The organism is Vreelandella sp. EE27 (assembly GCF_968206495.1).
In genome coordinates, this window is the sequence record NZ_OZ309109.1 from 2,483,386 (window position 1) to 2,541,056 (window position 57,671).

Consider the following 57,671-nt stretch of genomic DNA (forward strand, 5'->3'; position numbering starts at 1 on the left):
TGACCGTGACCATTAAAGAGAAAGATCGGATATCGCCCATTCAGCCCTTCCAGCGCAAAGCAAAGCCGGTGATAGTAGCACACCTGATTTCAAGCTTATCCGCGAGTGTTTAAAGCCAGCATAAAAAAGCCCCCGCCATTGGGCGGAGGCTTGGTACAAAAGGTAACGCGTTTATCAGGCTAACTGAAACTCGGGTTCTATTGGTGCCGCGACACCTGCTGCGGCAATCTCGAGGATATCCTCCGGGCTCTGGCCCCCTTGCAGGGCAGCATCCGTTTCGTTACCGCTCTCCTCGGCGTAAAGTTCCTCAAAAGGCGTGCGCTCGCCCCGCTCGGGCAAAAGTAACGCAAGCGCAGGGTCGATACTGGCAAAGCCGTCCTCACCGAGCGCACTCATGACGCCTATCATGCTGAGAATGCCTTCCAGGGTCAGTGCGCTTGCCACCGCGTCGAAATCAAGCTCCAACCCCTCCAGGGATTTCAGCTCGAACTCTTCCAGACCGCGCTGCTCGATGAGTAACGCCGACGTCCCGTCGAGGGCGATGCCATTGCGACCTATCGAGGCATCATCGCCCCCCGGAAACAGCGACAAGTGGCCGTAATCGAATAGATCCACGCCTTGAGAAAGCGCGATAGCAGCCTGCTGGGCGGTCGCCGTCAGCGCGGGGTCGACATTTTCGTTTGTCGGCCAAAGCGCCGACATCGTCTCCAGCTCCCCCGCCTCATTGAGATAGTTATTTTGGTTGTGGTAGTCGAGCAATAGCTCTGGTTGGAAAGCGTCCAGCACCGCGCGCACCGCCAGGGTTTCCGGCATCAAGGCGGGGTCAAGATCCTCCGTCGAATCCCAGGTACGGTTAAGGTCGATATCGGCAGCGTTACGGCGTGGGTCCAACGTCGTTTCCGGGTCGCTTTCACCGGCTACCAGTTGCTCCCAGCGCTCGAAGCCGTCCGGATTGACACGTGGCATGACGGTCAGCGTTACCTGCTCGCGCAGTGACTGGGCGGCCTCGCTATCGCCGCTTATCCATTCGAGCAGATGCATAGCGGCCTCGGTGCCAACCGGCTCATCACCGTGCTGCTGGGTGACGATCATTAGTTTACGCGGGCCGTCACCCACTGTAGCGCTGTAGAGTGGTCGGCCTTCCAAAGATTCGCCGGCCTGAACCAAACTCAAGGTATCGTAGATCTCGTCCAGATCTTCAAGATCCTGGTAAAGCTGCTCGTTGGAGCGAAACCCCTCCTGCACGAGTACTTTTGCAGCGTCGTAATTTTCATCCGAAACATTCGCGGAATAAAATTCTGCGATCGACGCGTAGGCTTTGAGCGCTTCCGCATCGGTACCTTCGGCTCCGTTCAGCATGGCTAAAAGAAGCGTCTCGGGCGAATTGCCCGCGCGAGCCTGCTCGGACCAATAGGTGATCCCCTCAGCCTCCGCCTCGCGGGCAAAAAGACGCTGGTAAGCCTCGTTGACCCAGCCGCTGTTATCGAGCTGAGCAAGCGTTTCGCGCTGGGCCGCAAACTCACTGGATAACACCATATACTGTAATACCTCTTCAAGCCTTAGGGTTTGAGCTTCGAGCTCGCTGGACCAGTAATCCAAACCCTCTGGGTCGGCGGCACGACCAAACATCGCTAGATAGTACGACTGTAATTGTTGCGTTGGCGTTAGCATAGGTAACTCCTGCCCTGATAACGCTCCCTGTGGCCTGCCCGTTCCGCCCCTTCCCTTTCGTGTTTATTGTGAAGAACACGTTATTATTTGACACCACACTCGGGTTGGCGGGCCGACACTTAGCTAGCTATATCTCAGCTATCGTTAAAAAGTCAAGGAAACGGTGCAAGCTCCTTACCGGCTGATGTTTCGGCTTCGTCCATGTCTGATGGCACGTATAAAAAAAGCGCGAGCCCATGGGGGGGCCCGCGCTTTTGGTAAAACGGTCGAGAAACGCTTAGTGCGTTTTTTTCTCGGGAAGCTCTGCTTTCAAAGCGTTGGCGTAGGCTGTACGCGCTGTCTGTGCAATCGCCAACTGCTGATTCAAACGCTGGACCTCCTGGTCCGTTACGCGCAGATTAACCAACTGATTGCGCGCGTTTTCAGACAGATCGGCCACATTATACTCTTGACCATCGATGGTTACTTTCTGATCTTTTTCTTCAGCCACAAAATACTCCTTATCAAGCATTAAACCAAGCGCGGATTATTACAGCTACAACAGGGAATGTCGAAGATCATTATTCAATGCGCGACATTCACGGCTGACGGGTATGTTTCCAACGCCGCCACGAGCTCTTTGCTCTTCGCGCCTTCGGGCAGAGCCTGTGAGGCGCGATTGGGATGGCGTACTGCGAACTCTTTAAGCCGCTTGGCGGGCAACGCATGTTTTAGTTCTTTAACCCTAAAACGCCACGCCAGTTGACGCTGGGTCGAGTGCGTATCGAGTTGCACCTCTCCCCATCCGACGACCCCGTGGCCTTTCACATAAACCAGTACGCGGTCGCTGGCACGGTAATGATCCGTCATGCTCAGCTCGCTCAGGTCGAACCTTTCACCCTCAAGCAGCCAGTGAGCACGCGCCCATTCGAGCGGTACATTATGCCAGTAGTAGTTGATTTTCGATGGCAGCGCACTTTTCAAACTAGCCAGGCAGTGCGATTTAGCAGAGGTATAAAATGCAAGCCGCTCCCGTAGGGTTGCGATGTGCTCATCGACCTGCTGAAGACGTTTAAAGTTTTCTCGCGCGCGCAGACTTAGTGCCCAGGTCGGGTATCGACGCCCTTCTATGACGATGCTTTTGGGTAATTCCGGCATCCAGTTCCGCTCTTGTCGCCTGCAATAGGCGCGCCATTCTACTGAATTAGTAACAAAGGATAAACGAATTTCGACTCAGCTCGGCTCTTAAGGCGCTGCCTATGGAGCCTCAAGAGCCTAGCAGATATTGGAGAGGATGAAATTGATATAAACGCAGCCGCTCCCCCTGCCCTTTTTAAAATTACAGCTATTGAATTGAGCTCTGGGCAAGAAAGCTCCTGAAGAGGGAGGTTATATTCCAAGGGGCTCAAGTTCTGGTGATCGCTTGTCGAGGAATCTAGATAATAAAGGGCTGACGTTACGAGTAGAAAACACCTCTTGAAGATTGTTAATACCTTGAGTCTTTTCAGTTGATAAGCCACTGCGCGTATTGACTCTTTCTAACAAATAAATAGCGTAATTTTGACCTATCAAACTGCCACATTCATAAACAACTTAATAGAGAGCTACTTTAGCTGTCAAAATCGAAACCAATATCTTCATCGCCGCTATTGAAAAGAGAGTCTATATCGTTTTCGCTAAAATGAGGCTCAGAATTATTAGAATGCAGTTTTTTAAGCTGAGTAAGAATGCTGATCCTGTGCTGCGAGAAAAGCTGAGCATAAGCAATAGGAAGAGCGTTAACTTGCCTTAGCGCATCGATCTTCTGACTTGTCAGCGCATTTAGCGCTGCCTCATTTATTTGAAAGAACCCTTCTAAACCAGGTACCACCTCACCACTATCAAGTTTAATATCAACTTTCCAAGGCGCTATTAAGTCCAGAGTAGAAAGCATATCGACTGCTGTTTGTGTGACCAGCTTCTGCTTTTGCCACTTGGTCAGAAACTCCTTCACCCTGCTTAACTGTTCACCGAGCTCACCGGAGCTGCTGAAAAACGGATTCCCTTGCTGACTGGCTCCATCTATTATCAGACCGCTGTTTTCATCAACACAAAGTACATAGCGGTTCTGCGCACTGTCGTGTCTTGTTAAAAAAGGATAAGTACGTAAAAGAGCAGGCTTGTAGCCAGCCAACCACCGCCCATCCAAGTGAACAAATAGATTTTGATGATTAGCCAAGGAGCAAATAGCGACAAGCTCGTAGTGACCATCTGATTTTTTTCGAAACCCAAGAGGCATAGTAGCTAAAGCATATGGAAGCTCTTGAGCAACAAGAGCGATCGCGCTTTGATCAGAAACAAAACTATAGTCAGGGGTATTTAACCAGTGTTTGTCTTTAAAACCCGTCAAGGATAGTGGTACAAAGTTCGACATGGAGCCTCGCAGATTAAGTTGTTTACGATTTTATATCGGACACATTCATTTCCGATATGTTCATGCATGCTGCCTATAAAAAAGCCCCCAGCCGAAGCTGGGGGCTTATCCTATCGACTAACAGCTAAGCATTAAGCAAAGTTGGCAGCGTCAAAGGATTGGGTCTCACCGAAGTCCATGATACCCAACAGCTGAGCGTTGAAATCGTCGCTTGCTGCGGTAGAAGACATGCTGAAGACCTTGTACTGGCCTTCGCCGCCCGGATCCTGAACCATAAGGATGCTATCGGAAGCAGCGTCTGTGCTTGCTTGGCCTTCAAAGCGAGCAGCTACGTCAGCAGCATTCAGATTGACCCAGTTAACACCTTCACGTGCGTAATCAGCACCGGCGAACAGGTCAACTTCGACACCACGATTGCTGGCTACGCCACCATCGAAGTTGGCGGATGCACCATTAAAGAAGCTGGTGAAGTCAATAATATCGTAGCCGCTGTTGTCTTCATCACTACCGGCTTCGAAGTTGACAACGCTGTTACGACCAAAGACACCATCAATAACAACGGTATCATTGCTATCAGCACCAGTACCCAGAACGATAACATCGTTACCAGTACCTGCATTGATAATGTTGTCACTTTCAACAGAACTATCGACTCCGCCACCAGCGTAAACATTGTCGTTGCCGCTAGTATCATCATCGCTGCTGGAGTATGCATAGATATCGTTGATGCTACCCAGATCGATGGTGTTTTGGTCAGCTTCGCCCTGCGTTAGCTGGGGACGACCACCCGGATTGTTCGCACCCGGCTGCAGCGGACCACGGAACTGGATATCCAGGTCGCTTGCGTTGGCGCCGTCAATCAGAGATACGATGTCGAGGATGTTGCCATTGCCATCGTTAGCTTCGATCAGGTGCTGTAGCACTGCATCGTTATTAACCGCATCCTTGATGGCCTGGTTAATTTCGAGCGCAGTGGTAGTCTTGTTACCGTCGTTAAACGGTACGTTGACCCATACAGACTCGAAGCCCTTGAAGCTAACCTGAGCCTGAAGCTTGAATGCACTGAACGTTTGACCAACGCCGTTAGCATCAGCAGAGAGCGAAGAATCGCTGTTAGAGATACCGGAAGCATCATCAGAGTCAGAACCGGCAGTGGAGTTAAACTCCCAGACAGTACCGTCGACAGAGGCACCGGTTTCCAAGTCGATCAAACCAGAGTTGTCTGCGTAGATGACATCGTTACCAGCGCCAGTGCGGATGGTGGCATCGCCTGCACCCCAGGTACGCACTACGTCGTCGCCGCTACCCGTTACGATGGTAACCTGCTCTTGACCAAAGTTCTGGTTGAGCTGCTGGTTAACAACGGATGTCGGTACGCCGTCAGCATCGACGATCATGGTTTCAACAACGTTATTACCGTTGCCAGCATTGATGTTCAGCAGAGCATCTTCGCGCTGCAGCACACCTTCCTGGATAACCATGGAGATCTGGTCATCACCGCCAGCGGTTTGATACGTGTAGTTCACGTTATCAGCTGCCGGGTTAGCCTGGTCGTCTTGAGAATTCATGTCACGACCGATGACTTCGTCGGTGATGTAAGCGTTTAGCTTAACTTCGCCGTCGAAATCCTGGCCGTTGAACTTCTCAACATCTACCAGACCAGTAATGGACTCAAGGTCACCTAAGCCAGTATTGAAGCCGTTTTCAAGAGCGATGTCATCGCCATTGATTGCCCAAGAGTTGAGCAGCTCTGCTACACCAAGAACGTTCTGATCCGCCTGCTGGCCTACACGGAAGTAGCCATTACCGGTCAGGTTGATCTCTTTTAACGCCTGGTTGCCAGACGGAGACTGAGACTCGAGGCGAGACAGCCATACACCGTTTTGGGCGTTGACGTTGAACTCTTCGATACCCTTATCGGTGTTGGACTCACCGGCCAGGTTGATAGAGCCGCCCTGGGAGCCGTAACCAACGTTGTCCAGATCCAGGTTAGTGGAGATCAGGTCACGAATGGATTCCGGCGCTTCGGTAGACAGGTCACCGTACAAAGTGAAACCACCAGTTTCCTGGTCGCTGTAGGTGAAAGAACCGTTGGAGATTTCACGACCCTGAGAGTCGGTCAGGATGATGGTGCTACCTACCGCGCCCGGGATCGGCTGACCACCGTCGGTGGCGGTGAAGCTGGAGCCGATTTCGGCAGTGAAACCAGCCAAGTCGCTGTCAGCCGCAATCGCTTCGCGAATGGCAGAAAGCAGTTCCGGGTAGGTTTTGGCTTCGAAAATGCCCTCGGAGCGCAGTACGGTCGCTTCGCCGTCAACCTGGAAACGGATGCCGTCGATCGGCAGGTTACCCAACGGCTCGTCGGTGCCAGCAGCACGGATGTCGAGGAGCTCGATGAACAACTGAGAGTCAGCGCTGCGCGACTCGGAAGTTAGCAGCGGGCTCAGGAACAGACCAGCGTACTCTTTCTCAGCGCCCAACTGGTTGGACATGTTGAAAGTGTAGTCGGCAGAGGTAGTTGCAACCTGGCCGTTCGCATCCCACTCGGCTTTGCCGATAGCGGTTACGGTCTGCTGGCTCTGACGCAACTGGCCTTCCGGAAGAGCGATCTGAACCAGCTCGCCATCGGTAGTGGTTTCGAAAGTACCAAAGATTTCTTCAGCGTTACCAACGGTGCTGGTATTGAAGGTAACATCGATAGTGTTCGACGGCGCCTCAGGTGCAGGCTCGGCCGGAGATCCACTCTGCGGAATATCAGCAACAACTTGAGGGAAGTCGATGTTGGCTAGTTCCGTATTGGCGTCAATACCCGCCAAGAATTCGGCTGCATAGTTGTCGGCAGCAGTACCTGACTGCAAGGAGCCCGCTTCGGTAGTGTAAGCGTTTGCAACAGCAACCTTATTTTCAAGCGTCTGAGCGTCCGGCGCATCTGAATTGGTAGCATTTTGCACGATTGTCAATGCAATGTTAGCCAGGTTCAATTCACCGCTTTCGAGCTTCTCTGCGTAGAAAGCCAAGCCTCCTGCATCGGCAGAGCGGCCAAACGCTTGCTGGTAAATGCCGTTAATCAAAGCTTCGTTATCGAGGCCGCCAAAACGAGCCGTATACTCTTCAGAAGTACCGAAATCAGCTACAACGGCTTGGGCACCGCGCTCTTCGATGGTGTCTGCCCAAAATTCCAAGCCCTCTGCATCAGCAGGACGGCCGTAATAGGCTACATACAACTGCTGAGCCAGGTTCAAGTTCTCTTGTGTTGCCATGGACTATAGTCTCCTTGCTTTGAAAGATACCGCTGGATAGTAAGCGGCTCTTATAACCTTGAGCGCTCAAGGTATTCTTCGGGTCCCTTAAGCAGAAAACAGATTGTCCGTTTAATGCCGATTGATACGAACAGGACACGCCTAATGTAAGGTCACCCACGAAGGTAAGTCAATCACCGACGCTCCATAGCGAGCACTCAGTCCGTGAAAAACTTTTAAGACCTGCAAGAGTACGTCCGCCAACATAAGACTTATGCCATAAAGGCATTGAGCCTTGCGCTTACGTTGGCTCTGTCGAATCGAACCCCAAAATCGAAATTTATTCCTTCACTATCTCAAATACGGATTATCGCTAGCAGTATAAATCTGCCCAATCAAATGTTGCAATACATGTTTTTGCATCTCCCCCCTAGACAACAGGCCTATCCATGGATTTTCCGACCGCCTATGGCTCGCAAAGTACCCAAAAAGTTGCCATTAGCACGGCTTCAGCCACTACCCAAAAACCCAGTGAAAATCCCCCCAAAAAACTCACTTTCTTCGATAACCAGATTATGGCCAACATCCTAAGCAAACCTCTAGCGACGTTCCCGTGACTGGGTTTTACCGTGCACACAGCATCAGTAGCCCCTGCTTTTATAAGTGGCGGACCAAATTCGGCGGCATGGGTACCTCCGGGGGCAAGCTAATGAAAGAACTTGAAGCTGAAAACCGGCGGCTGCAAAAAATGGTTGCCGCAGAACGCCTCAAACCCGAGTAGTGTGAGGAAAGCCCTGAGGGAAAAAAGTTGTAGCGCCGTGGGATGGCGCGCAAAGCGGTGGCGAATGTCCGCTGCAGTATCAGCATTGGCTGGCTTGGCTGGCCTGCGTCACGTTTAGTATCAGCGATTGCTGCTGTCGCTAACAGACCAGGCTCAGCAATGAAAGTGCAGCGATTGCCGACCTACGTGGGAGGTTATTCCATAACCAGCACAACTGAAGCCTTGGCTTTTACTTTCTGTACCTGCGTAACGTAAAAGTGCTATCCCTTTGAATCACAAACGAGTTTACCGGATTATTGAGAAATTGAGTTGACCCCGCGTATCAAACCTTGTTAGCGGCTGGTACGTAAGAACCCCGAATCGTTGGTCGTGCCCACAGCCGGTCGATAGCTTCCATGCATCACTAGCTGAACAACGGGCGTAGCGATTGATTGTTCAATGTGATCGATCATTATAACCAGAAGGGCCGGGCATCGAGGTGGACCGCTCTCTGCCCGCTGAGCGAGTAATACACGCTCTGGATCGGATCCGCCGAGTCGCGATGAAAACCTGCCTTCATAACGGCTCGGAGTACATCAGCGCCGCTCTGAGAGTTTGGCCAACTGGAACGGGATCACATGGTCCTTTGCCCAACCCGATCACTCCCAGCAGAACGCTTTTATCGAGCGCTACAACTGAAGCATTTTTTCTCAGGCGCTGGTTCACCAACCCTAAGCCGCTGACTAATACCGTAGCGCTGGTAGAGTCGGTGCAGGCTTGCCCGGATCAGTATAGGAATTTCTCGCTGAAGAGCATGTAAGCGGTCATCAAGGAGATGATGAGGCTTCTACCGGAAAAAGGTAGCAGCGACTTCCTTCAACGGTGTCAGCGATGGGGAACGGGCTCCCTTAGGCTCCATACGTATACTCGACAAAAGGCCGGCTATGCCAACTGCGTACGATTTTGGGATTACTACCGTCGTGTGGGTTCAATGCCGGGATCAAATCACTCGATCCCTGTATGTCTTTTCGTATAGCGTGCATGTTCGTGGCGCATTGATAAAGAGCCCGAGCCTGGGCCCTCCTACGGTAAGGGCTTACATAATAAGCTATTACATTTCGGAACAAAAAACCCAATCGATCCATAAAACACTCAAGACGATGCACCCCTGGTTGTTTTTCTCAGGCCTCAGATTTGGCTCCCCATATATAGCTTTAGCGAGCGGTTCCGCCATCCTACTCAAAGCCGATAAGAGTTTTTCCCATCACTCCCACATATCAAATTGAGGCCTTAAGCAACGCAAAAATTCCGAACGTACCGATATATCGAGCCCTCCGCTCTTTATCGACGAGTTGCACGCCCGGATATCATGGTTGCCCTTGACATATGACAAGCCAGACTTCAGCGTTCATCAATCAGTTTTCTTACAACATGGTGCCAGGATATTCCCGCTGCGTGATAAGCCTCACGTCCACGTTCGCCCATACGCTTTGCAATAGCGCGGTCGCCGTAGGCCTGATCCATCGAATCAGCCAATGCTTTCGGCTCAGGCAAGCACTTCCACCCAGAAACTCCTTGCTCGACGAAAGCCGTCGGCCCCCCACTATCCACACAGGTAATAACTGGCTTGGCCGCGAGCATGGCTTCCAGAGTGACATAGCCGTAGTCTTCATCGTATGAAGGAAAGGCGACGGCAAGCGCATGCGCATAGAGCGTGCGCTTTTCTTGCTCTGAAATATGACCCAGCAAGCGTACCCTGTCTTCCAGCCCCAAGCGCTCTATTTTCTCCTCCAGCTGTCTACGCTGTGAACCTTCTCCGCTTAAAAGAAGCTTGACCGGCGTGCAAGTACAGGCCATAGCCTCCAGCAGCAGCATCTGCCGTTTCAATGGCTCGAGTCGGCTCGGGTAGAAGATATAACCCCAATCCTCCTCGCACCGGAAAAGCGTTTCCTGGTGCGGCGGATGGTACAGAGGCTCCGCGACCAGGCCATTGTACTGATATAGACGCTCGGCAACTCGCGGTGAGTTGGCATACAAGTACTTGGCGTTTCCCAAATGTCGCTGGTCGAATGCCTCGACATCGGGCTTCAGGGCCGCCAGGGCCGCGCTAGCTTTACCTGGGTCGTAAAGCTCATAGCAGACCCGGTGCTGATGCATGAGCCAGATCACGTGGTCAGGATGCTGAACACCATATGTTGGAAACTGCAAGCTGATGACGCGATCCACGGCAACATCGTTGAGTGCGGTAAGGTCCAACTGCTCCGCATATGTCATTTGGCGACCGATTTCCGCTTCACCGTAGTGAAACGGCAGGCGTAGACATTCGACTTGGTGCCCCTCGCGTTTTAGAGCCGCCACTAGCCCTTCCACATGATAATTGGCACCGCCGGCTATAAAAGGCGTTTGATTAGCGGTTACAAGTAGTTTCATCAAGCCCCCCGCTTGCGTTGTGCAACACGGTCTGTGCTTTCTGCAACATCTCGAGCATGGTTGTTACCTGTGCCTCGTTCTGCCACTGCAGCGACCCTCGCGCCTCTTGCAATGCGGGTGCCAATGGAGAAGAGGGAGGCAAGTCACTTTCAAGTGTCAACAGCATCCGTTGTACCTCTGCCATCTCCTTAAGCGTTGTCGTTAATGCCATGTGCTGTCGGTGCCAACGATCTTGATGCACCAGCATGTCGTAGTATTGTCCTTGTTCTTTCCAGTGCCGATGACGACGTGCCCAAATTTTTTCGACGGCCGCTTGCCAAACCTTAACGGCCTTCTCAGACATGAACGGCAGGGCCTTCAGGCGCCAGTACCATCGATGGAGCCGACGCAACAAGCCAGGAAGCTCAAGCTCGCACTCTCTTCTGTAGAGACGCCCTTCCTCGGCCTGCAGCAAAGTGACCAAGGCCACCATGCGTCCTTCATCGGCCACCAGTTTCAGATAATAACGCTTGCCTTCGTCTTCCGGAGAGCGCCCCAGCAAGAACGTGTAGGCCCGCTCGACAAACTCCTCGTCATCGAGATGAAGGCTCAATAGTTCTGACAATTGCAGCCGCTGTGGAGTGAAGGCTCGAGGCACAAGCGCCTCGAAAACGGGCTCCAAGCGCTCATTCCACACGTTAACCCAGCTTTTTATGGACAGGGAGTCTCGCATGTCGTCGTGCCTCGACTGGGCACGAAGACGTTGAAGCAGCGACTCCATGCCCGCCGCATCCTCCTCGGGGCCTTGATCACCGTTGACCTGCTCCACTTGAGTCATTGCAGAGGCTCTACGTCGAACGCACACTCCAGACGGCATATACCCGAAAACTTGCTGTATCGATAGCCTGCCACTTCAAACGTATCGAGGTTATCGTGCCACCAGTAGCAGTCATCCAGATGATGATCGTTCGAGTGCAGCGCCGCCGATAGCGTATATTTTCCTGGAGCGATATCCGCCTTGATACGTACTACCAAGTCACGCTCGTCACCATCACGCATGGTCATCGATCGCTGGTGCTGGTGAGTATTCTGGCCGAATACATCTTGACCATAGCGATCACGAACCAGCACACCCAGCGTCACGTCATCCAGCGTCGCATTGGCTTTCAGGTGCAGGTGGATCTCCAAGGTCTCCCCGCTTGCGATCATGGCGCTTTGACTATCCTGGCCCAGAACACGGCACTGGGTAACGACCACTTCCTGTGTACCAAACGCCCCCGACTCACCACTACGAAGGTCGCTCCCCTCGGCCTGTTCGGCCATGATGCGATTATAGTGATTGACAGCTCCCTCGGGATCTCCGTCGTGAATCAACTGCCCGCCTTCCAGCACAATTGCCCGGTCACACAGGACCTTCACGGCGTTGAGGTCGTGCGAGACGAAGATGATGGCACCTCCCTCCTGCTTGAACTGGCGAATACGCTGGATGCATTTCTGCTGAAAATAACCATCTCCAACCGAGAGCGCTTCGTCGACCAAGAAGCAGGCGGGGTTGGCATGAATGGCGATAGCAAACCCGAGCCGCATAACCATGCCCGACGAGTAAGTTCTCAGCGGCTCGTGGATATACTCGCCCAACTCACAGAACTCGATGATGGCATCCCGTTGATGTTCGATATCATACTGACTCATGCCCAGCATGAGGCCATTGATAGCGATATTGTCCATTCCGCTCAGCTCGGGATTGAACCCAGTGCCCAGCTCGAGAAGACCAGTGACCCGCCCATCGATACTGATTTCTCCGGCATCCGGTATCAGCACGCCTGTCAAAAGCTTGAGCAGGGTCGATTTACCGGCACCGTTACGCCCCAGAACCCCTAGCACTTCGCTTGGCCTCACATCGAAGCTGACCCCATCCAGCGCAGCGTATTGCGTGTGGTGGCTCTTGCCCGTCAATGCCTCTTTCAAGCGTTCGCGGGGCGAGGCAAACAATTTGAAGGATTTGTGCAGATCTTTTACAACTATCACGGTTTTCTCCCCAAGCGTTGACCCTCAGAAGGCCAGTGCTTCGATGGCCTCAAAGCGAGTCGCGCAAATCGCGCTCGGTGCGTTTCAACAGCCAGAAGGCGACACCCAGCAAGACGGTGGTTACCACCATCATCGTTAGCAAACCAACTGCGCCAGGTAGGCGTTGATACAAGATCAATTCTCGGTAAGCATCGATGAACTGAAACATCGGATTCATCTTGATGAGACTCATCGCCTTCTCGGGGATGATGTCTTCAACATAGACGATCGGGGTCAGCCAGAACCAGACCGGGAGGAAGACGGCAACGGCTTCACGAATGTCTTTCAGATAGACGGCCAGAATGGCCAGTGAAAGCCCCAAAGCATAGGTAAAGGCTAGCTGAAGGCCGAGCACGAAGGGAATCAGCAGCCAGTGCCAACTTATGGGAAAACCGATCAGCAACAAGAATATTCCAAAAAAAACCATGCTGATCAGATAGACAACCACTTCGGCCAAGAGGACCGACAGCGGTAGCGCCGCCAGCGACGTATTGATCTTCGTGATCATTCCCGCGCGCTCGACGAATAGATTGGTGATCGTGCTCAGGCTCTTGGCAAACGCCGTCCATGCCAGAATGCCACTAATCAGGTAGATGCTGTAGGAGAATCTGTCCACCTCGGCCCCGAAGCCCTCTAGTCGAGCGCCCATGATCGCCGAGAATATAAGCACGAATACCAAGATGTTGATCAGTGGCGACAGCAATGTCCACACACGCCCTAGTGCAGAGCCTTTGTGACGATCGACAAGCTCTTGGCGGGTCAGCAAAATGATGAGCGGCAAGTGCCGCTGCTGCCAGGTTCGCGCTTGGCATGCAGACCGCTTTAAAGTCGACTTCAGCTTGTGAAGATATTCCAATGCCATTTAATGGCTCCTTGAAGGCGTCCCAGCCTGTGAAGAGAGACTCGGTTCGAGCGAGGGCGTATCTTGCGCACTGGCATCGCAGAGAATCGTGGCTATCCATTGTTCGCTACTTTCTCTCCAGTCCAGATGCGGCATCCCACTGGATGAAACCACTCGATCTTCCTGCCAAGCCACGACCCACTCTTTTATCGACTGAGCCAGTGTTTGCGGCGTATCGGCGCTGAAGTAGCTGGCGTAGGCGCCCGCCACTTCCCTGAAGACAGGAATATCACGGGCTAGAATGGCGATGCCATGACGTGCCGCTTCGATCAAGGGAAGACCGAATCCTTCTCCATACGAGCCCGCCACTAGTACATCGCTTTGCTGATACAGTCGTTCGAGCAGCAGGTCACTTGCCCCTTTTGCCCAGAAAAGCTGTTTTCCCTTACGGGGGTGCTGCTCGATACGACGAAGCAGATCCTCTACCTGCCAGCCCTGCTTACCCACGATCACCAGACTGATATCGAGCCCTTCTTCCCAGCAGTGCTCCAGTGCGTCCAGCACCTGTCGATGCCCTTTCCGAGGCTCGATGGTGCCGACCATCAGTAGTGTCGGCCCTTGTCGTCTTGCAAAGGACTGCAGCCACTGCTGTTCCGACTCACTCAACTCCGTGGCATTTTTCAAGCTCTGTACAGGCGTGAAATCGGCCCCCAGATGAAAATGAGTGACCCAAGGACGATGCCGATTTGTCAGCGGCTGTTGATCGAGAGCCGCCTCGACCTCGTCGGCCACATGCCGAGAAACGCAGGTAATACCATCAGCAAGTTCTACAATCGACGTGAACCACTCGCGCATCGTGGCCGGAATATGCTCCGGAAAACACTGGGGCAGCGTCAGTGGCAGTAGATCATGCACCGTAAAGTAGAATCGCACCCCGTTGGCACGCATACGCCGCATGACATGGCCCGCCTGTTTGAGCAGCGGTGGCGCCCACTCCAAGGTCACATAGCGATCCCCGGGACGCGCCTCAACGGGTATATCCGAGCCCGGAGGCGCTATACCAAGCTGTTCACTGGCGAAACCTCGCGCCAGATAAAAATCATCCCCTCCCCAGCGAATCAGCTCGACCCGCCAGCCTTCAGGGGGCATGCGCATCAAGTGGTCAGCCACTCGACGAGTAACGCGCTCGATACCAGTCTTGAGGTCCTCCCAGGCAATCGTACTCACATCAAGCAGCAAACGCGGCCTACTTTCACCCGGTGTCGTATCCACTTCACTCAGAACTCTTGAGAGAGTTTTGGCCGACTCGAAGTCATCGAGCTGCTCGACCAGCGGTTCATGAGACGCCAGTTGATCGAGAAAGCGTTCGTACTGATAGCGAGAAGCGAGTCGGGGGGCTTCCACGATGGCTTGCTTGTACTGCTCAGCGATGAGCTCTGGGGCCAAGGCCTGCGCAACATAGTTCCGCCCTGCCTCGCCCAACGCTTGGCGCTGCGCATCGTTTGTCACAAGTTCGTAAAGTGCTTGACGTAGCGGACGAATCAACTGCTCTTCGGATAGATCCGCCAACTGCCAGTGACTTTCCAGCGGAAGTTCGGCACTGCTGCCGTGAGCATTGGCAATGACCGCGACGCCGTGGGCCATGGCATCCACGATCGCCCCGGACGTCTCCCCGCGCGACTGTGTGCGAAGTTGTACCGCGATATCGGCAACTTGAAGCCACTGCTGGTATTCCTTGGGCGATGCATAACCGGTCACCGTTACGCGACTGCCTAGCGGGTGGCGCTGTATGCGACGTTCGAGCTTGTCCCCATACTCCCCATTATGCTGCGCACCGACGAGCACCAGACGTACGGACTGACCAGCAAGTTCGCCAAGTGGCTGCTCGTTCGCGGCAAGATCGCCGAAGAAAGCATCAAAGAGCAGGTGAGACAGTTTTTTCGGGTTGATGCCACCGAAACTGGCAACGACTCGCTCGTCGTCCGCCACTCCCAGGGCGTGTCGAGCCGCTTGCCTGTCGAATGCTTCGGGCAGTCGACGCAGATGTGGAATTAGATAGGTAGGTGCAGCGCAGCCCTGACGCCACAGTTTCGCTAACGACCGGGCAAATGCCGAGTGATAGACCATCCCACCAGCGGTTCCGGTTACCATGCCATTGACTGGGTACTGCTCGGCGCCGCGCCCTTTTTTACCCGCCTCGACGTGATCCAGAAGCGCTTTGTAGCCATGATCCTCGTAGAGCTGCCGATACAGGGCATCCGGGCGCATACCGCTTTCGTTGAGCCACCACATGGCATCGAAGAGATAAAAATCGTGTAGGACGACCAAGCCTGGACATTGACGCAACAGAGCGAATTGATAGGCGTGATAAAGTGAATTACCGACCTGATAAAGTGTGTAGTCGAAGGTTTCGGCGCGTTCCAGAAATTCTTCTGCCTCCAGGCATTCGAAGGCGTCACGCAAGGCGTGATCCAGCTGCGGCTGATCGGTCACAAGCGTAATGGTAAAATGCGCTGCCAGATAAGGGAGAAGCTCGGCGCTATAGTTGGCGATCCCCGTGGTCTGAGGCGGCAGTGGAGAAATGAAAGCAAGGGACGGCTTTTCGGCTTTACTGACTGCCGGCTCCGGAATGGAAGTAGGTAGCTGGCAGAGGTCGTGAGTTGCCACATCCATTATTGTCGCGGGTTTTAGCGCAAGCATCATGTGCTGCGCTACCATATCCGGAAGGGCATCACTTACCTCGGCCAGACTTTTCTCTTGGTCGGGTAACAATGTATGGCAATTCCCTGGCGCCACTCCTAGCCGGAAGAGAATACGATGGCACTCCACCAAACTGGCCTGATCCAGGCCGCGTAGCAAGACATGGATCTGCGGGTCCGGCTTCTGCTCGGCAAAAAGGGTCGATAGCGCCAATAGCCACTGCTCTATTGAGTGTTCAGAGTGCCTCGCATCGAGTTTGTAAAGTCTCACGCTATTCATGTACTTCAAGTTTCCTGCGCTGCTGCAAACCATTCAATAAGCGCTGCTGCCGAGTGCCCATTCCTTCCGTTCGGTTGGGCTCAGCCGCCGTGCCCCCGAACCTACCTGCTTGAACCAAGCGAATGACCCACCCCTTGAGCCTCGGAAAGGGCTTCAGTACGCGCTGCCCCGAACGTCTAATAAATGAGTAGCTGATCAGCTTGATCACGATGAAACGCAGTATGCGTTTGATGGTAGCCTTCATCATCCTTCACTCCATGAAATAAGGTCGTTCAGCGATACGTAGCATCGGCAAGCGCTTGATTTACCAGCATCTGCAAGCGCTCGGCGAAGACGTCACGACTGAAAGTCATTGCATGCTGGTTGCATATTGCAGGCGAGAATTCGTGCCGCTCGAAAGACTCTATGGCCTGATTCAAGCTTGCCGGTGTCTGTTCTGGAAAGTGAACACCCGTTGCGTCTTCAGCGTGCTCAAGGCCTTTGACGGTTTCCAGTGCGCCGCCGTGCCCATAAGCAATGACGGGTGTACCACACGCTTGAGCTTCCAACGGTACGATGCCGAAGTCTTCATCCGCGGCGAACACGAATGCTTGGGCACGTTGCATGAGAAGATGCAACTGCTCCATCTCGAGGTAACCGATTAACTCTATGTTCGAATACCCTTCTGCCAGGCGCTTCAAGCGAGCGTGCTCGGGGCCTTCTCCGACTACCTTCAGCGTCCGCCGCGACGGGCCCTGCGCAAAAGCCTCGATGATCAGATCCATTCGCTTGTAAGGCACCAGCCGTGAAGCCGCCAGGTAATAACTGTCCCGTTCGCCTTCATAAAGAGCGAAACCTTCGGTATCGACCGGAGGATAGAGCACCTCGGCATCGCGGCGATAATATTTCGCTATCCGCTTGGCAACATTACACGAGTTGGCGAGAAAGACATCGACTTGAGTCGCAGTGAAATAATCCCATTGGCGTAAACGCTTGAGCGTTTTGCGAACGTATTGCTCCATACCGGGCAGACGGAAGTTGGCGTCTTCGAGATAGGCTTCCTTCATATCCCATGCATATCGCATGGGCGTATGACAGTAACAGATATGGAGCTGGTCCGGATGGGTAATAGCCCCTTTGGCAACGGCATGGCTAGAGGATATGACGAGATCGAAAGCACGCAAATCGAACTGCTCAATCGCGTAGGGCATTAGCGGCAAACAGTGACGATAGAAGCGGGTAGCGAAAGGTAGACGCTGAAGCTTGCTTGCATGAACCTTGTGGCGGATCAGCCAAGGCGCCTTTTCGTAGTCGAGCGTGTTCACCAGAGTGAAAATTTCTGCCTGGGGAAACACTATCGCCATCCCCTCGAGCACTTTCTCGGCCCCGCCATTTACCACCAGCCAGTCGTGAACGATAGCAACGCGCAAGTCTTGAGAAGGTGTAGGGGATGATTGCATGCAGACCGGATTCCATGTCAGCCAAATAGAGCGCCATAGCTTAAAGCAAGCGCAAGACAAGCTCCAGCCTATGAGACACCCATCCCCCCTCCTGAAGAAGGCCGGCATATCTTCCATACCGGCCTCAAGAGCTAACGCTAGTACTTCTCTGATGAGCTATACAAGCTACTTGCGCCCGTACTCGTCGTTGTAGCGTACGATATCGTCTTCACCCAAGTAAGAACCGGTCTGGACTTCGATCAGTTTCAGGTCGATCACCCCCGGATTCTCTAGTCGATGCACCGTGCCAAGAGGGATGTAGGTGGACTCGTCCTCGGAAAGCAGAAAACTGCGCAGCTCGGACGTATCACCATGCCCCTCACCCAGGGTCACCCGAGCAGTCCCTTGAACGACCACCCAGTGCTCGGCGCGATGGTGATGCATTTGAAGGGAGAGCTTGGCGCCGGGTTTGACGACGATTTCCTTAACCTGAAAACTATCTGTAAGCACCATGGTACGATAGTGCCCCCAGGGGCGATAGATCTGCTGGTGGGACTGGTACTCCTTGCGACCAGCAGCCTTCAAGGCATTAACGATCAACTTGGTGTCTTGTGCTTGTTGGCGATCTGCGACGAGAATCGCATCGTCGGTTTCCACGATGACGAGGTTATCAACACCGATTGCAGCAACCAAGCGAGACTCGCTGAAAACAAGACTGTTGCAAGTATTGTGAAGCAGTACATCACCATGAACGGCATTACCATGCTCTACATCGTTTCCGGAGTGCAGCTCGTGAAGAGCGTCCCAAGCGCCGATATCGCTCCAGCCAGGCGCCATGGGAATTACCGCCGCTTCCTTGGTATGCTCCATCACGGCATAGTCAATGGATTCGCTACGGCATTTTGCGAAGGCATCCTTCTCTACTCGTAGGAAATCCATGTCTTCGGCACGGCTCTCGAAGGCTGCCCTGCAGTTGGTCAGGATATCAGGCGCATGGGCATCCAAAGCTTCCAGGTAGCGATTGGCCTTCATGAGGAAGATACCGCTGTTCCATAGGTATTCACCACTCACTCTGTAAATCTCGGCGGTCGACGCATCCGGCTTTTCGACGAACGCATCGACGCTGAAACCGCTTTCGAGCGCTAGCCCCTGCTTGATATAGCCATACCCCGTATGCGCCGATGTAGGCGTGATACCAAAGGTCACCAGTTTGTCCTGCTGGCTGAGCAGCCGTCCTTTAAGCACCGCCTCGGCAAACTTGTCAACGTCCTTGATGACGTGATCGGCAGGCATGACCAAAAGTTCGGCCTCCGGGTCGATCTCGGCAGCGGCCAAGGCGGCAAGCGCTAGCGCGGGCGCGGTATTTCGCCCAGCCGGCTCCAGAATGATCTGGCTATTTTTCAAGCCGAGTTGCTGCATTTGCTCGGCCACCAAAAAACGGTGCTCCTCATTGCAAACGATGATGGGCTCACCCACATTGGCAATACCGTTTAGACGCATTGCTGCTTCCTGCAGCAGGCTAATGTCATCCTTGTGCAAGTTCAAAAACTGTTTTGGATAATACTCACGCGATACAGGCCAAAGCCGCGATCCCGAGCCGCCTGATAAAATCACCGGTATAACCATAAATTCCTCAAAAAGATATCAAAGTAGCGAAGTTGAGCTTCAGTGTTTAAAGACCCAATACCTTGAAAGCACGTAGCTTATACCAGCCGCCACAATCACGGCTGGCGCAATGGCAAAGCCTCCTTTCAAGCCTATCGCCAAAGCCCCGCTAAGCGCCAGGTTGTTGATGGCAAACCCTAGAAAGGACATTACGCAGAAACGCCATAGCTTTGCATTGCGCCGAAAGGTGATGCGCTGGTGTCCGATCAAGGAGACGGTAAAGGCGATCATATAGGCTAAGGCGTTGGCTGCAAACTCGTGAAGCCCCGACCAGAGCGTGACCGACACCACCCCCACGAGGAGATGGGTCAGCGTCGCCGCCAAACCAATCGCACCGAACCGAAGGACCTGCCCAAGTTCAGTAGCTGTTGATATATTCGTCACTCGTCTCTGCCACTATGTAGAGAGGTCGCTGTTTGCTTTCAATGAAAAGCCGGCCAATATACTCGCCCAGAATACCGATGGATAGCAGCTGCATGCCGCCAAAAAAGAGCACCGCGGTCATCAGGGATGCATAACCCGGTACGGAGCGGCCGAAAAACAGCACCTGACCCACGATAGTCACGATGTATATGAATGAAAAACAGGCAATGAAGGCGCCAATGTAGGACCAAATCCGCAATGGCAAAGTGCTAAAGCCAAACATCCCGTCCAGCGCAAAATTCCAGAGCTTCCAGTAATTGAACTTGGACTGCCCTTTCGCCCGTGCGGGGCGATGGTAAGGCACCCCGACGCTGCTGTAGCCCACCCAGGCATAGAGCCCCTTCATGAACCGATTGCGCTCTGGCATTCGTCGTAAAGCTTCGATCATTCGGCGGTCGATCAAGCGGAAATCGCCGGCATTCTGCGGAATCGAAGTATCCGTGATGCGATTGAAGAGGCGATAGAATCCACTCGCCGAGTGACGTTTGGCAGCCGTATCGTCAAGACGCTCGGTGCGAACGCCGTACACCATATCCACAGCTTGCGTCTGCCAAATAGAGACGAACTCGGAAATAAGCTCCGGTGGATCCTGCAAGTCCACATCGATGGGCACCACCGCGTCTCCCTGTGCACTCATCAGCCCGGCCGTCAATGCCGCCTCCTTGCCGAAATTACGGCTTAATGCAATAAAGCCAACGCGGCCGTACATCTCCGACAGCCGCTTCAGCTCATCTAGCGTGCCATCCATCGAGCCGTCATCGACCAGAAGAATGCGCCAGCGCCAAGTAGAGTCTTCAAGTAGACGATGAACACGTTCAACGAATGTGGCCACCATTTCGACTTCATTAAAGACCGGAACGACAAGCGAAATGAGGGGATCAGCTCTAGTGTCCATAAAAACCTTTAAGTGCTTAAACTTATCTCGCTCAGCCAACAGAACATCAGGGCCGCCACACAACCGTGACACCATCAAGTCTCGCGCATCTCCACCCCTCCAGACCACATGCATCCATGCCGAGCGTATCATCGGTAATCAGATACACATGCCCCGCCGGGAGACCACCCTGCTCGAGGGCCTGACGATAAGGCTGAGTCGCGGCGGCTACTTGCCGTGAATCAGTCTGGGCCACATAGGCGACGTTGATGGTCGAATGGTTAACGGCCGCCAACCAGACAAAGGGCTTGATGGCCTCAAGCTCCTCCCCGGGAAAAACGATGAAACTGTCGTTATCCGACCAGACGCGTTCCAGCGTATCGTCTTTCAATACCTCGTAAGCAAAGGGGTCATGGCGACTGGCCACCATCTGCCCTTGCATCTTATCATGCACCATCTGGTAGAGACCTTTTAAATCTGCAACTTGCAGGACCAGGGCCACCACCAGCAATGGTAGTAAAAAACACCTTTTTATATTCAAGAAAAGTTTAACAAACGTTATAAGCAACGCTACATAAAGCAACGGCCAGACCATGCGGCCGCTGGAACGAAGATATGGCTTGAGGGGCTGAAACAAAATGTCGTAATGAAGCGAGACACTCCACTGCCCCACTGAAAGCTCCCCAGCAATGGCAAAAGCAAACAGCAGCAGCGAGGCTACCCATACCGGCCCCCAGTGATGATCAGTGGGTTGGATGCCAACCACCTCCCTCTGCACGATACGCGCTCGACTCATCCACAAGCGAAGTACGATACTTGCCAGCAGCGATACCCACAGCAGCATCACTCCAGCACCTACGTAGGCCATGCCCTCATACTGCCCCTCCCGGGCAGCAATCCAGCCGGGAAAAAAACTCGACAAAGAGGTAAAGTCATCGCTGAAGAACCAGCCCGTCGACAAAGGATTGAAAAATGTCAGCACCTCGGCGGAGTAGCGGCTGTAATCTTCCCCATCTCCGCCTTGATAGGTTGAATGAAAATAGCCTACTGCCCACATGACACAGCACACCACAACGGGCGTAGAAAGACCGATTAGCCACCATTTTTTATAAGCGACCATAAGCTTTTTGATGGCAAGGGGACTGGAGACTCCGTCATTGGCACGAACGTTTTTCACCATTTCGAGACTCCGCCAAAGCCACCACACTGACCAGAAAACTCCTACCATGAAAAAAAGATAAAAGTGTGTCAGAACAGCCCCTATCAGCAACAGGAGCCATTTGAAACCATGTCTTCCAGTCGGCGTTTTTTGAGTGAGACAGAAATCAATGGCAAGCAGAATTAACCAGTGGGCAGTCAAGGCTTCATGCCCTTGTATGCCTATACCACGAAGTACCACGACAGAAGTGCCTGCAATGAACAGCGCACCGAAAAATCCTACATGGACAGGCGCTCCCAAGCGTAACAACAACCGACAGGCTATCGCGCCGTTCAGGCAGAAGCTAGCTGCCATTACCAACCCTAGATATTGAAAATCCCGCGGGAGGAAGCCATCAAACAGTTTGAGAGGAAGAGCCAATAAAGGTATGGAGTCTGTAAAGACGATGCTCGTTGAAAATTCCGTGGCGAGATTATGAATTGCTCCGAGCGGCCACCCCCAAGGCTCTTGGCGAAAAAACTGCCACCCAATGTGGTGTTGAAAGGTATCGTTCTCTCGTAGTAGCCAAGCGACGTTACGAGGATCTAAAATATCACCATACAAATAAAATGCCATCAGCAGGGGAAAAACACCGGACAATATGATGGCAAATCTTTCGCTACGCTTGCGCCCACCTAAAGCATGCATCGCCTTCATCCTTGCCTGCTTTTCTCGACTCCAGATTCGAGTCGACTTCCGAGCTAGGGCTGTCGATTGACGAAACCATGCGTAATCGTCATAACCAGTATTTTCAGATCGAACCCCAGTGACCAACGCTCGATATAATAGATATCATACTCGATCCGCTTCTCCATGAGCTTGACGTCATGAGTAATCCCGCGCAATCCATTGACCTGCGCCCAGCCTGTCATGCCTGGTTTTACCCGGTGGCGTTGCATGTACATATCGATATGATCTTTGTAATGATCATTGTGATCCATGGCATGAGGCCGAGGCCCTACCAGTGACATGCGTCCCTGCAAAACGTTATACAGCTGTGGCAACTCATCGAGGCTGGTACGGCGTAAAAAACGGCCCATAGGCGTGATACGAGCATCACCGTGAGCCGCTTGCTGGGTGGAAGCACTATGATGCAGGCGCATGGTTCTGAATTTGTAGATTTTGAAACGCTTGCCATCCAGACCGTGTCGCTCTTGCTTGAAAAGCACCGGCCCTCCCATGCTTCCCCGGATGGCAAGCGCCACTACCAGCATGAGCGGGCTGAAAAGAATGAATAGGATGAGGCCCAACACTCGATCTTCGAGTAACTTAACGACTCTCATGGGTCCATTGAGCGGGGTATAGTTGAGCTCCAGTGAGTAAAGCCCGGCTACCTGCGTAATTCGATGATTGAGCAGCCGAATATCGGGCAGGTCTGGAAAAAAACGGATACTGGCGGGTATGCCAGCCAGCAAGCGCATCAAATGTCGAACCCGGTTCCCCTGTACCAAGGGGTAGCCCAGCCAGATCTCATCGAAATCGCGCTGAAACACGTTGGCTTTGGCAAACGCAGCCACCTCGTGGAAAAATGCGCTATCACACTCATCAATATAATGACCAACGATGACGTAGCCTGCATGAGGCAGCTCGACGATCTTTTCTTCCAGCAGCGCAATGTTCGCTTTCTTACCCACCAGAAGAACACGCTTTAGGTTATGCCCTTTTGCGCGCAACCTCTTTAAATAGCTGTAAAGCAGTGTCCGCATCGTGCTGCCTGCTACCAGCACGCCTAGTGCTGCCCCCCCCATCCACAGACGCGAAAAACTCTGGGTCTCCTGCATGGCCAACAGCAGCAGGCTCAATAGTGCAATCGTGACGAGCCATGACAGCAAATACAACCCCAGCATTGTATAGAGGCTGCGACCACGCCAAGGCTGATATAACCCGAAGAGTTCGCCCACGGCGGGCAGCAGCAAGCTGCCGATCAGGACAAGAAACAGGTAGTCGCTGCCCTTTGCGTCTACATGAGGCATTAACCACAGCACAACAAAAGCAATTGTGATGGCGATACTTGCATCGAAACAACGCATGGCTCGCCTTAACCACTCATGACTTTGACTTGTTTTTATCACGGCCATAGTTGCTGGCTACCGGGCGACCTGTGCGGTGGTGGACATGGACGCCAGTAACGCCATAATGCGGTCCAGATCCTGACTCTCCAGGCTACCCACCGCCGCGTGAAGCGACAACAGATCCAAAGCGTAGTCACCCACGGCATTGACATACTGAATACGCTGGTCGTAGAAGCTCGAACGCGCATCCAGGACGTCGACCAGGTCCCGAAGACCCAACTGCTCGCCGCGCTCGGCGGCATCCAAAAAGAGCTGACTCGACTCGATTGCACGATTCAGAGCCTCGAGACGGCGCTGGCCTCCGTTGAGCGCCCTAACGCGCCGGCGAACTTCTTGCATGGCCAGGTTGCGCTCGTTATCGACAGCCGCTTGGCTTGCTTCGATACGTTTTTCACCCTGGCGAACACTTGCATTGGTGTAGCCGCCACGGTAAATGGGTACGCTTACCTCGACGCTTGCGCGGTAGTCTTCGCTTTCGCGATAAGGGTCGTCGCTGTCGCGGTCCGAGTAGCTGACATTGAGGTTGAGTTCGGGATAATAGCCCGAGCGACTTACGCTTGCATCGGCCTGGGCCACTCTTTGTTGCTCGCCGGCCAGCAAAACATTCAGATTTTGCCCGGTACGCGGAAGCCAGCCGTCCGCTTCGCCGATTTCGTCAGCCAGCACGACATCACCCAGTTCGCCTGGCGAGCTACTGGCAAAACTCGGCATTACGCCGGTCAGTCTTTCCAGTTCACTCAGCGCGTTATCCAGCTCGTTTTCCGCCTCGACCGCGTCGGAGACCGCCTGGTCGTAGCGCGACTGCGCTTCCAGAAGGTCAACGCGATTCCCTATCCCCAAGTCAAAGGCACGATCTGCCTGGCGAACCTGCAAATCCAGCGACTCCTGCTGAGCTTCTAAAAGCCCCAGACGCTGTGCGGCCAGGTAGGCCGTAACGTACGCTTCGCTAACCTGAAGCGCCAACTCCTGCTCGACGACCGCCAGCCGCAGCTCGGCGGCGCTAACCTCGGCGTTGGCGACATCGACGCCGCGCCAACGCTCCAGGCTAAACAAAGGCTGTTGCAATTGCACTTGGTAGAAGGTTTCGTCAACTTGCTGAGGACGATCCGGATTCTGGGGGATACCCAACTCCTCATCGCCTACCGTTTGAAGATTGGTCGAATCCTGCCAGAGATAGCCGCCGTTGGCCGAGACCTCAGGTAGCAGACGCGAGCGTGCCATGGGGATCTCTTCACGCGTCGCCTCGAGCTCCAGGCGCTGCCGGGAAAGATCCGAATCGTGTTGGAGCGCCCGGACGAACAGCCCAGGTAGCGATGGCAGCGTCTGAGGCTCACTGGCGGTCGCGTCAGAAAGTGTCGAAAACTCGCTCAATGCCTGCGGGTCGGCGGGCATATCCGTTTGCGCGAGCGCCGATTGGCTAACCAGTGCGACGGAAAACGCTAGGGCGCTTAGCGCAAAACGTGATGTCCTTGTCATTAATCCTCCCGGATGGCGCGCGCGAGCATATCGGTGACCGGCTTGCCGATATAGCTTGCAAAGGTGCGTTCGCCGGTGCGAATCATCACTTCTGCCGGCATACCGGAAAGCAGTTGCATTTGCTCGGTCATATCCTCTTGACCTTCATCGGTGACCTTTATGCGCGTTTTATAGTAGCGCTGGCCGGTCGCTTCGTCTTCAAAGCTGTCGGCACTGATATGAATGATTTCGCCGTCGATCTGGCTCGTTAAGCGCTGGTTAAAGGCCGAGAAACGGATTTCGGCAAATTGGCCTATAAAGAGACTATCGATCTCGCGAGTAGGTACGCGCGCCTCGACCACGAAGCCGTCGTTTGAGGGCACGACATCCATGATGGTGTCGCCGGGGCGAATTACCGCTCCGATCGTGTGTACCTGCTGACCCACCACGGTGCCGGAAACCGGCGCACTGACGACCGTGCGGTTCACCTGATCTCTCAATGAGGTGATTTGCTCTTCCGCCTCGGCAATTTGCGACTGCGCAGTACGCAGTTGCTCACCGATTTCAGCCTGAAACTCTTGGCGAGTGGTTTCTTTCTGCAAACGGTTTTCGCTGATCTGCGAACGCAGTTGGGCAATATTGGCCTGAAATTCGGCGTTGTCGCCTTCATACTGCAGTATCAGGCGCTCGAGCTCGCGCAGACGCTGGTTATCACCCAGACCTTCACGGTACAGCGAGCGGAAATCCTGGGCTTCGGAGCGCAGCGAGCTAATCCGCTGATTATTCACGCGGGTACGCGATTCAAGCCCTTCGATTTGCTCCTGCATCTGAACGATCTGCTCGTCCATTGCTTCCATAGAGCTATTAAACGATTGGCGCCGCGCCTGAAAGAGCCCTTGTTGTACGGCGGTCACACGCTGAACGCGGTCGATGTCGATATTGCTGAGTTCTTCCGGCATCTCCAGTATATCATCGCCCTGCTGCTCGGCGAGCAGCCGCGCTTCCATGGCGCGGTTGATATAATACTGGGATTGGGCGATTTCCAACTGCGAGCGTACCTGGGTATCGCTTAACACTACCAGGGGTTGACCGGCCTCTACGTGGTCGCCGTCGTTGACCAGCAGCTCGCGTACGATACCGCCTTCCAAATGCTGGACGGTACGCTTGAACGACTCCATGGAGACATTGCCCGGCGCCACTACGGCAACGGCGAGCGAGGCGGTCACCGACCACAGCACGAATCCACCCAATGCAATGCCCAGGATGGCGTATCCGAGCCTACGATACCCCTTGTCGCTGGTGGGTAGCGCTTCTTCGGCCTCGCCGTCGATCGTTGCCGGGCCTTGCGGTGTCACATCAATTTCGTTTTTTGCCGGAAGCTGCTCGTTGTGCTTACTCATCCTACGACTCCTCGCTGCCACCGTTACGACCGCCGGAAATCGCAGAGAGACGCGTCGAACTCTGCTGACTTACCTGGGGGCGCGATTTTTTGGCAAACTGGGCAAGCACCTGGTCTCTTGGGCCAAACATGCTCACTTGCCCCTCTTTCATCACCAACAGTTTATCCATGGACTTGAGCACGCTGGTGCGGTGGCTGATCACAAACAGCGTAGTGCCCTCATGTTTCAGACTCGCGATAGCTTCGCTCAAGGCACGCTCGCCGGCATCGTCCAGGTTGGCATTGGGCTCATCCAACACAACCAGAACGGGGTTGCCGTATAACGCCCGCGCCAGTCCCAGACGCTGACGCTGCCCACCGGATAGCGCGCCGCTACTAGAAGAAATAACGGTGTCGTAGCCATCGGAAAGTTCAAGTACCATTTCATGAACCCCGGCTTTTTTGGCCGCCTCTACTACCTTTTCCGGGCTAAGCTGACCAAAACGGGCGATATTCTCGCTGATGGTGCCGTCGAAAAGCTCGATATCCTGGGGTAGATAGCCGATATAAGGCCCCAACTCGTCGCGGTTATACTGATTGATTTCGCCGCCATCGAGGCGGACATCGCCTACCTGAGTAGGCCAGATACCCAGCAATACGCGCGCAAGCGTCGACTTACCGGCAGCGCTGGGGCCGATAATGCCAACATGCTCGCCCTGGGCGACATTGAAATTGATACCGCGAATCGTTGCCATGCGTGCCCCGGGAGGTGCGGCGGCAACGTTTTCGACATCGATAACCCCTTGAGGGGCCGGTAGCGACATATGGCGATCTTCATCGGGGATTTGGGTCAGTAGATCGTTCAAACGACTGTAAGCTCCGCGGGCGGCCACAAAACCTTTCCAACCGCCGATCATCTGGTCGATAGGTGCTAACGCGCGGCCCATCAAAATCGAACCAGCGATCATCATGCCCGGGCTCATATCACCATTGAGTACCAGCAATGCACCCAAGCCAAGAATCAGCGACTGGAACATCAGGCGCAACACCTTGGATGTGTTCGTCAAGGCACCTGCACGGTCACTGGCCTGGGATTGCTTGGCCAGAAACTCGTGGTGGCGCTTGGACCACCGCCCCATGATACCCGGCAGCATTCCCATCGCGTGGAGCACTTCCGAGTTACGAAGGTTGGAGTTTGCCAAATTTTGGGCCTGGATTTGTTCGCTATTCGCCTCGGCTAAAAGTCCTTTGGTCGATTTCTCATTAACGACCGCGAGTACAAACAAAATGATGCCCGCGCCGGTAGCGAACAAACCAAGCCAAGGGTGAAAAATAAACAAAATGCCCAGGTAAATGGGTACCCAAGGCGCATCGAAAAACGCAAATAATCCGTTGCCGGTCAGAAATTGACGCAAACTGGTCAAGTCATTTAGCGGCTGGGCGCTTTGGGCTCCCTGGGCCACCAAACTGCGTTTAAACATGGCACTGTAGAGGCGCTGGTTGATCGTGGTATCCAAGCGGTTACCAATTCTTACCAGCATACGGGACCTGACCAACTCCAGCCCGCCCATGACCATAAAAAGAAACACGACCACCAGCGTTAGCATTAACAAAGTGTCAAAACTTTGGGTGGTTAGAACGCGATCATAAACCTGGAGCATATACATCGGGGGCACGAGCATCAGCAGATTGACAAACATACTGAAAAAGCCCACCGACACGAACGAACCTTTACAGGCGCTCAAAGCGCGCTGTAGATCCGTTGCTTCCTGTTGCTTTGCCATGGAGGGGTCACCGTAGAATCAATAAAATCACGCGAGGTAGAATCGCGGCAGCATAACAGAAACGCCCCTGCCAGGGGTAGGGGCGTTGTGAGCGTCAGACGCTTTCGTGATGGAGAGCATTGACCCTCTGCAGAGGATCCGCTCGCCTAGCCATACATCATTAAGCTTTCCTGCGACTCGGTGAAACCGATCATGACGGCGCCTTGATCGGCACCGCTTTCGAGTTCACCTACCCAGAACTCTCTGCCCTCAGCATCCGCCTCTCTTTCAAGGACGTTAGAGTACATCAGATCAACGAAGGCATCATCCTGGATATCTGCGTTCTGCTGCTGAAACTCCCGGGAATCGATAAAGTAATTGGCAATTTCGCCCAGGCTAGTGGATTGACTGGAGTCGAGCCAATAGCCAAGTCCTTGACCGTCCGCATCTCGGTCGAACGCCGCATCATAAAAACGCAGTAGTGGATCGACGGTATCAAGCAACACGGCATCGTCGCGGAAAGCCAGATTCTGAATGCGCGTATCTTCACCGACCGGTGTTTCGGCTTCATTAAAAGGCGTTTCGCTGTACATCGCCCCCATGTACTCGGCAAAGGCGTCCTGCTCGGTACCTTTTTCGGCAAAGTCGAACTTGCCATCCAGGTCGTAGGCGTCTAAAAGGTCGACACGGTCGATGTAATTACCCTCGAGCGGATAGGCATCTCCCCCGTCCGCCATAAAGCCAAGAGTCACCACCTTCACGCTCTCTTCGGCGTTACCCACTAAACGGCCGTTGGCGACCAGAACATCGTGAATCTGACCATCATCGTTCAGGATAGCCGCGCTTTGAATGCGCTCCCCGGCGGGCTTTTCCCAATCGAAGCTGTACTGAATACCGCCCACCTGAGCAAACTGCCCGGCGGTGATATTCGGCGCAGAAGCCGCGACGGCGTGCTCGAGTACGTCCAACAAAGTGCTACGCGTCAGCGTCAAAATGGCAAGGTCATTATTAAAGCGTAGCGCCGAACCAGCATCGAGCTGTGACACGGCGCCTTCCGGCTTGCCGATTGCCGGATTTGCGCCCGGCGGCTGGTAGCTAGGCTCACTATCGCCCCCTTGCACCACTACATCACCGATGGGCTCACGGATGCCGCCGCTATTTTTGAAAGAGACCATGACATCGCTGTCGACCTGTTTGGCATACCAGAGATTGGCGTCAGCCGTCAGATTCCCCAGGTTGGACTCTTCGGTACGCACCGTACCTCGGTCACCGTTCAAGTAAACATCGGTGAAGCCCAGAATATTGCCGTCCTGCTCTTCGACGAAGGCACCGACAGCGCCAACCAAATCTTGCGCCACCTGCCCCTTGGTACCTTCTGCAAACGCGGCCTCGAGGCTGCCCCATAGCGCTTCGACCTGCTCGTCGGTAGACGCGTAAATGCCAGAGGTCGCCGGGTCGATCGACTCGGGGATGATATTACCGTTCTCATCGAACTCGACCACGAGTTGCGCCACGTAGCGCCAGCCCGCATCGGTATTAACGACCACGACATCATTACCGGAGGCGTCCTGGGTCAGGATGGGGTAGGACTTGTAAGGCTCGCCGGCGCCGGGGAAAAGGCCACGGTCGATATCCTGCTCATTGGCGAGCAGAGAATCAGAGCCCCCCGCAATCACGATATCCACACCATTCAATAGCGTGGCAAGCTCTTCTTCGAACTGAATCTGCTGCAGGTGCGAGCTTAAGATGATCTTGTTGACACCGCGCGCCTCGAGCTCGTCGATCACCGGCTGAATAACACCCGCCAGCGCCTGCATGTCGTCACGCCCACCGGTAATGACATCGACATCGCCCGTTGATGAGATGCTCTCGAGGATCTGCGTAGTGATACCAATAATACCAATTTGCTCACCACCGCTTTCGGCAATGACCGCCGGCGCAAGCTTGGGCTTATCGGCACCGGCCAACACTTCCTCCAACGTGGACTGAAACGCTTCGCTGGAAAAAATTTCGTTGGTTGCCAGGCCGCTCAGCGCCGCATCGTTGGAGAAGTCCAGGTTGGCGGAAAGGTAGGGGAACTGCGCCCCCAGCCACTCGACATCCGCAGCGCTGTCGCCGTTGGTGACCGGCGCAATCATGTCGGCAATCAATCCCGTGCCCAGGTCGAATTCGTGGTTACCAAGAGCAACGGCTGCGGCGTCGATCAAGTCCATCAATAGCGTTTCGACACGGCCCGATGCGGCCGTTATGCCGCTCATGGAGCCCGCTTCCAGCCCATACACATCTTCCACCGCCGTTTGGAAGGCCGACTGCAAGCTCTCTTCCGCCGCCGCGTTCAGGTAAGGCCCCGGCAAAACCAGATCGCCCGAGCTCACAAACAGGCTATTAGCGTACTGATCTTCCAAATGATCGACTATCGAGATGAAGTTCGGTGCGTTTAGTAGATCGCCCCCGCCGCCTTCCATGTCCGATGCGTGCAGAAGCTGTAGCTGAAAGTTGCTCATTGAAATCCCCTTGTTTTCCGTGGCCGTTTTTCGTGGCAAGCTTTTGAAGCAGGTAGCGATATTACCTGGCGATTAATGACGAAAGCATGACAGTTTGAATAAAGCCAGGTGATCTTAGTTTATCGGGCTTTGCTATAAACAATAATTAATAATCATCAACTTGCAACAATTCGCACACCCCAGCGTCACGGTATCGACATATTGAGTGGTTAGGCTGAGCCGATCACTCGTAACATTAAGTAACTTTCAATACTCATTGTTACGACGCCACAGCTGCCGCTTTATGCATAAACACAATGAATGAACCACCGCTCCAGGGGGCTTTTAGATATGGAAAATCAAACGATCATCGGTACGCTTTATCAAACACTTTTACTTCGTCAGGCCGATGAAGAAGGACTGAATTACTGGGTGGGCTTACTGGAAAACGGCACACTGGATACACAGGCCGTAGCGCGCAATTTCATGTCTAGCGCCGAGTTCACTTCGAGCATCCAGCCCTTGACCGAGCTTTACACGACCCACCTGCTACGCCCGGCGGATATCGAAGGGCTTTCCTACTGGGCCAACATGTACCGTTCGGGTGTATCGTTGGAGGAGATTACCGGCTATTTAAAAGCGTCGGCCGAATTTCAGGCAACCAACGGGCAGGCGAGCGATGCTGACTGGCTCGACCAGGCTTACCTTGGCATTTTGGGTCGTTCCCCGGACATTTCCGGGGCATCCTACTGGCTAGAGCTGCTCGAAGCGGGCAGTTCCCGCGACGAGATCGCCCAGGCACTAGCCGCCAGCAGTGAAAGCCAGCAACTCAAACCCGCTCAAACGCTGCAAGCGTTGACCGGGAATAACAGCGGCAATACGACCAACGATTTCGATACGTTGCTGGACGACCTGGTTGATCAAATAGAACGGGAAGCAGCTCAGCCCGAACAACCCGATGAACCTGAAGTGCCGGAAGAACCTGGAGAGCCAGAGGCACCTGGAGAACCAGAAGCGCCTGAGGAGCCAGAAGCCCCCGAAGAGCCAGGCGAACCAGCGCCGCCGGAAGAGCCCGAAGTACCGGAAGAGCCAAGCGAGCCAGAGCTGCCCGAAGAGCCCGAACTACCGCAAGAGCCAAGCGAGCCAGAGCTGCCCGAAGAGCCAGAAGCGCCGGAAGATCCAAGCGAGCCAACGCTGCCGGAAGAGCCGGAACTGGATAGAACGCCCCAGCCGGTTTTTGATCTTGGTGAGCGCTACTATCAGGGCAGCTCGGATGCCTCGGCGGCGGTAGCCATTAACGAAAACCTGATGCTGGTCGCCGATGACGAAGACCAAACGGTACGCCTTTATGATCGCGCGGCCGGCGGCGAGCCCCTCAGCGAGTTCAATCTCAACGAGGCCCTGGGGCTTAGCAATGGCCAGGAAGCCGATCTGGAAGCGGTTGCCAGCTACCAGGGCGTGCAGTACTGGTTAGGCTCCCACGAAACCAGCCAGCGTTCCCTGCTTTTCGCAACGGAAGTCACCGGCGATAGCGCTGATGATCTGTCGATCAACGTGGTGGGGCAGTTTACTGGACTGGCCGCTCAGTTGGCCGCCTGGGACTCGGGTAATGGCCATGGGCTTGGCGAGAATGCGCTCAACCTCGAGCAAGGCCTCAATATCGAAGGCGCTGTCTTTATCGAGGACACCCTTTATCTGGGGCTTCGCGCGCCGCTGGATGGCGGGTTTGCGCAGCTGTTACCGGTTACCAACGCCGCTGAGTTAGTGACCGGTGCAGCGACTCAAGCCTCTTTTGGCGAGCCCTTGCGCCTGGACCTGGACGGACGCGCGGTGCGTGCCATCGAATCAGCGGGCGACGAAGGCTATCTGATCCTGGCGGGCCCGGTAAACGATAGCGACGATACCGGCTTCGGCCTCTATTTCTGGGACGGCGATTACGCCGTGCGCGAAATCGAAGGCGTCGACTTGAACACCCTGCCCCGGGAAATCGGTGCCAAGCCCGAAGCGCTGTTTGATATCGTAGCCAGCGACGACGGTATCGCCGCCAGCGTGTTGTTCGATAGCGGCACGGTGGACTGGTTCGACGATGGCCGTGAATCCAAAGACCTTCCCGATAGCCAGCAGCAATTTATCGGCACCGACGTCACGTTCGACGCGTTTCCGGACATGGTTCCGCGCGCCGGGGATATCGCGGTCACCGCCGTGAGCGGTAGCGACAAGGAGTTCCAGTTCGTCGCGCTGCGCGGTATCGCCGAAGGGGCTGAAATCACCTTTACCGACTCCGGCTGGATGGGCGACGGTTTCCGCGCCAACGAAGGCGCCGTGAAATGGACCGCCCCCGAGGGCGGTGTGGCCCCCGGCACCGTCGTTTCCCATACCCGCGACGCCGATCAGTTTTCGGATGCCAACAGCGCCGCCGTGGGTAATGGCAGTTTCAACCTGTCGGTCAGCGGCGACCAGGTCCTCGCCTTTGTGGGCGAGGACACCAACCCCGAGTTTATCTACGCGGTGCAGACCAACAGCGACGAGTGGCAGGAAACCTCCACCAACTCCAACAACTCGGCGCTGCCGACCGGTCTTGAAAACGGCCTGACGGCGGTCGCAGTGGGCCGCGAACGCAACGCGGCGTTCACCGGTGAAGGTTACGGGACGGCGGACGAGCTCTTGAGCGCGATCAGCAACCCGGACAACTGGGAATTCGCCAATAGCGCCATGCCCGAAGGGCTGACCCAGACCTTCCGCATCGGCACTACGCAAGCGCCCTACGTCCCCGGTGAAACCGACATCGGTCTCGCGATTACCGAAATCTGGCCAGGTCAGGACGGCGCAGATGTGACCGAGGACTGGTTCGAGATCACCAACCGCTCGGACGAGTCGCTGGACTTTGGCAGCGCCCCGCTCTACTACGACGACGACAGCGCCTCGCCTCAGGATGCCGTGCTGATCGAGGGGCTTACCACGCTCGCACCCGGCGAGTCGGCCATCGTCATCGTCGATGGCGGAGAAGAGGCAGTTACCCAGTTCCGGGACGCCTGGAGCAACCTGGCCAACATCGACACCCTCAAGATCGGCTACGCCGATAACGCCGCAGGCCTGGGCAGCGGCGGCGACGCCGTTACCCTGTGGCAAGGCGACCCGCGAGTCGATGGAAACCAGATCGCCTTCGAAGCCTACCCGGACACGACGGGTAACGATGCCGCGTCCTGGAACGTGGATCGCCAGGCATTCACGCAGCAAGATGAAGAAGGCGCCAACACCTCTACCGCACTAGGCGGTGACGGCAGCAACGTTGCCGCCCTCGCCTCCCCCGGTACGGCCATCATGCCCGAGCCCGAGATCACGCTGATCTCTACAGTCCAGGGCGAAGGCGGTACCAGTGCTCTGGACGGCGAAGCCGTGACGCTGGAAGCGATCGTCACCATGGTCACTCCGGGCCTCGATGGTTTCTTCCTGCAGGAAGAGGATGAAGACAACGACGATAACCCGCTCACCTCGGAAGGTATCTTCGTTTACGCGGGCAGCGGCAGCGGCGAGTGGCTATCGCAGCTCTCGGCCGGCGACCAGGTCCGGATCGGCGGTACCGTGTCCGAGTATTATGACAAAACACAGCTGACCGCGGATCGCTCGAGCCTGAACGTTCTACAAAACGACCAGCCCCTGCCGCAAAGCCAGGTCATCAAGCTGCCCTTTGCCAACAAGCAAGGCCTGGAGGCCTTCGAAGGCATGCGCGTGGCTATCGAGGCGATGGATGGTCAGCCCCTGGTGGTGACCGAGCTTTACGAGCTGGGCCGTTATGGTGAAGTCACGCTGTCGGCAGGCGGTCGCCTCGAGCAATTTACCGAGGTGAATGCGCCCAGCGTCGAAGGCTACACCGAGTGGCTGGAAGACGCTGACGCACGGACCATCAAGATCGATGACGCAAACTCCGCCCAGAACCCGGACCCGATCATCTTTGGTCGGGGCGGCGAGGAGTTGTCGGCGTCCAACCCGCTACGCGGCGGCGATCAGCTGGATACGCTGGAAGGCGTTCTGGACTTCAACTTCGGCGAGTGGAAAGTACAAAACGTGGAAGGCCTGGATTTCTACGGCGACGAACGCCCGGCCACGCCGGACGTGGATACACTAGGGGATGCCAGCGTCAAGGTCGCCTCGTTCAACGTGCTGAACTACTTCACTACCCTGGGCGATAGCGGCGAGCAGACACGAACCCTCAACGGTACGACTCACAGCCCACGAGGCGCCAATAACGCCGAGGAGTTCGCCCGCCAGGAAGCCAAGATCGTCGAGGCGATCAACACAAGCGGTGCCGATGTGCTGGGCCTGATGGAGGTCGAGAACAACGGCTACGGCGAAGATAGCGCCCTGGCGAGCCTGGTAGACGCGCTCAATGCGGATATCCAGAGCAAAGGCATCGAGGATGTCACTTGGGCATACAGCACGCCTCGGGACGCGCAAGGCAATATCGAGAGCGCCGGCGACGACGCCATTACCGTGGGGGTGATCTACAATAGCCAAGCCGTAAGCCCTGAAGGCGATGCCGCCACCAAGACCGATGGCGCGTTTGCTTTTGGTAATCGCCCGCCGGTGATGCAGACCTTTACTGATAGCAACGGCGAGCAGTTCTCCGTGGTCGTCAATCACTTCAAGTCCAAGGGCAGCGTGATCAATGGCGAAGACGCCATCGGTGACGGCCAGGGCAACAACAACCCCACCCGCGTGGAAGCGTCGGAAGAGCTGCTCGCCTGGCTCGAGACCAACCCTACCGGCAGCGACGATCAGGATGTCCTCATTCTGGGGGATCTGAACGCCTATGCCATGGAAGATCCGGTCACGACCCTGACGGACGCCGGTTTCGAATTGCTCGACGACGACTACAGCTACGTGTTCGATGGCTTTTGGGGGTCGCTCGACCATGCGCTGGCAAGCGAATCGCTGGCCGATCAAGTCACCGGTACGACCACGTGGCATATCAACTCGGATGAGGCGAGCGCGCTGGATTACAACACCGAATTCACCACCGAGCGCCAAAATGAAAACCTCTATGCGGCGGACCCGTTTCGCAGCTCCGACCATGACCCTATCCTGGTGGGATTGAACCTGGGCGCCGAGTTATAGGCTCTCTCCCGTTCCAGTCACCTTTTAGCCCTCGCTTTGCGAGGGCTTTTTCGTTTTGGGTGACGGCCATGGCAAGCCACGTCGCGCGCCATTAGAATGCCGGACACGCTGACTTTATTCCCCTGACAGGAGACGCACTTGAACGCTTCCCCCACCACCTCCGAGATTATCGATGCAAGCGGCATCGCCTTTGGCACCAGCGGCGCGCGGGGCCTGGTGGAGCAATTCACCGATCAGGTATGCGCTGCTTTTACCGTGGCCTTTATCGACGCGATGCGCGCCGGCGCGAAGGTCGAGCGGATCGCGCTGGGCATGGACCGGCGTCCCAGCAGCCCGGCCATGGCGGCGGCCTGTACCAGTGCGGCCAAGGCGCTGGGGCTCGCGGTGGATGATTATGGCGTTCTCCCCACCCCGGCGCTTGCCCTCAAGGCGATGACCGATGAGGTGCCCTGCATCATGATTACAGGAAGCCACATTCCGTTTGATCGTAACGGTATCAAGTTCTACCGCCCGGATGGGGAAATCACCAAAGCCGACGAAGCAGCGATTCTAGCCAGTAACGTAGCGATGCCTGCCCTGGCGCCACCGGCCAGAGAAGCCGTGTCCGACGCGGCCAACCAGGCATACACCGCTCGCTACACGCATTGGTTCGACGGTAAGCCGCTGGCAGGATGGCGCGTGGGCTTATACCAGCACTCCGCCGCCGGCCGGGATCTCAACGCACACGTTTTAGAAGCGTTGGGGGCCAAGGTCATCGTGTTGGGGCGCAGCGACGACTTCGTACCGGTCGATACCGAAGCAGTGAGCGAAGAAGACCAGGACCTGGGGCGCGCCTGGGCTTTGCAGCACGATTTGCACGCGCTGTTATCAACGGATGGTGACGGCGACCGCCCCTTGCTAGGCGACGAGAACGGCACCTGGCTTCGGGGCGATATCGTGGGCTTGCTCTGCGCGCGGACGCTCGGCATCGAGGCACTGGCCGTGCCGGTTAGCTGTAATACGGCGATCGAGGCTTGCGGCGCTTTTGAAACCGTCGAGCGCACGCGTATCGGCTCGCCCTATGTGCTGGCGGCAATGCAACGCCTGCGCACGCAGTTCGAGCGCGTTGCCGGCTTCGAGGCCAACGGCGGCTTTCTCCTCGAGTCGCCGCTACAGCAGCAGCACCGTACGCTAGCCGCCCTGCCCACCCGCGACGCTTTGCTGCCCGCCTTGACCCTAATGGTAGAGGCAGCGCGCTTGCAAAAGCCACTCTCCGCGCTCAACGCCGCCCTGCCCGAGCGCTACACCGCAAGCGACCGGCTCAAAGACTTTGCGACCCAAAAGAGCCAGCAACTGTTGCAGCAGTGGCAAGCCGAGCCCGAACGATTGTCGCGCACTCTGGGCGTTGAAGCCGCTATCAGCGCGCTGGACACCACCGACGGCTTGCGCGCCACGTTTGAAAATAGCGAAATCATTCACCTGCGCCCCTCCGGTAACGCGCCGGAGCTTCGCTGCTACGTGGAAGCCGGCTCGAGCGAGCGCGCCCATCAACTGGTGCAGCACTGCCTAAAAACCCTAAAAACGCTTTAAACAGGCAATAAAAAACGGGTGCCGCCAGGCACCCGTTTTGACTTCCCCAGCGGGAAAAACGTTTAACGCTTACTTGTAAACCGGCAGACGCTGGCAAACCTTCGCGACTTTCTCGCTGATCGAGGCCTCGACCGCGGTCGTGTCATCGCCGCTGGCGAGTACGTCCAGCAGATCGCAGATCCAGCCGGCGAGTTCGCTACATTCGGTCTCGCCGAAACCGCGGGTGGTCACCGCCGGGGTGCCGATACGCAGGCCCGAGGTGATGAACGGGCTTTGCGGGTCGTTGGGAACGGCGTTCTTGTTGACGGTGATATGCGCGCGGCCCAGCGCGGCATCGGCGTCTTTACCGGTGACGCCCTGTTTGACCAGCGAAAGCAGGAAGAGGTGGTCTTCGGTGCCGCCGGAGACGATATCGAAACCGCGATCGATGAACACCTTCGCCATGGCCTGAGCGTTTTTCACGACCTGCTGCTGGTAGGTCTTGAACTCGGGTGCCATCGCCTCCTTGAAACAAATCGCCTTGGCGGCAATGACGTGCATCAAGGGGCCACCCTGGCCACCAGGGAAGACAGCGGACTGCAGCTTCTTCTCGATATCCGCGTCGTTTTCGGCGGACAGAATCACGCCGCTACGCGGGCCACGCAGGGTTTTATGCGTAGTGGAGGTGACCACGTGGGCGTGGGGCAGCGGGCTCGGGTAAACACCTGCCGCGACCAGACCGGCGACGTGGGCCATATCCACCAGCAGGTAGGCGCCCACTTCGTCAGCGATTTCGCGGAATTTCGCCCAGTCGATGATCTGCGAGTAGGCGGAGAAACCGGCGATGATCATTTTGGGCTGGTGCTCGCGGGCAAGCGCGGCCACCTGGCCGTAGTCGATCAACCCCTGATCGTTCAGGCCGTACTGGATGGCGTTGTAGTGCTTGCCGGAAAAGTTGGGCTTGGCACCGTGAGTCAGGTGGCCGCCGGCGTCCAGGCTCATGCCCAAAATGGTGTCACCAGGCTTGACCAGCGCCTGAAACACCGCGCTGTTGGCCTGAGAGCCGGAGTGGGGCTGAACGTTGACGTAGGTCGCGTCGAACAGCTCCTTGGCGTAGTCGATCGCCATGTTTTCCGCGATGTCCACGAACTCGCAGCCGCCGTAGTAACGCTTACCGGGGTAGCCTTCGGCGTACTTGTTGGTGAGCTGGCTTCCTTGCGCTTCGAGTACGCGGGGGCTTGCGTAGTTTTCCGAGGCAATCAGTTCGATGTGATCTTCCTGGCGGGCCACTTCTTTCTGCATGGCCTCAAAAAGCGCATCATCAAACCCGGCAATGGTCATATCGCGGCTGAACATGGGGAAACCTCGTAGGCTAGGGCATCAATAAAAGCAAGGCGGCCATGATACCTCAGCCGGAGGCGACTTTCATCGCATCCGGCTCAGCCACACCATGAAGCCCTTTCATAAAGCCCTTTCACACCCCCTTCACACCACGCCCCCATTCACTACTCACTATTCACTACTTACCATTCACCATTCACTATTCACTACTTACCATTCACCATTCACCATTCACTATTCACTACTTACCATTCACCATTCACCGCCCCCCACCTAAGCCTCACCCAGCAGGCCAAGACTTGCCGCCGGCGCTTGGCGACGAAGGCTTCGCGACAGCACATGGCCAATCACGCCGATCAACAGCGCCCCGCCCAACGGGAGCGCAAGCCACAGCGCAACGTGTACGCGTGGCGTCAGATCCAGCCAGTAAAGGTAAAGCGCAGCGCTGGCGATTTCGGCTAATAAGGCGCCCATCAAGCCGCTTGCGAAGCCCAAAAGCGCATACTCGGCGCCCTGCACGCGGGAGATCATTTGATTGCCCGCGCCGAATACGCGCAAAAGCCCGCTTTCGTGGGCGCGCACCGGGCGGCTGGCAGTGAGTGCTGCGTACAGCACGCTGACCCCGGCCATGAGGACGAGCAGCAGGATCAGCTCGACGGCGCGGGTAACCTGACCCAACACGTCGCGCACTTGGCCGAGGATGGCGTCCACGTTCAAAAGCGACACACCCGGGAAATCCCTGACCAGCTGCGAAATCAGCCCCTCTTCACGCTCGGGAAGATAGAACGCGGTAATGTAGCTGTGCCCAAAGCTCTCCAGCACGCCGGGCGGGAAAATCACGAAAAAATTGGGCTTGAAGCTATCCCAGTCGAGGCTTCGAAGACTTGCGATACGGGTGTCGATCGACTCACCGCCGATGGAGAACGTCATCGTATCGCCCAGCGCAAGGCCGAGACGCTCGGCCAAGCCTTGCTCGACGGAGATGGGAACGGTGGCCGCACCGGGGCTCGCGTCGACTTCGCTCATAAAGTCCTGGGAGGCATTGGCCGTCGATTCAAACCACTGACCCGCGACGATGTCGTTGCCCTCGGGCAGCTCGGCTTGCCAGGTCAGATTGAGCTCGCGGCGCAGCGCGCCGTCGCCCCGGGCATCCTCGGGTACGGCGTCGCGCGGAGGCTGGTCGTTGATGGCCGTGATACGCCCGCGCACCATGGGGTAGAGCGCGCTTTGGGTATCCACCCGCGGCGTCACCATGGCGTCGAAGGCGTCGCGCTCACTGGGCTGAATGTTGATCGCGAAGTAGTTGGGCGTATCCTCGGGCAGCTGGCTTTGCCAGGTGGTCAACAGGTCGCCGCGCACCAGCACGATCATGGCCATGGCAAAGAACGTCACGGAGAATGCCAGCAGTTGCCCCCTTCCCGCCTGCTTGCGCCGGGCAAGCTGGCGGCCGCCCAGCCGGAGCGCCTGGCTCAAGGGCGTCGCCCCGGAAAGCCGCGCCACGGCGTTGAGAACCAGACTCAGCAGCAAGGCGCTGGCCATCCACAGTACGCCCAGCAGCACCGCGCCGCCTACCAAAAGCCCCAGGGCCAGCGAGAAGCTACCCGAGTAAAGCCACAACAGCCCGCCGAATACCAGGCTTGCCACGCCGACCACCAGCCAGGCCGCTGGAGGCACCGGGTCCAGCTCCCGGCGCAGCACTTTGAGCGCGCTCACCTGTTTGATGCGCAAAAGCGTAGGGCCGGCGAACCCGACCAGCACGGCAAGCGCGGTCAGCACACCCAGGCCTAGCGGCATGATTCCCGGCGGCGGGAGCGTCAGTGGTAGAAATTGAGCCAACAGCCACAAAAGCACCGCTTGGCCCGCCAACCCCAACAGCGCCCCTAGCAGCGAGGCGATCAGCGCAAGCCCCAAAAGCTGTAGCGCAAAGATCGTCACGAGCTGGTACTGGCTGGCCCCAAAACAGCGCAGCAGTGCGGCGGTGTCCAGGTGGCGCTCTACGTAACGTTTGGTCGACATGGCCACGGCCACACCGGCCAGCAGCACGGCCACCAGCCCAGCCAGGCCCAGGTAGCTCTCCGCCCGCGCTAGAGCGTTACCCAACTGGGGGCGGTCCACGCGCACGTCGCGCACCTCCACCCCGGCTTCTCTCAACTCGGTCAGCAGCGGCTGTACGCGATCGAGTGCGCGGGGCGGGCCGGCGGCTAGAATTTCGAATTCGATACGCGAGCCCGGCTGGATGAGTCCGGTGGCGTCGAGATCCCCGGTATTGAGCATCAGGCGTGGGTTGAAACTGCTAAACCCGGCGGATTGGTCGGCTTCGCGCTCCAGGATACCGGTAATCACAAGCTCGGTCTGGCCGACTCGAACGCTTTCGCCCAGCGTCAATTCGAGCAGTTCGGCAAGCCGTGGGTCGGCCCAGGCCTCGCCCGGTGGCGGGCCGGAGGCGATCTCTTCAGCGCCGCGGCCAAGGTCGACCAGGGTGACGCCGTAGTGGGGGTAAACATCGTCCACCGCCTTGAGGCTGGTGGGCTGAAAATGCTCGCCGCGGCTGATCATCGACACCAGGTCGACCTGGTCGCTCAGCGCAAAACCGGCCTGCTCGAGGGTCGCGCGCAGTGCATCATCGAAGGGCTCGCGCTGTTCGAGAACGAGATCACCGCCCATCATCTGCCCCGCCTGACGCTCGAGACCGCGCTCGAGGCGATCGAGGAAAAACGCGATCATGGTCGAAGCCGCTACGGCTAGCACCAGGGCGACGAATAGCGCGCGCACGTCCGAGGCGCGCAGATCCCGCTTCAGGCTACGCCCGGCCAGGCGCCAGTTCACACTACTCATCAACACCGCCTTGCGTGACATGGCCTGGGTCGAACGGTGTCAACTGTCCACCTTCCAAACGCAGACAGCGGTCGCAGCGCCGTGCCAGGGCGTGGTCGTGGGTGACCAGAATCAAGGTGGTACCGGCCTGCTGGTTCAACGTAAAAAGCAGATCGATCACCTGGGCGCCGGTGTCCGGGTCCAGGTTACCGGTGGGCTCGTCGGCAAAGACCAATTCGGGGTCGGTCACGAAGGCCCGGGCAATGGCTACGCGCTGTTGCTCGCCACCGGAAAGCTGCTTGGGCAGGTGCGCCACGCGCTCGCCAAGCCCCACGCGATCGAGCCAGGCGTGTGCGGTTTGGGTTTCACCGGCGCGCGGCGAAAGCTCCAGCGGCAACAGCACATTTTCCAGTGCGCTGAGCGTGGGCAGCAGTTGAAAATTCTGAAACACGAACCCTACACGCCCGGCGCGCAGTGCCGCACGGCCATCTTCATCCAGACGACTCAAGGGATGGCCAAACAGGCTCAGCTCGCCGTCACTTGGCGTATCGAGCCCGGCCAGAAGGCCTAAAAGGGTCGACTTCCCTGCCCCGCTTTTGCCTAAAATCGCCACGGTTTCCCCTTGGGCAATGCTCAGCGAGAGATCCTTTAAAATGGTCAGCGAGCGTTCACCGCTTTTCACCTGCTTGCAAAGCTTTTCGGCCAGCAACACCGGCGGCCCTTGTATTGCACCCAAAGCGTGCGATGACGCCGGGTCATCAGTTAAGCTTTGCTGTTGAGTACCAAGATGAGCAGACGATCTCGTATCCGGTTCAGAGGAGTAGGACATGAAGCGTGGCATCCCTTTAACGTGGCATAGGCTTACGTGCATGGTAACCGGGGGACTACTGACACTGGTAGTCATCTTTAACGCGAGCCTGGCAAGCGCCGATGCCCGGCCAACGCTTCTGGTCATGGGTGACAGCCTAAGTGCGGCCTACGGTATCGAACAAGACCAGGGTTGGGTCAGGCTTTTGGAGCAGCGCCTGGAAGATGAGGCGACCGTGGTCAACGCCAGTATCAGCGGCGAGACGACAAGCGGTGGGGCCGAGCGTTTCGAGGAGATACTCACAAAGCGCGAGCCCGATATCGTTCTTTTGGAGCTCGGTGGCAACGACGGCCTGCGCGGTCTGCCGCCGGGCCAAATGCGCGCTAACCTCGCCAGCATGATCGAACAAAGCCAGCAAATCGATGCCCAGGTGCTGTTGCTGGGGATCGATATTCCACCCAACTACGGCCAGGCCTACCGCGACGCGTTCACCGGCGTTTATCACTCCCTGGCCGATGAGTACGATATTCCGCTGGTCCCCTTTTTGCTGGAAAATATTGCGCTAAACCGCGAGCTCATGCAAAGCGACGGCATCCATCCCACCGCCGAGGCCCAGCCCCTTATTATGGACAACGTATGGCCCGCCCTCGAGCCGATGCTGGACAACGCAGACTAGGCGATGCCCGCGCGCAGAGCCTGCAAGATTATTTTACTCATACCGTTCAACTCTTTTCATGATGAGGGTTATAGCACTACCGGCCGCTAACTTGTAATCTTAAGCTTTATTTGACGGCGGCCAAGCCTCCATGCCCAGGTGTTCATCCTCTTCCAGACCGACCCTCTCCCGACGGGCGCTGTTGACCAGCGCCGGTCTATTGGCGCTGGGCGCAGGCCTGGGACTTTTTCCTTTCAGTGCTTCGGCCTATGATCCGGCGCGCTTACGCCAGCGGATGAGCGCGCTTTATGGGCCGTCCGGTGTGAACGTGCTGGAGGGGTGGTTTGCGCTTTTGGAGCGGGCGGCCAATCGGGATATCCAAACCCAGCTGCGTGAAGTCAACGACTTCTTTAACCGCAACATTCGCTGGGTCGACGACATTGTCACCTGGGGCGAAGAGGATTACTGGGCGACCCCGCTCGAGGCCATGGGCAAGGGCCAGGGCGACTGCGAAGACTACTCCATCGCCAAATACATTACGCTAAAGCAGCTAGGAGTGCCCGGCGAGCGCCTGCGCATGATCTACGTACGTGCCCGTTTGGGGCGTAGCCAGGTAACTCAAGCGCATATGGTGCTAGGCTATTACGCGACCCCCGAGGCGGAGCCGCTCATTCTGGACAATATCGCACCGTCGATTTCTCCTGCTTCGCAGCGTACCGACCTGGACCCGCTTTTCAGTTTCAACAGCGAAGGGTTATGGGCCGGCGGCTCATCACAATCGCGTGCCGACCCGCTTGCCCGGCTTTCGCGCTGGCGAAGTGCGTTAGAGCGTATGCAATCACAAGGCTTTTTATAAAAAGGACGTGCCGTATGTCGCTTATCAAACAGCTTTGGCTGGCTATTATAGGGCTTTTGCTGCTTTCCTTTATTGGAAGCCTTGCGATCAGCATTACCACCAGCCGTGGCTATATCGAGCAGGAAATCAGCATCAAGAACGAGGACAATGCCACCGCGCTTGCGCTGTCGATGAGCCAGCTGGATAAGGACATGGTGACCCTCGAGCTTTTGATATCGGCGCAGTTCGATACCGGCTACTACCAGCAAATCGTGCTGCGCGACACCGCGGGTGATGTTCTGATCGAGCGCGCCGCCAACGCGTACCAGGGGAGCGTCCCCGGCTGGTTTCGTGCGCTCGTGCGCTTCGATATTCCGCCGGGCCAAGCCACCATTCAGGACGGCTGGCGCCAGTTCGGCACCCTCATCCTTGAAAGCCAGTATAGCTTTGCCTACGCCGCACTTTGGAAAAGCTTTCTAGAGCTGGCCGGCTGGTTCATCGCCGCGGGAGTGGCGAGCCTGGCGGCCGCGGCGGTGATCGTCAGCAGCATCAAGCGCCCATTGACCCGCGTGATTGCCCAGGCACGGGATATCAGCGCCCGGCGTTTTACGACCATACAAGAGCCCAGTACGCTCGAGCTTCGCGAAGTGGCCCGCGCCATGAATGCGCTATCCAACAATGTCCGTCAAATGCTGACCCACGAAAGCCAGAAGCTTGACGAGCTGCGCCGTGACCTGCAGCAGGACCGCTTGACCGGGGCGCTAAATCGCAACGTTTTCATGGGCCGCTTGGCCGCCCTGCTGGATAGTGACGACGCCCGGGCTAACGGGCTGATGGTCATGGTGCGTGTACAGGATTTGCCCCAGTTAAACCAACGACTCGGCCACGATGAAACGGACGCCTTGTTGAAAGCGCTCGTAAAGCAGTTGGAAGTGCTGGATACCACCTCGGAAGAAGCATTGGTGGGTCGTTTGAACGGTAGCGATTTCATGCTGGTGCTACCACATCAAAGCCATATAGAGGCGCTTTACGAAGAGCTTTGCCAAGCGCTTACGGCCGCCACGGCGAACCTCCCCGAGGTCGAGGTACGCCTGCCCGCCGCGATTACCAGCTACTCATCCAGTGATGAGCGAAGCGTGCTGCTGGCAACGCTGGATACTGCGCTGGCCGAGGCAGAAAGTGCCCAACAAGCGCCCCGCGTGATCGTTCGAGAGCGCGAGCATCAGGCACTGTTTGCCACCCACGCGGACTGGCGTTCGGCGCTGGATCTGGCCATCCTGCAAGGCCCCCAGCTTGGCCGTTTTCCGGTACTGGACAACCACCAAAACGTGCTCCACTACGAGAGCCCCGCCAGGCTTGAACTGGCCGAGCAGTGGCAAAGCGCCGGCGTGTTCATTCCCTGGCTTGCGCGCTTCAGTCTGGAGGCTTCGCTGGACAAGGCCGTCATCCAGCAGGCGCTGGAGCTTCTACGTGCCGAGCCCGGCCATACGCTGGGTATCAACCTTTCTATCGCCACCATCACCAATGCGCAGTTCGTGACCGAGCTGCGTACGCTGTTGGAAAGAAACGCCGCTTTAGCCCCCAGGCTCTGCTTCGAAATACCCGCCACCCTCGACCCCTACGCGATTGCCAGCTTCCGCGGGTTCTGTTCGGCGCTGCGCCACCTCGGCTGCCAATTCGGGATCGAGCACGTGGGGGCGGCGTTCACAAGGCTTGCCGACTTGCAGGATATCGGTCTTTCGTATTTGAAGGTGGACAGCAGCCTGGTGCGCGACATTCACGCATCCTTTGAGCAGCAGAGCATTCTGCGAAGCATGACCACGCTTTGCCACTCGTTGGGCATTCTGGTGATTGCCGAAGGGGTAACGACCGAGCAGGAGCTGAGCCAGCTTTTCCGTATGGGCCTGGATGGCGCTACCGGCCCGGGCGTTCGTACCCCCTAATCGAGGCCCACGGCGGTATCAAATGATACCGCCGTCCTCACTAATCAGGTTGACGTTGTTTTTGGAGCGCAGCGACTTACGCTGCATGACCTTGTTCTGCGCCGCCTCGGGCAAGTCGGTAAACGAGATCACGCCCTTATCCAACAACACCTCCATTAAATCTTCCACCACCCGCACGAAGGCCAGATCCGATGCGAGGAAGTTGGCCGAGGACCCGGGCTGCTCCGCCAGAAATGCCAGCACCTCCGGGTCGTCGGCCGCGATCTGCTCCGAGAACTCGCTGGAGGCCTCTTTGCTGAGAAGCACAATCTCACCCGCCGCATTGCGTTTGATATAAAACATCGCCACTCCCACTTCCATTAGCGACCAATCGCTCAGGGTTAAAAAAGGCCGCCTGACGGCGGCCCTTGATTTTACGCGGCATTACTGCTTGACGCCTTATTGGTCGATCTTCAGCTGGTTGTTCTCCAGCATGTACTGAATTACATCCTCGGCACCGCCGCCGCCAAAGTCGGAGAAGGATTTACCTTCCAGGCGCACCACTTGATCAGCATTATCCTCATTACCTTCAAGCTTACCTTCTGTGCTTAGGTAAAGGACCGTCGCATCATCCTCTTCGGCCGCCATGATGTACTGGCCAACCGTCTCCCTCGACTCGTCTTGCAGGAGTTCGCCAACGTCCAGGCTGTCGCCCTGATGGCCATTGAAGTCCATGACCCGGTCAGTCGCGGGCGCATCCTCACTCCCTTGGTCACCGAACTCCCACTTGAAGGTATCAGCGCCTGCTCCACCGTAGAGAATATCGTTACCGGGACCGCCAATGAGAATATCATCACCTCCCATGCCATAGAGGATGTCATCACCTTCGCCACCCAGCAACTTGTCGCTTCCTCCTTCAGTGCCTCCTATAAGACCAAACTCTTCATGGTTGTCGCTTATATACTTATGTATCTGTTGCGGCGTTAGCTGGTTAGAATCCTGCATTCCCAACTGACCCGCAATATAAGCCTTCATGGCGGGCAAGCCGTTACCTTCGATACCGTCGAACATGACTTGGTCACCGAAGATAATATCGTCTCCATCGCCTCCTTTGATGACATCATCGCCAGAGGGCAGCGTGGTGTTCTGACCAAGAATCGCATCGGCCAGATCCTCAGGATCGATATTGGCTTGTACGAAGCCGTCGGAATCGAAGTAGCCCAGCAGTTTCTCATTGATACTCGGCCCAATTCCAATGGCATTGACATCAGAGAGCCCATTGAGAAGCGCAAACGAGTCTAAAGCATTTTTGAATACATCCCCCGTTGTGCTACTGCCGTTACCCCCCAGTGAGGATATTTCATATCCTCCTTGGCCATCCGCGTTCACTTTGCCAATCACTTCAACGTTCCAGCCTGCTTTATGGTAATAGTTCCCTTCGGAGTATGACCATTTCAGCACATCGCCATTCTCTTTAATAACAGGGAGACTCTTACCGTAAGCCTGAACCGTATGAGTATCACCAGAGTGATAATCAATCGAATCAAGATCCAGCGTATGCAAGTTATAGCGGCCATAGGATATAACCGAGGCTTTGGTCGTCTCTCCCTGCTGGTAATAGGTTGGCGCGCCATCAGTAATAAAGTAAGTCAGATTCGTACCGGGATTACCTTTTACCTGCTCCCCATGGAACCAATTGGCCGTCGTTTTAAAAACGTCTTCGTAGTTGGTTCCGCGATCCCGCACGTACTTCATACCATCGAGCGCGCCTTGTAACTTGGCTAGCGCATCAGGATCTGATAGGTCGATGCTTAACGTCTTGCCTACTTGGGTATTGAAATCCGTCAGGAATATATTGACGGTACCGGCGTCATCGCCACTCGCACTAGCTTTCAGCGTTTTGAAAACTTCCGATAATGAGGCCTTGGCGTCTTCGATTCCCTTAACGCCCATACTGCTCGAGGTATCGACCATAAAGGCAATGTTGTAATCCGAGCCAGGGATAAGCTGCAGACCCGCTACATCACCTATGATGATGTCATTGCCATTCCCCCCCTCAATGCCATCATCACCTGGCGAGCCAATAATAATGTTGTATTGCTCGACGCCTGTACTCGCCGTGCTGGTCGCCTCATCGATTACGACAGGCTGGCCATTTTCGTCGATACCCGCGATCTCTTGTGACGTTGCACTGGCTACCACATCAAAGGCACCGGCACTCAACGGCACCTTCATCTGTAGCGCAAGATCGATCGGACGCTGGCCATCGTCATCCGGGTTAGTAACAAACCAGTTACCATCGCCCAGTTTGACAATATCCACACCGGCTTTGCTGGCCAGCGTAACGCCTTCAGGGATGCCTTTCAGCGTCACGCCCGAGAGCCGCTCACTACCGTCTGTGTCTACCAGCTTCGCAGATACATTCAGCTCGACGGTATCAAAACCTTCCTGAGTAATCGTCGTTTTGGCATCGCCTGGCATAAAGGTTTGGCCATCACCAAAGACCAGTCCCTTGATGTTATTGAGAACGATAGTCTGGCCGGTCGCCAAATCGGTAATTCGGCCGTCATAACCGGAGTTCTGATGCTTTTCACCAAGCGCCACCGAGTAGCTGCTGTAGGACTTGCTCAGGTAGATATAATCCTTGTCGTCTCCATCAATGGAATGAGCGGCCTGACCTCCTTTGACCAGCTTATCGAAATCACCCAACAGCGCTATTACGTCGGTGCCATAGGTGTTACTGGTACTGCCAGGATTTAAGTTTCCATCCTTAAAGGGCGGTTTAATAATTTGCCCATCGATGCCCGTCGCGGAAATGTCATCACCGCGAATCTCGATCATCACCTTGCCGTGCTTGACCGTGACGGTTGTTTCACGCTCGGAATCAATCGTTTTACCTAGCGCAATGGCCACGTCAGGTGCATCAGCAACCGGTTTAATATCGATGGTGAAGATGGCTTCTTCACCCTCGTTATGAGTATCCAGCGGTTTAAAGCCAAATTTAGCGTAGTCCGCCTGCTGATTACCTACGCCGTCACCGCCATAGTTATCAAAACCAGACTCATTGGGTTTGGGTACAAAACGTAACTCCCCTGCATCAATTTGAGCCTTGCTAAAGACATCATCTATTTCTATATCTTTCCAGCCATTGCCCTCTCGAGCCTGGAGCGTTCCATCCCCGGGTAGTCTGGTGACAAGAATACCCAAGTCAGTTTCCGATGAATCGCTGTCTGTGATATTGAAATGCTTCCACTTAAGCAGAAAGTCTTTGTGTCCAGCACTTGAGCTATCTTCTTTACCGATGGCATAGCCACCTTCAGATGAAGGAGCCATATCAACGTCATATTCGCGCTCGGCGTCGTCGCGGTAGTCGTTACCCGCCTCGTCGGTGCCGGTGACTTCCGCGTAAACGGTATCGTTGTCGGCCAAAACCGATCCCGGGACGTCGATGGCGTAGGTCAGGTTGCCATCGGCGTCGGCGGTGACCTCACCTTCGTAGGTGTTGTCGCCCACGGTCAGCGTGACGGTGTCGCCCGCCTGGGCGTCGCCGCCCACGGTGCCAGTGACCTTGACGTCGCCTTTCGCTTCCTCGCCGTTGATCACGTCATCGCCGGTGATCTTGTCGATGGTGATCTTGGCGCTGGCGTCGAGGTTGACGCTGTAGTCACGGCCGGTCTCGGCGCTGTAGTCGTTGCCTGCACTGTCCGTGCCGGTGACTTCGGCGTAAACGGTGTCGTTCTCGGCCAGCACGCTGCCGGGCACGTTGATCGCGTAGGTCTGATCTTCACCGGCGATGCCGGTGTAGCTATTGTCACCCACGGTCAACGTCACGGTATCGCCCGCCTGGGCGTCGCCGCCCACGGTGCCAGTGACCTTGACGTCGCCTTTCGCTTCCTCGCCGTTGATCACGTCATCGCCGGTGATCTTGTCGATGGTGATCTTGGCGCTGGCGTCGAGGTTGACGCTGTAGTCACGGCCGGTCTCGGCGCTGTAGTCGTTGCCTGCACTGTCCGTGCCGGTGACTTCGGCGTAAACGGTGTCGTTCTCGGCCAGCACGCTGCCGGGCACGTTGATCGCGTAGGTCTGATCTTCACCGGCGATGCCGGTGTAGCTATTGTCACCCACGGTCAACGTCACGGTATCGCCCGCCTGGGCGTCGCCGCCCACGGTGCCAGTGACCTTGACGTCGCCTTTCGCTTCCTCGCCGTTGATCACGTCATCGCCGGTGATCTTGTCGATGGTGATCTTGGCGCTGGCGTCGAGGTTGACGCTGTAGTCACGGCCGGTCTCAGCGCTGTAGTCGTTGCCTGCACTGTCCGTGCCGGTGACTTCGGCGTAAACGGTGTCGTTCTCGGCCAGCACGCTGCCGGGCACGTCGATGGCGTAGGTCTGATCTTCACCGACGATGCCGGTGTAGCTGTTGTCGCCCACGGTCAGTGTGACGGTGTCACCCGCTTGGGCGTCGCCGCCTACGGTGCCGGTGACCTTGACGTCGCCCTTCGCTTCCTCGCCGTTGATCACGTCATCGCCGGTAATCTTGTCGATGGTGATCTTGGCGCTGGCGTCGAGGTTGACGCTGTAGTCACGGTCGGCCTCGGCGCTGTAGTCGTTACCTGCGCTGTCGGTGCCGGTGACTTCGGCGTAAACGGTGTCGTTCTCGGCCAGCACGCTGCCGGGCACGTTGATCGCGTAGGTCTGATCTTCACCGACGATGCCGGTGTAGCTGTTGTCACCCACGGTCAGCGTCACGGTGTCGCCCGCCTGGGCGTCGCCGCCCACGGTGCCGGTGACGCGCACGTCGCCTTTCGCTTCCTCTCCGTTGATCACGTCATCGCCGGTAATCTGGTCGATGGTGATCTTGGCGCTGGCGTCGAGGTTGACGCTGTAGTCGCGATCCGTCTCGGCGCTGTAGTCGTTGCCTGCACTGTCGGTGCCGGTGACTTCGGCGTAAACGGTGTCGTTGTCGGCCAAAACCGATCCCGGGACGTCGATGGCGTAGGTCAGGTTGCCATCGGCGTCGGCGGTGACCTCACCTTCGTAGGTGTTGTCGCCCACGGTCACCGTCACGGTGTCGCCCGCCTGGGCGTCGCCGCCCACGGTGCCGGTGACGCGTACGTCGCCCTTCGTTTCTTCGCCGTTGATCACGTCATCGCCGGCGATCTTGTCGATGGTGATCTTGGCGCTGGCGTCGAGGTTGACGCTGTAGTCACGGCCGGTCTCGGCACTGTAGTCGTTACCCGCCTCGTCGGTGCCGGTGACTTCCGCATAAACGGTGTCGTTCTCGGCCAGCACGCTGCCGGGCACGTCGATGGCGTAGGTCAGGTTGCCATCGGCGTCGGCGGTGACCTCACCTTCGTAGGTGTTGTCGCCCACGGTCAGTGTGACGGTGTCACCCGCCTGGGCGTCGCCGCCCACGGTGCCGGTGACGCGCACGTCGCCCTCGGCTTCTTCGCCGTTGATCACGTCGTCACCGGCAATGGTGTCGATAGTGATCTTGGCGCTGGCGTCGAGGTTGACGCTGTAGTCACGGCCGGTCTCGGCGCTGTAGTCGTTACCTGCCTCGTCGGTGCCGGAGACTTCCGCGGTGACGGTATCGTTCTCGGCCAGCACGCTGCCGGGCACGTCGATGGCGTAGGTCAGGTTGCCTTCGACGTCGGCGGTGACCTCACCTTCGTAGGTGCTGTCGCCCACGGTCAGCGTGACGGTGTCGCCTGCCTGGGCGTCGCCGCCCACGGTGCCGGTGACGCGTACGTCGCCCTTCGCTTCCTCGCCGTTGATCACGTCATCGCCGGCAATGGTGTCGATAGTGATCTTGGCTTTTGGCTCATGAGGACCATCTGAATCCGGGTCCGTCGGATCGGTCGGGTCCGTGGGATCAGTCGGATCGGTCGGGTCCGTGGGATCAGTCGGGTCCGTCGGATCGGTCGGGTCCGTGGGATCAGTCGGGTCCGTCGGATCCGTGGGATCAGTCGGGTCCGTGGGATCGGTCGGGTCCGTGGGATCGGTCGGGTCCGTGGGATCAGTCGGGTCCGTGGGATCGGTCGGATCAGTCGGATCGGTCGGGTCCGTGGGATCGGTCGGGTCCGTAGGATCGGTCGGATCCGTGGGATCAGTCGGGTCCGTAGGATCGGTCGGGTCCGTCGGATCAGTCGGGTCCGTGGGATCGGTCGGATCCGTGGGATCAGTCGGGTCCGTGGGATCGGTCGGGTCCGTGGGATCGGTCGGGTCCGTGGGATCAGTCGGATCGGTCGGGTCCGTGGGATCAGTCGGATCCGTCGGGTCCGTGGGATCAGTCGGGTCCGTGGGATCAGTCGGGTCCGTGGGATCAGTCGGGTCCGTAGGATCGGTCGGATCCGTGGGATCCGTAGGATCGGTCGGGTCCGTCGGGTCCGTGGGATCGGTCGGGTCCGTCGGGTCCGTCGGGTCCGTGGGATCGGTCGGGTCCGTCGGATCGGTCGGGTCCGTGGGATCGGTCGGATCCGTGGGATCGGTCGGATCGGTCGGGTCCGTCGGATCGGTCGGGTCCGTGGGATCGGTCGGATCGGTCGGGTCCGTAGGATCAGTCGGGTCCGTAGGATCGGTCGGGTCCGTCGGATCGGTCGGATCAGTCGGGTCCGTCGGATCGGTCGGGTCCGTGGGATCAGTCGGATCCGTCGGGTCCGTGGGATCGGTCGGATCGGTCGGGTCCGTCGGATCAGTTGGGTCCGTGGGATCGGTCGGGTCCGTGGGATCAGTCGGGTCCGTAGGATCGGTCGGGTCCGTGGGATCGGTCGGGTCGATAGGCGGAGTGAGGCCGTCATCGGCATCATCCAGCTCGCTGCCAGAGAACTCGAAGAATGCCGGGGAGGCGCCCGCGGCGGGGCCTGCAGTGGAGAAACTTAACGGGCTAACGTCTTCGGAGATGCGCGCGACGCGCACGAAGCTGTGGCCTTCGCCGCCGCCACCCGCGGCGCCGCCTGCGGCGGTGGGGTCTAAAATATCGAGAAGGTCGGTATCCTCATCTTCGAGCGCCGCGAGCAGGGCTTCGATATCGTCATCGAGAACGCTGGCCTCGTCGCTGGTCACGATCGCATCGCTTTCAAGCTCGGGCGTAATGACTACTTCTTGGCCACCTTCTACCACATTGGCACCGGTGCCATCGGCAAAGTCCAGCTCTACTCGGCCACCGTCCGAGGTCATGAGCGTTTCACCCTCGTTAAGGGTGTCGCCAATGCGAACCTCGCGGATATTGCCCGCTGCGTCCACGACCCAGGCGTCGCCCGTGATGGAAATGACCGTTGCTGTTGCCATGAAGTAGTTCCCCGATAAACGTTAGTGGCCGCAGGCTCGTGGGTGGCACGAAGGGAGATGCGGCTTATAGCGCCATACTAGGGAAACAGAGGGGATAAACCTATTGTACCGATGGACAGGTAGTGCATTTATTTTAGCGCCCGCGGCCTGGGGGGCGCCGTGTTAAAACGGCGTAGCCGCGGGGGGAATCGGGCCGAAACGGCGACTATTTACCCAAAGGAGCGAGCTTCTGCATCGGCGGCGAGCTTCAGCATCAATTGTAGCCGGTCGCGCACTGCCAGCTTCTTGAAAATCGCGCTTAGGTGCGCTTTGACCGTGCGCTCGCTGATATCCAGCTGCCGGGCGATCTCCTTGTTACTCGCTCCGCTTGAAACCGCCTGGGCTACCGCTCGCTCGCGCTCGGTCAACAAGGCTAAATGCTGGTTTGAAAGCCCCCGTTCGGCGCCGCTTCGCTGCTGTAGTGCTTGGGCGGAGCCGCCCAAAACCCTGGACAGAAGCGACTGCCCCGCCCAAATGCCGTGATTGGTGACCACCAGCGCCACCTGCTCGAGCATCGCCGGTGCGGAAAGCGTATGCGCGTAGCCGCGGGCGCCGTGGTCGAGGGCCTGCAGGGCCTCACGGTCGTCGGCGGCGTAGCTCAACACCACCACCACGGCGCCTTTTTGCGTAATTGTGCCAATCAGCGCTGGCCAGTCGTTGACCGTAGTAACCAGCCATACCACATCGCCGGTATCGACGGCGCCAACCCCGCTATCCGGGGTAAGTACTGCGGCATTGGGGAACGCCTCCTGCCAGCGCGCCTTCAATATCCCATCCGCCGTTAAAAATAGATGTTTCATTAGCGCTCTCCCATTGAGTCACGCCACGCTCTTAAAACGGGCTTGAGCAAAAACTGCATGACCGTTCGTTTGCCCGTCACTATATCGACTTGCGCGGTCATGCCAGGAATGACCTGCAGCCGCTGCGCCACGTCCTCGTCTTGCAAACTCCGCACCCGTACCAGATAGAAGGTGTTGCCATCGTCATCGGTAATCGTATCGGCGCTGATATGCTCGAGTTCGGCTTGAAGCCCGCCGTAAATGGCGTAGTCGTAGGCGGTTAATTTGATAGTGGAGGCCTGCCCCGGGTGCAAGAAGGCGATATCCTGGGGCGCAATACGCGCCTCGACCAGCAGTTGATCATCGCTTGGAATAATTTCGACCACTTCTTGCCCGGGCTGGGCGACCCCACCGATGGTGTTGATGTGAATACGCTGAATGACCCCATCCACTGGCGAGCGAATTTCGGTTAGCCGTACGCGGTCCTGCAAACCGGTGCCCGACTGCTGAAGCGCGTTCAGATCGCCCACGGTTTGCGCCAGATTGCTGCGCCACTCGCTGCGTCGTTCGGCGCTTAGTTCGCGAAGCTGGGTCTGCGACTCTTCGACCGCCGCCTGAAGCCGCGCTACCGAAGCGTCCGCTTGATTGCGATCGCCGGTCGCCCGGGACACCTCGCGCTCGAGGCGCAATACTTCTACTTCCGATACCGCGCCTGAAGAAAGTAGCGGCCGCGTCAGGTTCAGCTCCTGGCTTGCCATACTGGCTTCACGACCGGCGGTGTCGCGACGGGCCTGGGCTTCTCTTAGCTCTTCCCGGCGCTGGCGAACGCGGTCTTCCAGTACGTTCTCCTGCTCGCGAAGCTCTTCGATACTACTCTCGTAGGCCTCGCGCTCCTGAGACACGATCCCGGGCACTTCTTGAAGAAGCTCCTCAGAAGGTTCGAATTCGGTGCCGGTCGCCAGCGCGCGAAGCCGCTCGCTACGCGCTTCGAGCGCGTAGCGCTGAGCACGGTTTTCGCGAAAATCGGACACAAACCGGGTAGGGTCGATCTGCATGAGCACTTCGCCAGCGCTAACGACCTGGCCTTCGCGCACGTTGATCTGCTCGACCACGCCGCCATCAAAGGACTGAATACGCTGAAGGTGACTTGCAGGTATTACCCGGCCGGTACCTCGGGTCACTTCGTCGATCTGGGCGAAGTACGCCCACACCAGCACGGCAATAAACGCAAGCAAGGTGACGTAGAGAAAGAGCCGCGCGCGAATGGGCTCTTGCTGCATACGCGCCCAGTCGGTATCGCTTGCCCAGTCCCGATTGAGGTGGGCAGAACTCACCCGGCGGGCGAACAGCCGGTCCATAAAAGGGCGAAAGGGCTTTTGGCCCTTTTCAGAGAAACGGCCGATCGCTTCGAACCCTTTTTGCTCGGTGGTAGAGGACTTTTTCGCCATTATGAGGCCCTCCCGATCTGCCCGTTGCGCAGCGCCTCGACCACGCTATCCCGCGGGCCATCGGCCACGACCTTACCCGCATCCATCACGATGATGCGGTCGACCAGCGACAGCAGCGAGGTACGATGGGTCACCACCAGCACGGTTTTCCCCTCGGAAATGCGGGTCAGGTTCGCCTTGAACGTCTCTTCACTGGCGTTATCCATAGCGCTGGTGGGCTCATCGAGCAGCAGTACCGGCGGGTCTTGTACCACGGCGCGGGCAATGGCGACCGCCTGCTTCTGCCCGCCGGAAAGCGCCTGGCCGCGCTCACCCACCTGTAAATCCACCCCTTGAGGATGACTGTTCACCAGGGATTCGAGCCCGGCGATTTTGATCGCCCGTAACAACGCATGATCGTCGACTCGGTCACTTCCGCCGCCGGCCACGATATTGTCGCGAAGCGAGCCGGCAAAAAGGCTTACCTCTTGCGGCACGTAGCCGATATGGCGCCTTAACTGCAGCGGATCCAACTGCCGGATATCCACCCCATCGAGCATCACCGCGCCAGCGCTTGGCTGATAGAACCCTAAAAGCAGCTTGTTGAGCGACGACTTGCCACAGCCGACACGCCCCAGAAGCGCGACCTTTTCGCCCTCCTTGATCGTCATCGACACGTCACGTAGCGCATCGCGCTCTTCGTTGGGGTAGCGCAACGTGACTTTTTCGAGCTGAAGGTGGCCGGCCACACTCGGTTTCTCGACGTAGGCTTTGCCTTCGTGGCGCTCCTCTTTTTTCTCCATGACCCGATTGAGCGACTCGAGCGCCGTAGAGGACTGATGGTACTGGGCCAGCAGCGCGGCGGCCTGGCTAATCGGCGCCATCGCCCGGGAAGAGAGCATGTAGCTTGCAATCAGCCCGCCCTGGGTCAGGTTGCCTTCGATGATTTGATAGACCCCCACGATGATGACGCACACCGCCACGCTGTTCTGCGCCCAGAGCGCCACGCTCGACACCGAGGAGCTGACCAGCTTTAGCTGCGCGCCGGTGCGCGATAAAAAGGCCGAGGCTTTTTCCCAATGACGCTGAATGCGGCTCTCGGCGCGCAGCGCCTTGACGTTCTCGAGCTGAGACACCGACTCGACCAACAGCGCGTTGCGCTGGGCCCCCACCTCCCAGGTGGTTTCGGAGAGCTGGTGCAGCTTGCCCTGCGCGCCCAGCGCGTACAGCAGAACAAAGAGGATCCCCACGATAACCGGCAACACAAGCCACGGATTGATGAGCGCGATGATGCCCACGAACATGAGCACGAAAGGCAGGTCGACGATACCGACGATAGTGGCCGAGCCAATAAAGGCGCGTACTGATTCGAACGACTGCAGCGTCGATGTAAACGAGCCCGTAGACGCCGGGCGCTCTTCAAGGCGCATCCCTAGCACCTTCGCCATGATCGCCGAGGAGAGTTTCACGTCCGCCCGGCTTGCCGCTAAATCGACAAAGGCGCTGCGCATTAGACGAAGCGCCAAATCGAAGCACAGCACGATAAACACGCCCGCCGCCATCACCCAAAGCGTCTCGGTTGCCTGGTTGGGCACCACGCGATCATAGACGTTAAGGATGAAAAGCGGCATGGCCAGCGCAAAGACGTTGATCGCAATCGACCCGCTGATGATGTCGCGGTAAAGACGGCGGTTTTCCTTGATGACGCCCCAGAACCAGTGCTGGTCGCGCTTTTTCTTGACGCCGGGTTCAGTGCTGTTGTCGGCCTGAAACCTGGGCCGGACATAAATCGCCTCGCCGCTGTACCCACCGTTGAGCTCGTCGAGTGCCACCTCGACGGCGGACTCGGAAAGTTCCGGGAAGATGACGCTGGCTTTTTGCTTTTGAGTGTCCAGTGCCAAAAGCACACAAGCGCGCCCCGGCTCCAGCAGGAGCACGGCGGGAAAAAGCGAAGGATTGAGCCCCAGCAAAGGGCTTTTAACGATGCGCGCCGTCAGGCCAGCACGGTGCG

36 protein-coding genes (2 of these 36 only partly in view) are annotated in these 57,671 nt (G+C 56.8%); 6 read left to right on the forward strand and 30 right to left on the reverse strand.

Going from position 1 to position 57,671, the window contains the following annotated elements; genetic code table 11:
- From ACWHVV_RS11780 to ACWHVV_RS11805, 6 genes are all read right to left on the reverse strand, one after another.
- On the reverse strand, window positions 1-40 hold the 5' end (the start) of the coding sequence (locus ACWHVV_RS11780; protein ID WP_447926410.1) for an O-antigen ligase family protein. It extends 1,202 nt beyond the left edge of the window; the window shows 40 of its 1,242 coding nt (coding positions 1-40); the start codon lies at window positions 38-40; its stop codon lies off the left edge, out of view.
- A 134-nt stretch (window positions 41-174) separates the two neighbouring features.
- A complete protein-coding gene (locus tag ACWHVV_RS11785; protein ID WP_447926411.1) occupies window positions 175-1,671 on the reverse strand; it encodes a M14 family zinc carboxypeptidase in 1,497 nt (498 codons plus the stop codon).
- Between the two features lie 277 nt (window positions 1,672-1,948).
- Complete coding sequence (locus ACWHVV_RS11790) at window positions 1,949-2,161, reverse strand: DUF6447 family protein (protein WP_447926412.1); 213 nt, start codon at window positions 2,159-2,161, stop codon at window positions 1,949-1,951.
- Between the two features lie 74 nt (window positions 2,162-2,235).
- Window positions 2,236-2,808, reverse strand: coding sequence for a hypothetical protein (locus tag ACWHVV_RS11795; protein WP_447926413.1), 573 nt, complete (start codon window positions 2,806-2,808; stop codon window positions 2,236-2,238).
- Between the two features lie 451 nt (window positions 2,809-3,259).
- Window positions 3,260-4,063 (reverse strand): SapC family protein, encoded by an 804-nt coding sequence (locus tag ACWHVV_RS11800; RefSeq protein WP_447926414.1) that lies wholly within the window; start codon window positions 4,061-4,063, stop codon window positions 3,260-3,262.
- A 131-nt stretch (window positions 4,064-4,194) separates the two neighbouring features.
- Entirely contained in the window at window positions 4,195-7,323 is a 3,129-nt protein-coding gene (locus ACWHVV_RS11805; protein ID WP_447926415.1) for a DUF4214 domain-containing protein, read from the reverse strand.
- 592 nt (window positions 7,324-7,915) lie between these two features.
- Here ACWHVV_RS11805 and ACWHVV_RS11810 point away from each other — a divergent pair.
- A complete protein-coding gene (locus ACWHVV_RS11810; protein ID WP_447926416.1) occupies window positions 7,916-8,083 on the forward strand; it encodes a transposase in 168 nt (55 codons plus the stop codon).
- A gap of 1,380 nt (window positions 8,084-9,463) precedes the next feature.
- Here the strand turns inward: ACWHVV_RS11810 and ACWHVV_RS11815 are convergent.
- From ACWHVV_RS11815 to ACWHVV_RS11890, 16 genes are all read right to left on the reverse strand, one after another.
- Window positions 9,464-10,492: a glycosyltransferase family 4 protein gene (locus tag ACWHVV_RS11815; RefSeq protein ID WP_447926417.1), complete on the reverse strand. Its 1,029-nt coding sequence runs from the start codon at window positions 10,490-10,492 to the stop codon at window positions 9,464-9,466.
- The gene (locus tag ACWHVV_RS11820; protein ID WP_447926418.1) at window positions 10,470-11,309 is read right to left on the reverse strand and encodes a DUF4214 domain-containing protein; all 840 of its coding nucleotides are present in this window, start codon (window positions 11,307-11,309) and stop codon (window positions 10,470-10,472) included. Before ACWHVV_RS11820 ends, ACWHVV_RS11815 begins: the two co-directional genes overlap by 23 nt.
- On the reverse strand, window positions 11,306-12,499 hold the full coding sequence (locus ACWHVV_RS11825) for an ABC transporter ATP-binding protein (RefSeq protein WP_447926419.1): 1,194 nt from the start codon (window positions 12,497-12,499) through the stop codon (window positions 11,306-11,308). The genes ACWHVV_RS11820 and ACWHVV_RS11825 overlap by 4 nt, the downstream gene beginning before the upstream one ends.
- A gap of 49 nt (window positions 12,500-12,548) precedes the next feature.
- Entirely contained in the window at window positions 12,549-13,400 is an 852-nt protein-coding gene (locus ACWHVV_RS11830) for an ABC transporter permease (protein WP_447926420.1), read from the reverse strand.
- Window positions 13,401-16,292 carry a glycosyltransferase gene (locus tag ACWHVV_RS11835; protein WP_447926421.1) on the reverse strand — a complete coding sequence of 964 codons (2,892 nt, stop codon included), beginning with the start codon at window positions 16,290-16,292 and terminating at the stop codon, window positions 13,401-13,403.
- 58 nt (window positions 16,293-16,350) lie between these two features.
- Window positions 16,351-16,605, reverse strand: a complete 255-nt coding sequence (locus ACWHVV_RS11840) for a hypothetical protein (protein WP_447926422.1) — start codon at window positions 16,603-16,605, stop codon at window positions 16,351-16,353.
- A 25-nt stretch (window positions 16,606-16,630) separates the two neighbouring features.
- Window positions 16,631-17,797: a glycosyltransferase gene (locus ACWHVV_RS11845; protein ID WP_447926423.1), complete on the reverse strand. Its 1,167-nt coding sequence runs from the start codon at window positions 17,795-17,797 to the stop codon at window positions 16,631-16,633.
- 165 nt (window positions 17,798-17,962) lie between these two features.
- Window positions 17,963-19,402, reverse strand: coding sequence for a mannose-1-phosphate guanylyltransferase/mannose-6-phosphate isomerase (locus tag ACWHVV_RS11850; RefSeq protein WP_447926424.1), 1,440 nt, complete (start codon window positions 19,400-19,402; stop codon window positions 17,963-17,965).
- 39 nt (window positions 19,403-19,441) lie between these two features.
- A complete protein-coding gene (locus ACWHVV_RS11855) occupies window positions 19,442-19,825 on the reverse strand; it encodes a GtrA family protein (RefSeq protein WP_447926425.1) in 384 nt (127 codons plus the stop codon).
- A complete protein-coding gene (locus ACWHVV_RS11860) occupies window positions 19,800-20,759 on the reverse strand; it encodes a glycosyltransferase family 2 protein (RefSeq protein ID WP_447926426.1) in 960 nt (319 codons plus the stop codon). The genes ACWHVV_RS11855 and ACWHVV_RS11860 overlap by 26 nt, the downstream gene beginning before the upstream one ends.
- Window positions 20,760-20,805: 46 nt before the next feature.
- The gene (locus ACWHVV_RS11865) at window positions 20,806-22,593 is read right to left on the reverse strand and encodes a DUF6311 domain-containing protein (RefSeq protein ID WP_447926427.1); all 1,788 of its coding nucleotides are present in this window, start codon (window positions 22,591-22,593) and stop codon (window positions 20,806-20,808) included.
- Between the two features lie 44 nt (window positions 22,594-22,637).
- Window positions 22,638-23,966, reverse strand: a complete 1,329-nt coding sequence (locus ACWHVV_RS11870) for an undecaprenyl-phosphate glucose phosphotransferase (protein ID WP_447926428.1) — start codon at window positions 23,964-23,966, stop codon at window positions 22,638-22,640.
- Between the two features lie 57 nt (window positions 23,967-24,023).
- Window positions 24,024-25,484, reverse strand: coding sequence for a TolC family outer membrane protein (locus ACWHVV_RS11875; RefSeq protein ID WP_447926429.1), 1,461 nt, complete (start codon window positions 25,482-25,484; stop codon window positions 24,024-24,026).
- Entirely contained in the window at window positions 25,484-26,863 is a 1,380-nt protein-coding gene (locus ACWHVV_RS11880; RefSeq protein WP_447926430.1) for an HlyD family type I secretion periplasmic adaptor subunit, read from the reverse strand. Before ACWHVV_RS11880 ends, ACWHVV_RS11875 begins: the two co-directional genes overlap by 1 nt.
- A gap of 1 nt (window position 26,864) precedes the next feature.
- Window positions 26,865-28,625 (reverse strand): type I secretion system permease/ATPase, encoded by a 1,761-nt coding sequence (locus tag ACWHVV_RS11885; protein ID WP_447926431.1) that lies wholly within the window; start codon window positions 28,623-28,625, stop codon window positions 26,865-26,867.
- Window positions 28,626-28,771: 146 nt separating this feature from the next.
- Entirely contained in the window at window positions 28,772-31,108 is a 2,337-nt protein-coding gene (locus ACWHVV_RS11890) for a DUF4214 domain-containing protein (protein WP_447926432.1), read from the reverse strand.
- Window positions 31,109-31,438: 330 nt separating this feature from the next.
- On the opposite strand from ACWHVV_RS11890, the gene ACWHVV_RS11895 reads away from it, so the two are divergent.
- Window positions 31,439-36,202, forward strand: a complete 4,764-nt coding sequence (locus ACWHVV_RS11895) for an ExeM/NucH family extracellular endonuclease (protein ID WP_447926433.1) — start codon at window positions 31,439-31,441, stop codon at window positions 36,200-36,202.
- 138 nt (window positions 36,203-36,340) lie between these two features.
- Window positions 36,341-37,771 carry a phosphomannomutase gene (locus ACWHVV_RS11900; protein ID WP_447926434.1) on the forward strand — a complete coding sequence of 477 codons (1,431 nt, stop codon included), beginning with the start codon at window positions 36,341-36,343 and terminating at the stop codon, window positions 37,769-37,771.
- A 69-nt stretch (window positions 37,772-37,840) separates the two neighbouring features.
- Here the strand turns inward: ACWHVV_RS11900 and glyA are convergent, their stop codons facing one another.
- The 3 genes from glyA to ACWHVV_RS11915 form a co-directional block, all read right to left on the reverse strand.
- Window positions 37,841-39,106, reverse strand: coding sequence for a serine hydroxymethyltransferase (gene glyA, locus ACWHVV_RS11905; protein ID WP_447926435.1), 1,266 nt, complete (start codon window positions 39,104-39,106; stop codon window positions 37,841-37,843).
- Window positions 39,107-39,364: 258 nt separating this feature from the next.
- The gene (locus tag ACWHVV_RS11910) at window positions 39,365-41,926 is read right to left on the reverse strand and encodes an ABC transporter permease (protein WP_447926436.1); all 2,562 of its coding nucleotides are present in this window, start codon (window positions 41,924-41,926) and stop codon (window positions 39,365-39,367) included.
- Window positions 41,919-42,734 (reverse strand): ABC transporter ATP-binding protein, encoded by an 816-nt coding sequence (locus tag ACWHVV_RS11915; RefSeq protein ID WP_447926437.1) that lies wholly within the window; start codon window positions 42,732-42,734, stop codon window positions 41,919-41,921. Before ACWHVV_RS11915 ends, ACWHVV_RS11910 begins: the two co-directional genes overlap by 8 nt.
- Window positions 42,735-42,774: 40 nt before the next feature.
- Here ACWHVV_RS11915 and ACWHVV_RS11920 point away from each other — a divergent pair, with 40 nt between their 5' ends.
- The 3 genes from ACWHVV_RS11920 (at window position 42,775) to ACWHVV_RS11930 (ending at window position 46,146) form a co-directional block, all read left to right on the forward strand.
- Complete coding sequence (locus ACWHVV_RS11920; protein ID WP_447926438.1) at window positions 42,775-43,389, forward strand: arylesterase; 615 nt, start codon at window positions 42,775-42,777, stop codon at window positions 43,387-43,389.
- A gap of 130 nt (window positions 43,390-43,519) precedes the next feature.
- Window positions 43,520-44,224 (forward strand): transglutaminase-like cysteine peptidase, encoded by a 705-nt coding sequence (locus tag ACWHVV_RS11925; RefSeq protein ID WP_447926439.1) that lies wholly within the window; start codon window positions 43,520-43,522, stop codon window positions 44,222-44,224.
- 14 nt (window positions 44,225-44,238) lie between these two features.
- Window positions 44,239-46,146, forward strand: coding sequence for an EAL domain-containing protein (locus ACWHVV_RS11930; protein ID WP_447926440.1), 1,908 nt, complete (start codon window positions 44,239-44,241; stop codon window positions 46,144-46,146).
- Window positions 46,147-46,164: 18 nt separating this feature from the next.
- On the opposite strand, the gene ACWHVV_RS11935 is transcribed toward ACWHVV_RS11930, so the two are convergent.
- The 5 genes from ACWHVV_RS11935 to ACWHVV_RS11955 form a co-directional block, all read right to left on the reverse strand.
- Window positions 46,165-46,488, reverse strand: coding sequence for a tryptophan synthase subunit beta like protein (locus ACWHVV_RS11935; RefSeq protein WP_447926441.1), 324 nt, complete (start codon window positions 46,486-46,488; stop codon window positions 46,165-46,167).
- A gap of 96 nt (window positions 46,489-46,584) precedes the next feature.
- A complete protein-coding gene (locus ACWHVV_RS11940; protein ID WP_447926442.1) occupies window positions 46,585-53,415 on the reverse strand; it encodes a retention module-containing protein in 6,831 nt (2,276 codons plus the stop codon).
- Between the two features lie 209 nt (window positions 53,416-53,624).
- Window positions 53,625-54,254 (reverse strand): helix-turn-helix domain-containing protein, encoded by a 630-nt coding sequence (locus ACWHVV_RS11945; RefSeq protein WP_447926443.1) that lies wholly within the window; start codon window positions 54,252-54,254, stop codon window positions 53,625-53,627.
- Complete coding sequence (locus ACWHVV_RS11950) at window positions 54,254-55,681, reverse strand: HlyD family type I secretion periplasmic adaptor subunit (protein WP_447926444.1); 1,428 nt, start codon at window positions 55,679-55,681, stop codon at window positions 54,254-54,256. Before ACWHVV_RS11950 ends, ACWHVV_RS11945 begins: the two co-directional genes overlap by 1 nt.
- On the reverse strand, window positions 55,681-57,671 hold the 3' portion of the coding sequence (locus ACWHVV_RS11955) for a type I secretion system permease/ATPase (RefSeq protein WP_447926445.1). The gene runs 184 nt beyond the window's last position; the window shows 1,991 of its 2,175 coding nt (coding positions 185-2,175); the start codon falls outside the window, past its right edge; its stop codon occupies window positions 55,681-55,683. Before ACWHVV_RS11955 ends, ACWHVV_RS11950 begins: the two co-directional genes overlap by 1 nt.

What these genes read in the sequence shown, in the direction of transcription:
- ACWHVV_RS11785 (WP_447926411.1), bottom strand. Translation starts at nt 1,671, where the DNA reads ATGCTAACGCCAACGCAACAATTACAGTCGTACTATCTAGCGATGTTT.
- ACWHVV_RS11795 (WP_447926413.1), bottom strand. Translation starts at nt 2,808, where the DNA reads ATGCCGGAATTACCCAAAAGCATCGTCATAGAAGGGCGTCGATACCCG.
- ACWHVV_RS11800 (WP_447926414.1), bottom strand. Translation starts at nt 4,063, where the DNA reads ATGTCGAACTTTGTACCACTATCCTTGACGGGTTTTAAAGACAAACAC.
- ACWHVV_RS11805 (WP_447926415.1), bottom strand. Translation starts at nt 7,323, where the DNA reads ATGGCAACACAAGAGAACTTGAACCTGGCTCAGCAGTTGTATGTAGCC.
- ACWHVV_RS11815 (WP_447926417.1), bottom strand. Translation starts at nt 10,492, where the DNA reads ATGAAACTACTTGTAACCGCTAATCAAACGCCTTTTATAGCCGGCGGT.
- ACWHVV_RS11820 (WP_447926418.1), bottom strand. Translation starts at nt 11,309, where the DNA reads ATGACTCAAGTGGAGCAGGTCAACGGTGATCAAGGCCCCGAGGAGGAT.
- ACWHVV_RS11830 (WP_447926420.1), bottom strand. Translation starts at nt 13,400, where the DNA reads ATGGCATTGGAATATCTTCACAAGCTGAAGTCGACTTTAAAGCGGTCT.
- ACWHVV_RS11840 (WP_447926422.1), bottom strand. Translation starts at nt 16,605, where the DNA reads ATGATGAAGGCTACCATCAAACGCATACTGCGTTTCATCGTGATCAAG.
- ACWHVV_RS11845 (WP_447926423.1), bottom strand. Translation starts at nt 17,797, where the DNA reads ATGCAATCATCCCCTACACCTTCTCAAGACTTGCGCGTTGCTATCGTT.
- ACWHVV_RS11850 (WP_447926424.1), bottom strand. Translation starts at nt 19,402, where the DNA reads ATGGTTATACCGGTGATTTTATCAGGCGGCTCGGGATCGCGGCTTTGG.
- ACWHVV_RS11860 (WP_447926426.1), bottom strand. Translation starts at nt 20,759, where the DNA reads ATGGACACTAGAGCTGATCCCCTCATTTCGCTTGTCGTTCCGGTCTTT.
- ACWHVV_RS11865 (WP_447926427.1), bottom strand. Translation starts at nt 22,593, where the DNA reads ATGAAGGCGATGCATGCTTTAGGTGGGCGCAAGCGTAGCGAAAGATTT.
- ACWHVV_RS11870 (WP_447926428.1), bottom strand. Translation starts at nt 23,966, where the DNA reads ATGCGTTGTTTCGATGCAAGTATCGCCATCACAATTGCTTTTGTTGTG.
- ACWHVV_RS11875 (WP_447926429.1), bottom strand. Translation starts at nt 25,484, where the DNA reads ATGACAAGGACATCACGTTTTGCGCTAAGCGCCCTAGCGTTTTCCGTC.
- ACWHVV_RS11880 (WP_447926430.1), bottom strand. Translation starts at nt 26,863, where the DNA reads ATGAGTAAGCACAACGAGCAGCTTCCGGCAAAAAACGAAATTGATGTG.
- ACWHVV_RS11885 (WP_447926431.1), bottom strand. Translation starts at nt 28,625, where the DNA reads ATGGCAAAGCAACAGGAAGCAACGGATCTACAGCGCGCTTTGAGCGCC.
- ACWHVV_RS11890 (WP_447926432.1), bottom strand. Translation starts at nt 31,108, where the DNA reads ATGAGCAACTTTCAGCTACAGCTTCTGCACGCATCGGACATGGAAGGC.
- ACWHVV_RS11895 (WP_447926433.1), top strand. Translation starts at nt 31,439, where the DNA reads ATGGAAAATCAAACGATCATCGGTACGCTTTATCAAACACTTTTACTT.
- glyA (WP_447926435.1), bottom strand. Translation starts at nt 39,106, where the DNA reads ATGTTCAGCCGCGATATGACCATTGCCGGGTTTGATGATGCGCTTTTT.
- ACWHVV_RS11910 (WP_447926436.1), bottom strand. Translation starts at nt 41,926, where the DNA reads ATGAGTAGTGTGAACTGGCGCCTGGCCGGGCGTAGCCTGAAGCGGGAT.
- ACWHVV_RS11915 (WP_447926437.1), bottom strand. Translation starts at nt 42,734, where the DNA reads ATGTCCTACTCCTCTGAACCGGATACGAGATCGTCTGCTCATCTTGGT.
- ACWHVV_RS11920 (WP_447926438.1), top strand. Translation starts at nt 42,775, where the DNA reads ATGGTAACCGGGGGACTACTGACACTGGTAGTCATCTTTAACGCGAGC.
- ACWHVV_RS11925 (WP_447926439.1), top strand. Translation starts at nt 43,520, where the DNA reads ATGCCCAGGTGTTCATCCTCTTCCAGACCGACCCTCTCCCGACGGGCG.
- ACWHVV_RS11930 (WP_447926440.1), top strand. Translation starts at nt 44,239, where the DNA reads ATGTCGCTTATCAAACAGCTTTGGCTGGCTATTATAGGGCTTTTGCTG.
- ACWHVV_RS11935 (WP_447926441.1), bottom strand. Translation starts at nt 46,488, where the DNA reads ATGTTTTATATCAAACGCAATGCGGCGGGTGAGATTGTGCTTCTCAGC.
- ACWHVV_RS11940 (WP_447926442.1), bottom strand. Translation starts at nt 53,415, where the DNA reads ATGGCAACAGCAACGGTCATTTCCATCACGGGCGACGCCTGGGTCGTG.
- ACWHVV_RS11945 (WP_447926443.1), bottom strand. Translation starts at nt 54,254, where the DNA reads ATGAAACATCTATTTTTAACGGCGGATGGGATATTGAAGGCGCGCTGG.
- ACWHVV_RS11950 (WP_447926444.1), bottom strand. Translation starts at nt 55,681, where the DNA reads ATGGCGAAAAAGTCCTCTACCACCGAGCAAAAAGGGTTCGAAGCGATC.